Genomic DNA, 57,671 nt, shown 5'->3' on the forward strand with positions numbered 1-57,671 from the left:
CACTTTCGCTGCGCTGGTTCCAGGCCTTCGTCGACAACGGCGCGTGGCTGCGCGCCTTGCAGGTGAGCGCCTGGCTGCTGCTGGTGGTAACGCCGCTGACCACCATTCTCGGCACCACCGCCGCTTATGCGCTGGCGCGGCTGGATTTTCGCGGGCGCGAGCTGGTGCAGGCCTTCGTGCTGTCGCCGCTGATTATCCCGCAAGTGGTGCTGGGCATCGCGCTGCTGTACGTGCTGACCGCCGCCGGCCTGGCCGGCTCGATGCTGGGGCTGGCCATCGGCCACACGCTGGTGGCGCTGCCCTATGCGGTGCGCACCGTCTCGGTCAGCCTGGCCAGCATGGATCGCCGGCTGGAATCGGCCTCGATGAACCTGGGCGCCACCCCGGCCTACACCTTCCGCCACGTGACCTTGCCGCTGATCCGCCCGGGTATCGTGGCCGGCGCGGTGTTCGCGGCCGTGACCTCGTTCGGCGAGGTGTCGGTCAGCCTGTTCCTGACCGCGCCCGGCACGGTGACCATGCCGGTGCGCATCTTCACTTACATCGACCAGACCTTCGACCCGGTGGTCAACGCCGTCTCGGCGGTGTTCATCGTGCTGGCGGTGGCTGCGCTGGTGCTGATCGAACGCACCATCGGCCTGACCAAGGCGATGTAATTTCCCCGTCCGCTTCCCGTCGCGCGGGAAGCGGCGTCTGTTGCGTCTGCGTTTGGCCTCATGCTTGTCAAGAAGGTCATATTCCCGTCACACGAATTAAATATGATCGCCGATTGATCAAAATTTCATTCGCGGGATAGCATGGTGGACGGCCAATTCAGCCTTACCCCGGCGATGGGGAACAAACTGTTTCAACCGACGGCGGGGGCGCTGGCGGTGACGGTACCGGTGGTGTCGTTCGACGAGAACAACGCCAAGGTATTGGAGGTGTTCGGCCAGCACAAGGAGCTGGTGAGCCTGCCGGTGGTGGAGGGGGATCGCCCGATCGGGCTGATCAGCCGGCATATCTTCATGTCGCAAATGTCCAAGCCCTATCACCGCGAACTCTATGAGCGCAAGAGCTGCATCGCCTTCATGGACAAGGATCCGCTGATCGTCGAAGGCGACACCTCGGTCGAGACCGTGGGTGCGCTGGCGGTCGCCTCGGGCGACAAGACGCTGGCCGACGGTTTCCTGATCGTCGAGCAGGGTCGCCTGCTGGGCCTGGGGTCCGGTCTGGAGCTCATGCGCGAGCTGGTCGCCCTGCAGGTGGAAAAGAACCGCCAGGTGATGCAGAGCATCGACTACGCCAGCGTGATCCAGCGCGCCATGCTGAGCACCTCGCGCTCGGCCATGTCGCAGGCGCTGGACGACGCCTGCCTGATCTGGGAGCCGCGCGACGTGGTCGGCGGCGACTTCTACCATTTTGAACATCACGCCGACGGCTGGTTCGCCGCCGTCGCCGACTGCACCGGCCACGGTGTGCCGGGCGCCTTCCTGACCCTGATCGCATCCTCTTCGCTCAAGCAGGCGCTGGAGCTGCACGGTCCGCGCGATCCGGCGCAGGTGATGAACGAGGTCAACCGCAGCATGAAGCGCGTGCTGGGCCAGCATGCCAGCTCCGAAAAGCAATCCGAATCCGACGACGGCATGGACGCCTGTTTCTTCTGGTTCGACACCGGCAGCCGCCAACTGACCTGCGCCAACGCCAAGATGTCGCTGTTCGTGCTGGCCGCCGACGGCGAGGAAGTGCAGACCATTGACGGCAAGCGCACCGGCCTGGGCTATGTCGACACGCCCGACGACATGCGCTGGGAAAACCGCAGCGTGCAGGTCGGTCTTGACGCCATCGTGTTCGTCTCCACCGACGGCATCATCGACCAGATCGGCGGCGCCAAGAACATCGCCTTCGGCAAGCAGCGCCTGCGCCGCGCGCTGCAGGAACATCGCCACCTGCCGATGGCCGAGCTGGGCCGTCAGGTCATGGCCGGCCATCTCGACTACCAGGGGACGCAGCGTCGCCGCGACGACGTTACCTTCTTCGGCGCTCGCCTGGGCGGCGCCGCCAACCAACCTGATGAGCAACACGCATGAGCGGTATTCAGACTGAATGGGCCGAGTTCCATCGCTACGTCGAGCGGCGCGATGTGATCTTCTACTACGTCGGCTATTTTTCGCAGAGCATCATCGCGGCCATGGCCGACGCCGTCAAACTGCGCGCCGAATACGCCGGCGCGATGGGGCAGACGCGACGCAAGCTGTTTTCTTCCTTCGTCGAAATGGCGCAGAACATCGTCCACTACTCGTCCGACCTGCACGAGAAGGAAGGCCGCGCCACCGAACCTTCGATGCGCCACGGCGCGGTGTTCATCTCGCTGACCGACGGCGTTTATTACCTGCACTGCGCCAACCCGGTGGACAGCGAAATGGCCGACAAGCTGCGTCCCAAGCTGGAGCGCCTGCGCTCGCTGACCATCGACGAGATCAAGGCCGAATACAAGGAAATGCTGCGCGCCGAAACGCCGCCCGACAGCAAGGGCGCGGGCCTCGGCTTCCTGACCGTGGCGCGCGACGCCAGCGCGCCGCTGGACTTCGAATTTTCTGTGCCGGACGCGGACGGCGCCTCGACCTTCTACCTGAGGGCCACCATCTGACGAAGCCCGCCTGCCGGGCCTCTCTGCATTTTGGATATGAACCATGGACAATTTATTTATCGCCGCTAGCGCCAGCTCCCCCGAAGTCGATTTCCGCTTCGAGCAGCGCGTGCTTTCCCTGAAGGGCGAGTCGTACCCGGAGAACGCGGCCCAGTTCTGGGGCGAGATCATCGCCACGCTGCGCCGCTTCCTCGACGACGACCAGGCCGGCGCCGCCATCACCGTCAACGTGGCGCTGTCTTACTTCAACAGCTCCAGCACCAAGATGCTGTTCTCGCTGTTCGACGCCTTGAACGAGAAGGCCGAGGCCGGCACCGACGTGATCCTGAACTGGTACCACGACGAGGATGACGACACCATCTTTGAATTCGGCCAGGAGCTGCAGGAAGACTTCGCCGCGCTCAAATTCAACGACCACGCGGTACAAAGCTGATGACCGACGTCGACCTTTTCGAGGAAGAAGCGGAAGCCCTGGAGCGCGCCAAAAGCGTGCTCTCCAGCGGCACCGACGACTTCGCGCGCTATCGCGCCGCGCTGGAAGAACTGATGCAGCACTACGGCCAGCTGATGCGCCAGAGCCGTCGCTTGATTTCGCGCAGCGACCGCACCGAGCGCGAACTAAACCTGCTCAACGCCCGCCTCAAGCAGCTCAGCGACGAACTGGAATACAAGGCCAGGCACGACAACCTGACCGGCGCCCTGAACCGCGGCGCGGTCTTTGACAGCGCGCACCGCATCCTGGAGCAGTCGGCCATGTCGGTGATCGTACTGGACATTGATTTCTTCAAGCGCATCAACGACGAATTCGGCCACCCGACCGGCGATGCGGTGATCCGCGAACTGGTCAACCGCCTGCGCGTGGCGCTGGACGGCGTCGGCCTGATCGGCCGCGTGGGCGGCGAAGAGTTTTCCATCCTGCTGGCCGACATGCCGCTGGACGAGGCGGTGCTGCATGCCGAGCGCATTCGTCATGCGATCGCCGGCGAAGCCTTCCCCTGCCTGCCATCGCGCCCGGTCACCTCCAGCTTCGGCGTCTCGTGGAGCGCCGCCGGCGGCGACTTCGAAGACGCCTATGCGCGCGCCGACCAGGCGCTGTACGAAGCCAAGCGCGGCGGCCGCAATCGCGTGGAGCGCGAGTCGGCGGCGTAAATACAGCTGCGATCAAAGAGATATGGCGACGCCGGCTGCCGCGCACAGCAGCACCGCCAGCCACGCAGGACAGCGGCCCGATTGCAGCGCCGCCAGAGCTGCCAGCGCAACGGCGAAATCCACCGGTCGCAGCAGCGCCGCGGCGCCGACGGGCTGGTACAGCGCTGCAGCCAGCAGTCCGACCACCGCCGCATTCACGCCGGCCAGAGCAGTCTGCATGCGGGCGTTGGCGCGCAGCGTCGTCCAGAACGGCATGGCGCCGGCCACCAGCAGAAAGGACGGTGCGAAGATCGCCAGCAAGCACAGCATGCCGCCGCTCCAGCCGCTTGGCCCGGCCTGCATCGACGCCCCGAGGAAGGCGGCAAAGGTGAACAGCGGCCCCGGCACCGCCTGCGCCGCGCCATAGCCCGCCAGGAATACATCGTTGTCGACCAGACCGGTCGGCACTACTTCCGCCTGCAGCAGCGGCAACACTACGTGGCCACCGCCGAACACCATGGCGCCGACGCGAAAGAACGCGTCGACATCGGCCAGCGCGCGCGATGACAGCGCACTCGACAGCAGCGGCAAGGCAGCCAGCAATCCGAAGAACAGCAGCAGCCAGATGATGCCGGCCCGTTTGCCCACGGGCGCCGGCAGGGCTTCGTGAACCGCTTCATGCGGTGCGCGCAGCAACAGCAACCCGACGACGGCGGCGATGGCGATGACGGCGAGCTGGCCCAGGGCGCCCGGCAGCAGCAGCGTGGCGGCGCCTGCCAGCGCAGCGATGACGACGCGCGGCGCATCGGTACACAGCTTGCGCGACATGCCCCACACCGCCTGCGCCACGACCGCCACCGCCGCCAGTTTCAGGCCATGCAGCAAGCCCGCCGGCAATACGGCGCCATGCGCCAGGCCCAGCGCAAACAGGATCAGCGCCAGCGCCGAGGGCAGGGTGAAGCCGGCCCAGGCGGCCAGCGCACCGGCATAGCCGTGGCGCAGCAGGCCGACGGCCATGCCGACCTGGCTGCTGGCAGGTCCGGGCAGGAACTGGCACAGCGCGACCAGATCGGCGTAGCTGCGTTCGGACAGCCAGCGGCGGCGCGCGACGAATTCTTCACGGAAGTAAGCGAGATGGGCGATGGGTCCGCCGAAGCTGGTCAGGCCCAGGCGCAGGAAGACCCGGAACAGGGTCCAGGCGTTGTCGTGCTGGTGATCGTTCAATGCTGGCGGCGGCTGCATCGGCGTTTTTCCCGGTGAAGAGACCGGCCATTGTGCTACAGGATAGGGCCGCCGTCGCGCTTATTTCTGTCGGCCGCGTCGCGGCTGTTGCCCCGGCAAATTTGGCGAGGCAAACAGGCGACGGCTCAAACTCATTCCAGCGGCGCCACCGACGCGCCGCTGATGCCGTGGCGTTGCAACGCCTGGGCCACGAAGCCCGAGGCCTTTTTCTTTTCCACAAAGGCAGCCAGGAAGGCTGCGGCTTCTGCGCCGCGGCTCTTGGGCACGCCCATGGCCTGGCGGATCACCATGAAGCGCTCGTTGAGCAGGCGCATGCCGCCGGCCTGGGCGGCATCGTGTTCCAGCTGCTGCTTCACGCCGGCGGCGACTTCGGCGCCTTCCTGCAGGAAGTGCTGCACCACCGTCGGCGAGGTAGGCGAGCGCAGGATGGTGGCGTGCTTGAGCTCGCGCGTCAGGTAGAGGTCATAGGCGCTGCCCTTGCCGACCACCACGCGCTGGCCGGCGCGGTCGACCTCGTCGTTGCTCTTGAGCGGGGAATCGTTCTTCACCAGGTAGTAACCCTCGATCAGCACATAAGGCGCGGTGAAGGCGATCTGCTGGCCGCGTACCGGGTCGATGGCGAAGAAACCGAAATCAGCCTCTTCGGCGGCCACTGCCTCCACCGACTTGCCGGCGGCGTCGAACACCACCAGCTCCAGTTCCGCGCCCAGCTCGCGCGCCAGCTCGCCGGCCAGGTCGACCGAGACGCCGCAAGGGCAGCCGTCGGCATCGCGGCCGGCGAGGATGGGATTGCCCAGGTTGATGGAAGCGCGCAGCTTGCCGGTGGGCGCGAAGGCGGAACGGATGGCGAGAGTCAGGTTCATGGCGTGGCGAATCGATGGGCGCATGGCCGCTAGGGTTGCAGGATGTTCCCGATCTTGGCGATCGAGAGCAGGGTGTATTGCAGGTGTTCCTTCATGAAGGCCGAGGCCTCCTCGTTGCGCTCGCGCTCCAGCAGATCGAGGATGTGCAGGTGCTGGCGGCAGTGTTCCGGATAGCGGTCGCGCTGGCGCATCGAGCGGTAGGACAGCAGGCGACGCACGCGGTTGACGCGTTTGATGGTGTCGATGAAGAAGGCGTTGCCCGAGGCTTCGACCAGGCTTTCATGGAAGCGCACGCCGCGGTTGTGCAGCTCGTCGGCGGTGGCCGTCTCGATGCCGCCGGCCAGCAGGTGGCGCTCGGTGGCGCGGCATTGCTCCAGCACGGCGGGGTCGAGCCGGAAGCCAGGTTCCAGCAGCGCCGCCGGCTCCAGCGCCAGGCGCAGACGGTAGGACTGCAGCAGGCTGTCGGGAGTGAGCAGCATGCTGGAGAAGATCCAGCCGTAGCCCGGCTTGCGCTCGGCCCAGCCCTCCTTGGCGATGCGGCTCAGCACGCTGTTGAGCTGGGAGGCGGTCAGGCCATAGCGGTTCTTGATCAGTTGCTCGGAAAACTCCTGCGGCAGATCGCCCTTGAGCAGGTCGTCGGCGATGCGGAAGTAGACCGTGGTGATGACGTCGGTCTCTTCCAGGCCGAGCGCCTGCACGATGTCGGCGATATGCTCGTCGAAGCCTTCGCCGACGAAGTAGCCCTTGTTGCGTTCGCGCGTGAGCAGGCCCTTTTCATGCAGCATGGCCAGCGCGGTGTTGATCGGCTGGCGCGACACGCGCAGCCGGTCGGCTAACATCTGCGCGGGCAGGTGCGTGCCGGTGTCCCAGGACTGGCTCTTGACCAGTTCCACTATCTGTTTGGAGATGGATGATTCCGCGCTCATTGTCGTCATGGTTCGCAGGCCCGGCCGGGCCTTCTCCATCTATTATGACCGACGCTGTGCCTCGATCGTATTTCCCAGGATGAAGGGAATCACCCCGCCCCGGCGCAGCAGCTCCACTTCCAGTTGGGTTTCCACCGCTGCGCGCGCGGCGATGGTCTCTACGCGGCCGTCCTTGCGCAGCAGCCGCACCGGCACCTCGCAGCGCGGCTGCAGCGCGGCGGCGTCGGCCGCGATCTCGATGCGGTCGCCCGGCGCGATAGCCAGTTCGGCCGGCGCCATGCCCGCCGGCAGGCGCAACGGCAGGATGCCCATGCCGATCAGGTTGGAGCGGTGAATGCGTTCGAAGCTCATCGCCAGCACCGCGCGGATGCCGAGCAGGCGCTGGCCCTTGGCGGCCCAGTCGCGCGACGAGCCGGTGCCGTAGCGTTCGCCGGCCAGCAGTACCGCCGATTCGCCGGCGTCGCGGTAGCGCGCCGCCACTTCATGGATGGGTGCGATCTCGCCGCTGGGCACGTGCAGCGTATGTCCCGGCGGCGCGGCCGGGGCCAGCAGGTTGCGCAGCGTCTTGTTGTAGAAGGCGGCGCGCATCATGACTTCCCAGTTGCCGCGACGCGAGGCGAACACGTTCAGGTCGTCGCGGTCGTCGCCGCGCGCCACCAGGAAGTCGGCGATGAAGCTGTTCTTCGGGATGGCGCTGGCCGGCGAGATGTGGTCGGTGGTGATGTCGTCGCCCAGCACCAGCAGCGGATAGGCGGTGAAGCTGCCCAACAGGCTGCCTTCTGACAGCGACGCGAACGGCGGGCGGCGCAGCGCGGTGGAGTCGGGCGACCAGGGAAAGAGCGGCGTCTGCGGCACCTGCAGCGCATGCCACATCGGATTTTGCGACGCGACGGCGAAGGCTTCCGGGAAGTCGGCCGGGCGCACGCCCGCGGCGACCGCGGCGGCGATCTCATCGTGCGTGGGCCACAGATCCTTGAGCCATACCTCGCGACCGTCGGCGGTGCTCTGCAGCGGTTGCGTGGCGAGGTCGATCTCGGCGTCGCCTGCCAGCGCACAGGCCACCACCAGCGGCGGCGACATCAAAAAGCCCAGGTCCAGGTCGGGATGCACGCGTCCCGGGAAGTTGCGGTTGCCCGACAACGCCGCCACCGGATAAATCTCGCCCCGGGCCAGCGCCTGCTGGATCGGCTCGCTCAATGGGCCGGAGTTGCCGATGCAGGTGGTGCAGCCGTAGCCGACGATGTCGAAGCCCACAGCCGACAAGTCATCGGTCAGCCCGGCGCGTTCCAGGTAGCTGGCGGCGGCCGGCGAACCGGGGCCGAGCGAGGTCTTCACCCAGTGCGGCACGCGCAGGCCGAACGCGCGCGCCTTGCGCGCCACCAGTCCGGCCGCGGCCAGCAGGGCCGGATCCGATGTATTGGTGCAGCTGGTGATGGCGGCGATGGCGTAGGGGTGGCGCGGCAGTGCGCCGCCGCGCTGCGGTGCGAATCCGAGCGCGCTCACCGTCGACGCCAGTTGCGCGTACGACAGCAGATCCTGCGGCCGGCGCGGACCGGCCACATGCATCTCGATGGCGTCGAGGTCGACCTCGATGGTGCGCGTGTAGCGCGGCGTCGCTGTCGGGTCGAACCACAAGGTATTGCGCTTGGCGTACGCCTCGGCCAGGCCGAGCAGGGTCTCGGGGCGATGGGTGGTGCGCAGGTAGTCGATGGTGTGGGCGTCAATCGGGAAGTAGCCCGAGCTGGCGCCGTATTCGGGCGCCATGTTGGCCACCACCGCGCGTTGGCCGGCGCTCAGCGCGGCCACGCCGGGGCCGAAGAATTCCACGAACTCGCCCGACACGCCGATCGCGCGCAGGCGCTGGGTGACGGTCAGCGCGAGGTCGGTGGCCAGCACGCCGGCGCGCAGCTTGCCGCTCAGGCGCACGCCGATGACATCGGGAATGCGCATCATGGTGGGCATGCCGAACATCACGGTCTGCGCCTCCAGGCCGCCCACGCCCCAACCCAGCACGCCGATGCCGTTGATCATCGGCGTGTGGCTGTCGGTGCCCAGCAGGGTGTCGGGCACGATCCATGTGCGGCCGTCGCGCTCTTCCCGGGTAACCACGGTGGCCAGCTGCTCCAGGTTGATGGTGTGCATGATGCCGGTGCCGGGCGGGTGGATGCGCACGCCCTTCATCACCTTCGAGGCCCAGCGCATGAAGCTGTAGCGCTCGCCGTTGCGCCTGATTTCCAGCTTCAGGTTCTTCTCCAGCGCATCCTTCTGCGCGAAAAATTCCACCGCCAGCGAATGATCGACCGACACGTCCACCGGCAAGCCCGGGTTCAACACGGTCGGATCCCAACCGGCCTCGGCCAGCGCGTCGCGCATGGCGGCGATGTCGACCAAGGCGGGCGTGCTGGTGGTGTCGTGCATCAGCACGCGGCCGGGCTGGAAAGCGATCTCGGCCTCGCTGCTGCCGCGTTCCAGCCAGGCGAACACGGCGGCGACAGCCGCCTCGCGCTCGGCGCCGACGCCGTTGCGGACGATGTTTTCCAGCAGGATGCGCAGCACCACCGGCAGCGCGGCGAGGCGTTCTCCGAACAGGACGGGCAGGTCGACCACTTGGTAAGACGCGCCGGCATGGTCAAGAAGGCCTGGCGTGAATGGCGAGGAATTTTGCATAAATTCATTGTTGCATATATTTGCGAAAAAATGCAATATAAAGAAAAGAACAATCACCCACCCACAGGAGACTGCGAGATGAATCGAGACAAAGAACCGGCGAAAACCGGCCTGGAGCCTGCCTTGCAGGCTGCCGGCAACGGTCGTCGCCGGCTGCTTCAGGCCGCTGCTGCGGCCGGCGGACTGGCCACGCTGGGGCTGGCCGGCTGTGCCGCCGGCACAACACAACAAGCCACCAACCCGGGCGCGAACCAGGCTGCGTCGCCCGCCATGTCAGGAACCACGAGAGGGAAGACCATGTTTGCTTATGTCGGCTGCCGCACCACGCGGGAGCGCAATGCGCGCGGAGACGGAATCAGCGTGTTCAGGGTGGATGCCGCCAGCGGCGACCTGACGCTGGTGCAGCTGGTGAAGGACCTGATCAATCCGTCCTTCCTGGCGTTGAGTCGCGACGGCCAGTATCTCTACACGGTGCATGGCGATATCTCCGACATCAGCGCCTTCAAGGTCGACCGCGCCAGCGGCAAGCTGAGCTTCATCAACCGTCGCAGCACCCACGGCAAGAACCCGGTGCACCTGGCGATCGATCCCAGCGGCAAGTACATGGTGGTGAGCAACCACCTGGGTTCCAGCCTGGCGGTGCTGCCCATCGGCGCCGACGGATCGCTGCAGGAGATGACGCAGCTGGTGACGCTGGAAGGGCCGATCGGTCCGCATCGCGTCGAGCAGAAATTGTCCAAGCCGCACTTCAATCCGTTCGACCCCAGCGGCAAGTTCGTGATCGTGCCGGACAAGGGCCTGGACCGCACCTTCTCCTTCCGCTTCGCCGACGGCAAGCTGACGCCGGCCGCGCAGCCCTTCATGGTCGCGCGTGAAACCTCCGGCCCGCGCCACATCGCCTTCCACCCGCGCTTGCCGATGGCCTACGTGGTCAACGAACTGGATTCGACCGTGACCAGCTACGCGTACTCGGCCGCCGACGGCAGCCTGGCGCCGCGCCAGATCCTGTCGACCCTGCCCGAGACCTTCACCGGCAACAGCCGCGCCTCGGAGATCGAGATCGACAAGAGCGGTCGATTCCTGTTCGCCTCCAACCGCGGCTACGACAGCATCGCCGGCTTCATCATCGACCAGCAAAGCGGCTTGTTGCGCGCCGGCGCGGTGACGCAGACGGCGGGCAAGACGCCGCGCTTCTTCACCATCACGCCGGACAACCGTTTCCTGTACGCGTTGAACGAGGACAGCGATTCCATCGTCGCCTTCACGCTCGACCAGGATAGCGGAGCGCTCGCGCCGACCGGTTTTTCGGTCGCCTCCGGCAGCCCGGTCTGCATGATTTTTTCCTGACCCGGCCACCCCATTCAACTTTCCTTTGAGGATGCCGGCGGCCAACCGCCGGCAGCAGTCGCATGCAAACATGTCAAGAGATCAATGAAGGCGCGCTGGTGCGCAAGATCACCTGGAAGATCATTCCCTTCGTCTTCATCCTGTACATCATTTCCTACCTGGACCGCGCCAACATCGGCTACGCGGCGCTGCAGATGAACAAGGAGCTGGCCTTGTCGGCGGAAGCGTTCGGCTTCATCTCGGGGATCTTCTTCATCGGCTACTTCCTGTTCGAGGTGCCGAGCAACGTGATGTTGAACAAGTTCGGCGCGCGCCGCTGGATTGCCCGCATCCTGCTCACCTGGGGCGTGGTGTCGGTGGCCTGCGGCTTCGTGCAGAGCGCCAACCAGCTTTACGTGCTGCGCTTCCTGCTGGGTGTGTCGGAGGCCGGCTTCTTCCCCGGCATCATCGTCTACCTGACTTACTGGTTCCGCCAGAAGGAGCTGGCGACCACGGTAGCGCTGTTTACGGCCGCCATCCCGGTGTCGTACATCATCGGCGCGCCGCTCTCCACCTGGATCATGGACAACGTGCACTGGGCCGGCTGGAGCGGCTGGCGCTGGATGCTGGTGCTGGAAGGCGTCCCGGCCATCATCGGCGGCCTGTTCTGCTACTTCTACCTGATCGACCGGCCGCAGGACGCCAAATGGCTGAACAACGAGGAAAAGGCCTGGATCGCCGCCGAGCTGGAGAACGACCGCAAGGCCAAGCCCGAGGCGCAGCACCTGAGCACGCTGAAGACCATGTCCAACCCGCGCGTGCTGTACCTGTCGTTCATCTATTTCGTCTACCAGTGCGGCAGCCTCGGCGTGGGCTACTGGATGCCGCAGATCATCAAGGGCTTCGCGTCCTCGCTGACGCATACCCAGATCGGCCTGGTGGCGATGCTGCCTTACCTGTTCGCCACCATCGTCATGGTCTTCTGGTCGCGCAGCTCCGATCGGCGCGGCGAACGCCGCCTGCATTCGGCGCTGCCGCTGCTGGTGGCCGCATTGGCGATGGGGACGATTCCCTTCGCTTCCGGGCCGTATCTGGCCACGCTCATGATCAGCCTGTCGCTGGCCGGCCTGTACGCCTTCAAGTCGCCGTTCTGGGCCTTGCCGACATTGTTCCTTTCGCGTGAAACGGCGGCGGTGTCGATTGCGGTCATCAATTCGCTGGGCAACCTGGGCGGCTTCGTCGGCCCTTCGCTGATCGGCTACGTCAAGGGCAGCGGCGGCGGCGCCACCACCGGCCTGCTGTTCTTGGCGGCGCTGCTGGTGCTCTCGTTCCTGATGACCGTGTTCATCCGGGTCCGCGAAAACACCGCTGCCGCGCAGTCCTCGGTCAAGGCCGCCGGCAGCCGCTGAGCGCGCCGGCGACCGGGGCCGCGCCGGTCTGCCTGAGAGCATGCCGGCCGGGCGGCCGGCGACGTCGCGGCGAGGTGGGCGACGGCGGTGCAAAAAATGGCTTCGATGAGGCCATTTTTTATTTCCGGCCTCATCGCGCATGCGCCGCTGCGGCCGCTTTGCGCTTGCGTCTTCATCCCTTCCCGGTCGGCCTGACGGCGGTATTCGCGCCGCGCCGCACCATCGGCGGCCACAAAAAATTTGATCCCCGGGGCTTTTTTTTCTAAATTTCCGGTGCTATCCTGATTTTCGCGCAAACGTTTGCGCAAGCATAACGGCGGGCAACTTCGTTGATCCGCCGACAACATCCATCACGGAGACGCACATGAACAAAATGTCCCGCCGCCATTTCGCGGCTGCCGCGCTTGCCTGCGCAATCCTTCCCGGCGCCGCGATGGCGCAGTCCACTGCCAAGCCCAAGGTCGCCCTGGTCATGAAGTCGCTGGCCAACGAGTTTTTCCTGAACATGGAAAACGGCGCCCGAGAACACCAGAAGGCGCACGCCGGCCAATATGACCTGATCGCCAACGGCATCAAGGACGAGCAGGACACCGCCAACCAGATCAAGATCGTCGAGCAGATGATCGTCTCCAAGGTCAGCGCGCTGGTGATCGCGCCGGCTGACTCCAAGGCCCTGGTGCCGGTGGTCAAGAAGGCGATCGACGCCGGCATCATCGTGGTCAACATCGACAACAAGCTCGACGACGCGGCTCTGAAAGAGAAGGGCATCAGCGTGCCCTTCGTCGGCCCGGACAATCGCAAGGGCGCCAAGCTGGCCGGCGATTACCTCGGCAAGCAGTTGAAGCAGGGCGACAAGGTCGCCATCATCGAAGGCGTCTCCACCACCGTGAACGCGCAGCAGCGCACGCTGGGCTTCCAGGATGCGATGAAGGAAGTCGGCGCCAACGTGGTGACCGTGCAGTCGGGCCAATGGGAAATCGACCAGGGCAACAAGGTCGCCGCTTCGATCCTGAACGCGCATCCTGACATCAAGGCCATCCTGGCCGGCAACGACAACATGGCGCTGGGCGCGGTGGCCGCGATCCGCGCCGCCGGCAAGAACGGCAAGGTGCTGCTGGTGGGCTACGACAACATCACCGCCATCAAGCCGATGCTCAAAGACGGCCGCGTGCTGGCCACCGTCGACCAGTATGCCTCGCAGCAGGCCGTCAACGGCATCGAGACCGCCCTGAAGGCGGTGGCCGAGAAGAAGCCGCAGAGCAGCCTGGGCGGCATCGTCGAGACCAAGGTTTCGCTGATCACCAAGTAACACATTCCAAGCAAGGCGGGCCCGCGCTGCCGATGGCGACGCGGGCCATGCCGGATACTTCGGACACTCATCATTGGCGTGGCCGCCCTCGTGCAGCCCGCTCATGCAGCCCGCTTCATGATCGCCAACGTCACGCAGTCCATTCCATGCAGCCGACCGATTCCAATTCCATTTCCGATGCCGACCGCGCGCCATTGCTGACGCTGTCGGGCATCGGCAAGACCTATGCCGCGCCGGTGCTTGAAGGCGTCAATCTTGCATTGCGCCCGGGCCAGGTGCTGGCGCTGACCGGCGAGAACGGCGCGGGCAAGAGCACCTTGTCCAAGATCGTCTGCGGCCTGGTCGACCCCAGTACGGGCAGCATGCAGCTGGACGGCCAGCCGTATGCGCCGGCCTCGCGCACCGCCGCCGAGGCGCTGGGCATCCGCATGGTGATGCAGGAGCTGAACCTGATCCCCACGCTCTCGATTGCCGAAAACCTGTTCCTGGAAAAATTGCCGCGCCGCTTCGGCTGGATCGACCGCAAGCAGTTGGCCGCCGACGCGCGCCGCCAGATGGAGGTGGTCGGGCTGGGCGAGCTGGACCCGTGGACGCCGGTGGGCGAACTCGGCCTGGGCCATCAGCAGATGGTGGAAATCGCGCGCAACCTGATCGGCAGCTGCCGTTGCCTGATTCTGGACGAGCCGACCGCGATGCTGACCAGCCGCGAGGTCGAGCTGCTGTTTGCCCGTATCGAGCGCCTGCGCGCCGAGGGCGTGGCCATCATCTATATCTCGCATCGCCTGGAAGAATTGAAGCGCATCGCCGACCGCATCGTGGTGCTGCGTGACGGCAAGCTGGTGTGCGACGACGATATCAAGCGCTACTCGACCGAACAGCTGGTGCAGCTGATGGCGGGCGAACTGACCAAGGTCGACCTCGACCCAAGTCACCGCAAGATCGGCGCGCCCATCCTGCGCGTGCGCGGGCTGGGCCGCGGCGAGGTGGTGCAGCCGGCCAGCTTTGCGCTGCACGCCGGCGAGGTGCTGGGCATCGCCGGCCTGATCGGCGCCGGCCGCACCGAGCTGCTGCGCCTGATCTTCGGCGCCGACCATGCCGACAGCGGCGAAGTCTTCATCGGCGACAGCACCCAGCCGGCCCGCATCCGCAGCCCGAAGGACGCCGTGCGCGCCGGTATCGCCATGGTTACCGAAGACCGCAAGGGCCAGGGTTTGTTGTTGCCGCAGGCCATCAGCGTGAATACTTCGCTGGCCGACCTTGGCCGCGTAAGCCGCGCCGGCGTGCTGGATCACGCCGCCGAAGCGGACGTGGCGCGCGACTACGTGAACAAGCTGCGCATCCGCTGCGGCAGCGCAGCCCAGGCGGCCGGAGAGCTCTCCGGCGGCAACCAGCAAAAGGTGGTGATCGCGCGCTGGCTGTACCGCGACTGTCCGGTGATGCTGTTCGACGAACCCACGCGCGGCATCGACATCGGCGCCAAGTCCGACATCTATCGTCTGTTCGCCGAACTGGCCGGGCAGGGCAAGGGCCTGCTGGTGGTCTCCAGCGATCTGCGCGAGCTGATGCAGATCTGCGACCGCATCGCCGTGATGAGCGCCGGGCGCATCGCCGACACCTTCTCGCGCGAGGACTGGTCGCAGGAGCGCATCCTCGCCGCCGCCTTCAGCGGCTACGTCGGCCGCCAGGAGGCCGCGCATGCGGCGCAGGCGGCGGGCAATACAGCATAAGACAGTACAAGAAAATCCAACGGAATCGAACCCATGATGACTTCCTCCAACAACCGGCAGGCGGCCTGGCTGGCCGGCGCCAAGAACTACCTGGGCCTGGTCGCGGCGCTTTTGGCGATGTGCGTGATGTTCGCCTTCCTCTCGGAGAACTTCCTTAGCGCGGCGACCTTCATCACGCTCTCCAACGACATTCCGCCGCTGGTGGTGATGTCGGTGGGCATGACCTTCATCCTGATCATCGGCGGCATCGACCTCTCGGTCGGCTCGGTGATGGCGCTGGCGGCATCAATGCTGTCCATGGCCATGGTGCGCTGGGGCTGGCCGCTGTATGCCGCCGCGCCCTTGGGAGTGGTGGTGGCCGCGGCCTGCGGCACGTTGACCGGGCTGGTCTCGGTGCACTGGCGCATCCCGTCCTTCATCGTCTCGCTGGGCGTGTTGGAGATCGCGCGGGGCCTGGCTTACCAGGTCACCAACTCGCGCACCGAGTACATCGGCAGCGCCGTCGACGTGGTCAGCTCGCCCATCCTCTTGGGCATGTCGCCGGCCTTCCTGGCGGCCATCGCCATCGTGCTGGCGGCGCACTTGGTGCTCACGCGCACGGTGCTGGGACGCTACTGGATCGGCATCGGCACCAATGAAGAAGCGGTGCGCTTGTCGGGCGTGAACCCCAATCCGAGCAAGGTGCTGGCGTTTGCGCTGATGGGCGCGTTTGCGGGCATTGCCGCGCTGTTCCAGGTCTCGCGGCTGGAAGCGGCCGACCCCAACGGCGGCGTCGGCATGGAGCTGCAGGTGATCGCGGCGGTGGTGATCGGCGGCACCAGCCTGATGGGCGGGCGCGGCTCCATCATCAGCACCTTCATTGGCGTGCTGATCATTTCGGTGCTGGAGGCGGGCCTGGCGCAGGTGGGCGTGTCCGAACCGATGAAGCGTATCATCACGGGCGCGGTCATCGTCGTGGCCGTGATCCTGGATACCTACCGCCGGCGCGGCCAACGCCACGCGCGCTGAGCGCGTCGACTGCGCCGCCCACTCTCACCGAACCGATATGTCAACCATCAAGGACGTCGCCCGACTGGCCGGAGTGTCGTACACCACGGTCTCCCACGTACTGAACCAGACGCGCCCGGTCAGCGCCGACGCGCGCGAGCGCGTGCTGCGCGCGGTCGACGAGCTGGCCTACGTGCCCAGCGCGCTGGCGCGGTCGCTCAGGAGCAAGGTGACCGGCAGTATCGGACTGATCATTCCCAATAACACCAACCCGTATTTCTCGGAGCTGGCGCGCGGCATCGAGGATTACTGCTACGAGGCCGGCTACAGCGTCATCCTGTGCAACTCCGACGACGACCCGGACAAGCAGCGCGACTACCTGCAGGTGCTGCAGACCAAGCGCTGCGACGGCCTGATCATCGCCACGCTGACCCAGACCGACCTGAAGCCCATGAGCCGGCTGGACATTCCCACCGTGCTGCTGGACCGCGCGCCCAAGGAGCTCGACACTGACCTGGTCAGCACCGACAACGTGCTGGGCGGCCAGCTGGCGGCGCGCCACCTGCTGGACATGCAGCGTCGCCGCGTGGCCTGCATCGCCGGCCCGGCCGGGCTGGCGCTGTCCGACGAGCGCGTGCAGGGCTTGCGCGGCAGCCTGCAGGAGGGCGGCCGGCAGCTAGACGAGGCCGACCTGCTGCACGCCGACTTCAGCAGCACCGGCGGCTACCACGCCGCGATGCAGTTGCTGCGCCGGACAGGCAAGGAGCAGCGCCCCGATGCCATCTTCTGCTGCAACGACATGATGGCCATCGGCGTGCTGCGCGCAGCCGGCGAGCTGCAGATCGAGGTGCCGGGCGCCTTGTCGGTGGTCGGCTTCGACGATATCGAGCTGGCCCAGTTCGTCCATCCGCCGTTGACCACGGTGGCGCAGAACACGCGCCGCCTGGGCAACCTGACCGCGCAGTTCCTGCTCGAGCGCATCGCCGATCCCTCGCTGCCGGCACGGCGCGAGACGGTGACGCCGCAATTGCAACTCCGGGGCTCGACCGCCCCTTTGAAGAAACAAGGCACAACATGATCGTCATCATCGGCAGCATCAACATGGACCTGGTGTTGCGCGTGCCGCGCATGCCCCTGCCGGGCGAGACCCTGGCCGGCGAGAAATTCATGACCATCCCCGGCGGCAAGGGCGCCAACCAGGCGGTTGCCTGCGCGCGTCTGTCCGCGCCCGGCACGCCCGTGGCCATGGTGGCCTGCGTGGGCGGCGACGCCTTCGGCCGCCAGATGCGCGCCTCCATCGTCGCCAGCGGCATCGATGATTCCTTCATCGACAGCATCGACGGCGAGGCCACCGGCATCGCCTCCATCATGGTCGACCAGCAGGCGCAGAACAGCATCGTGATCGCCGCCGGCGCCAACGGCCGGCTCGACATCGAGCACATCGAGCGCGCCCGTTCGCTGATCGCCTCGGCCTCCATCGTGCTGCTGCAGCTGGAGGTGCCGATCCCGACCGTGCTGCACGCGGTGGACGTGGCGCACGGCATGGGTAAGACGGTGGTGTTGAATCCCGCGCCGGCGCAGCCGCTGCCCAAGGAGCTGCTGCAAAAGATCGACTACCTGATCCTCAATGAAATCGAGGCTGCCATGCTGGCCGAGGAAGCCTCGGAAGACATACCGCTGCTGGCGCGCAAGCTGCATGCACTGGGCGCGCGCAATGTGGTGGTGACGCTGGGCGAGAAGGGCGTGTATGGCTCGTTCGAGAAGGCCGGCCAGCGCCATCAGGACGCCAAGAAGGTCAAGGCGCTCGACACCACCGCCGCCGGCGACACCTTTATCGGAGGCTTCCTGGCCGCGCTGGTGCAAGGCCGCGACGAGTTCGACGCGATCGCCTACGGCCAGGCCGCCGCCGCGCTGAGCGTGACGCGCGCCGGCGCCCAGACCTCGATCCCGACCCGCGACGAAGTCGCGCCCTGAACCCACGGAAGGATCCCGCATGAAAAAGACGCCCCTGCTCAACGCCGCCATCTCGCAAGTCATCGCCTCCATGGGCCACGGCGACACCATCGTGATCGGCGACGCCGGCTTGCCGGCGCCGCCCGGCGTGCCGGTGATCGACCTGGCCGTGACGCGCGGCCTGCCCGATTTCATGAGCGTGCTGAAGGCGGTGCTGACCGAGCTGGAGGTGGAGTACCACGTGGTGGCCGCCGAGCTGGTCGGTCGTAGCTCGGGCCTGGCCGGGCAGATCGAGTCGCTCGGCCTGCCGGCCCGGCAACTGCTGCCGCATGAAGAGTTCAAGCAGCGCACGCGCAATGCGCGCGCCTTCATCCGTACCGGCGAATGCTCGCCCTACGCCAACATCATCCTGGCCTCGGGCGTGGTGTTTTGATGGTCGCAGGCTAGCCCTGAGCGTTCTCAGCAAACGTGAAAATGGCCCCATCGGGGCCATTTTTCTTTTCCATAACCTGCGCCTACGGCAACTTGACACGCGGCGCGCCGCATACCCGCCGTATCACCTCGCGCAGCCAGCGATGCACCGGATCCTGTTCCAGCCTTGGATGCCACATCTGCGAGATGGTGATGGGATCGGTCTTCACCGGCAGGTCGAAGGCGAAGGTAGCGGCGCTGCGCGCGCTTTTCTGCCGTTCCGGCGGAACGTCCAGGAACGACGCCGGTACCAGCGCCACCAGATCGGAGGCGCGCGCCACTGCCAACGCCGTCGGGAAACTGGGCACCAGCGCCGCCACCGTACGTTCCAGCCCGGCCTGGGCCAGCGCCTGGTCGACCGGGCCATGGCTCTCGCCGTGGCGCGACACCACGACGTGGCCGTAGGCCAGGTAATGCGCCACGGTGATCTTGCGCAGTCGCGCCAGCGGATGATCCTTGCGCACCACGGCGACGAAGCGGTCACGGTACAGCGCCTGGATGCGTACTTCCGGCCCCATGTCGCCGACCACGCCGATCTCCAGGTCGGCCATGCCTTCGCGCAGGTAGCGCGGCGACTTCTCCACCTTGGGCGCAAACGATAGCCGCAGCAACGGCGCCTCGGCGTGCACCGCACCGATCAGGCGCGCGCCGAAGGCCTCCACAAAACCGTCATTGGCGCGGATCGTGAAGGTGCGTCGCAGCGCCGACAGATCGGGCTCGGGCGCGGCCGGCCGCAGCAGCGAGCGCGCCTCGTGCACCGCATTGCGTGCGCGCTCGCGCAGGCCTTCTGCGCAGGGCGTCAACACCATGCGCCGGCCGGCGCGCACCAGCAGAGGGTCGCCGGTTTCTTCCCGCAGGCGGGCCAGGGTGCGGCTCATGGCGGAGGCCGACAGCCGCAGGCGACGCGCGGCCCTGGCCACGCTTTCCTCGGTCAGCAGGGCGTCCAGCGCGATGAGCAGGTTGAGATCAGGATCGGACATACGGGCATCCTAGCATGGCAGATGTGGCGTTTCATGCAGGTATTAGTTGCAAATGCTGCGTCTTCCGCCATGCATCACCAACCGATATAGTGTATCCATCGCAAAACCGAGAGGATCGGACCAGCATGGAATTGTTTTCAGACCAGCCCGGCGACGAGGGCTTGCCGGGCGCCGAGCGGCGCCTGGCGATGATCGCCGTGATGACCACCACGACGATGGCCGTGTTCGACGGCACCATCGTCAACGTCGCCCTGCCGCAGATCACGCGCGCGCTGAACACCTCGGTCGCCGCCACGATCTGGGTCTCCAACGGCTATCTGCTGGCGACCGCGATGACGCTGGCGACCTTCGCGGCGCTGTCCAGCCGCACCGGCTTTCGCAACCTGTTCAGCGCCGGGCTGGCCGTGTTTACCGCTGCTTCTCTGGGCTGCGCGCTATCGCAATCGATCGAGATGCTGATCTTCATGCGGGTGTTGCAGGGCTTTGGCGGCGCCGCCATGCTGAGCATTGCGCCGGCGATCCACCGCACCGTATTTCCCAGCCGGTTGCTGGGGCGCATTCTCGGCCTGAACGCCGTGCTGGTCGCCACCAGTACGGCCGTCGGTCCGGCCCTGGGCGGCACCTTGCTGGCCACGCTGAGCTGGCAGTGGCTGTTCGCCATCAACGTGCCGCTGGGCCTGGTGGCGATGTATCTCTCGCTGCGTGCGATTCCCGGCAAGCGCGTGCCGACGCGTGAGCCCTTCGACATCGCCGGCGCCTTGCTCTCGGCCGTCGCCATGGGGGCCATGATCATGGCGGCCGATGCCTGCGCGCAGATCGCGCATCACGGGCAAGCCGGCGCGGCGCTGCTGACGGCGGGCGCCTATGCGTTGGTGGCGGTGATCAGCGGCGTCGCCTTCGTCAAGGTGCAACGCCGCGCCAGCGCGCCCTTGCTGCCGCTGGACATCTTCGCCTCGGCGCGCTTCTCGCTGGCCGCGTTGACCTCGCTGGCCTCCTTCGTCGGGCAGGGGATCGCCTTCGTCGCCTTGCCGTTCCTGTTCCAGAACGCTTATGGCTACACCGCCTTCGAGTCGGCGCTACTGTTTACGCCATGGCCGATCGGCATCGTGCTGGTGGCGCCGCACGCCGGTCGCCTGGCCGACCGCCATTCGGCCGCGTTGTTGTCCACCGTCGGCCTGGCCGTTTTCACGCTCGGCCTGGTCCTGCTGGCGCTGCTGCCCGACCAGGCGCAGGCCTGGGACATCGGCTGGCGCGCGCTGGTATGCGGCATGGGTTTCGGTTTCTTCCAAAGTCCCAATAACCGAGAGATGCTCTCCAACGTCGCCCGCGAACGTAGCGGCAACGCCTCTGGCGTGCTGGCCATCATGCGCACCTTCGGCCAGTGCCTGGGCGCGGCCCTGCTGGGAATGGTGTTGTCGGTCTATGCCGCCGCGGCAATGGCGCACGGCGACCTGCACATGAGCCCGGCGGAAGATGCCATGGCCATACGCGTAGCCTTGTGGGTCGCAGTGGGCGCGACGGCGGTGGCGACGTTGGTCAGTTTCAGTCGGATGCGGAGGGTGGGGGCGGTTGGGGTTTGAGTTCGGAGCATCAAGATACGTGCAAACGAAAATGGCCCCGTCAGGGGCCGTTTTCTTGATGCTGGAAGGAGTCTCCCGGGATTGCGCCTGCAGGCGCAAACCGCTCGCCGGGCGCGGCGCATGTGTTGCGAAATCTCCGGCTCGCTGCGCATCCGTTTCACGGCCGCAGGATCGATTTCCGGAGGCGACACCTACAAAAGCAAATGGCCCCGTGAGGGGCCATTTGCTTTTGTATGGTGGAGGCGGCGGGAATCGAACCCGCGTCCGCAAGCACTCTACAGACAGTTCTACATACTTAGTGCTGTCATTTGATTTAACCCGGCCGACGCGGACGCACACGCTGCGGAAAGGCTAGTCACCTTAGATTTAACCCCGGTCCAAGTGACCCGTTCCGAGGCGATTCTCTGTAAATGACTCCACCGCTGTTGCCAGCCCACCCCAGAGACGAGATGGTGTGGAGCTAACCGCGATTAAGCGGCCAGTGCGTACGAGTTATCGTTAGCAGTTATTTAAGTTCTGACTGTATTTACGAGGTGATCAGTCCTCGGTATGCCCTGTTCTGCTTTGCAACCCACGTCGAAACCAAGTCGCCCCCGCAGAGGGTGAATTATAACCTACTGTATGGGCGACCATGGCTTTATCAAGTCCGGCCGGCCATTTCCTTGGCCGGAGTGGCGTCCGGCCGTCATCGCGCTCACTGGATGTTCAGGTCCACCCGGGCGGTGGGCTCCTTGTCGGGGATGCCGTCACCGCTGAGCTTGGGGGCGATCAGGAAGATGCGCTCGGCCGGGATCACGCTCTGCTCCTGCAGATAGTTGCGGACCTGGTCGGCGCGCGCCTGGGCCAGCTTGCGCAGGTCGTCTTCGCTGACCTTGGTGTTGCCGGTGATTAGCTTTTGCATCTCTTCCGGCGGCAGCGACTTGGCGAAACCGATAGCGTTGCGCGGCTTGTCGAACTTGGCGTCCTTGTAGACGCGCTCCAGGTACTTGGCGCGGTCGGCGTCGCTCAGCTTGATCGGGCCGGAGGGCTGGCCTTCTTTTTCGATCAGGTCGCGGCGCTTCATGGCGCGCATCTGGCGGTTCAGTGCTTCCTGGCGCAGGCCTTCGTCGTCGACCTTGGGATCAACCCGGCCGGTAATGTCGAGCTTGATCCCGGGGCGTTCGTTGAGCACGTAGCCCAGCGCGTCCAGCTTCTTGCGCACCTCCGGCGTGATCTCGGAAGAGCCTGGTTCGAAGGCAATGTAGCGCAGTTCGCCGATGTTCTCCGAACTGTTGAACATCGAGCCGATCAGCGCGAACGGCGAGGTGACGGCCTTGACGATCAGGTTCACGAACACGCGCACGATGATGCCGCCGACCGAGAATTCCGGATCCGACAGCGAGCCCGAAATCGGCAGGTTGAGGTTGATGTTGCCGTTGCGGTCCTTCAGCAACGACACCGCCAGCATCACCGGCAGCTTGGTGGCGTCGGGGCTGTCGACGCGCTCGCCGAAGGTCAGCTGCTCGATGCGCACATCATTTTGCGCCACCAGCTTGTCGTTCTCGATCTTGTACTGCACGTCCATGGACAGCTTGCCCTTGGTGATCGGGTAGCCGGCGTACTTGGCCGAGTAGGGCGTCAGGCGCGGCAGCTGCACGCCGTTGGCGCTGGCCTTGATGTCGAGGAACATTGGCTTGAACAGCGGATTGAGCGAGCCTGAGATCTGCAGCGGGGCGTCGTTGTCGATCTTGCCGCTGATGTTGACCGGCGCCGGTTGCGGCTTCTCGGAGGAGATCTCGCCGATGGTGCCGGCCAGGCCGGTCATGTTGGCGGTGTAGTTGGGTTTGACGAAATTGTCGGTGTAGTTGATGTTGCCCTCAGCCAGCACCACCTGGCCGACGCGGATGACGGGCGCGTTCGGATCGGCCGCCGGCGCGGTCACCGGTGCGGCCGAGGTGGTGGTCTTGCGGCTGGTGGCGGAGGGCTTGCCGTCCTTGTCGGTCTTCTTGCTGTCGTCGGTGATCGAGCCTTGCGACTGGGCGTCGGAGACTAGGATGTCCTGCAGGTTCAGACGGCCCTGCTCGGACAGGATGGCGCGGGCGTAGAAGCTGTTGAGTGCGATCTTGTCCAGCGACACCTGCGCGCGCTCGCCGATCTTCGCTTGGATTCCGGAGAGATCCAGCGCGCGCCAGCGCAGGAAGTCGGTCGAGGTGACCTTGTCCTGCATGCGCAGGTTGTTGACCGCGGCGCTGCCGCTGTAGCTGAGCGCGAACTTCTGCTGGTTCAGCGGCGGCGTCACGGCCAGCTTGCCCTTGGCGCTGAGCAGGCCGCTGGAGAGCGTGACGTTGAGCACGTTGGCGAAGTAGCCCTGGAACGGCGCCACCGGTAACGCCCGGGCGTCCAGCTCCAGATCCACGCTCTTGAACTGCGGCGCGCTCTGGCCCTTGATGTCGAGCTTGCCGCTCTTGTCGAACTGGGCCTGCAGGCTCAGTCTGGTGGTCTGATCCAGCTTGCTGGAAATATTTTGCACCTGCAGGTTGATGCCGCGGATCTGCAGCTTGGATTTGGCCACGCCTGCGTCTTCGAAGTTGATGCCGCTGTCGGTCAGGCTGAAAGTGTTCAGTTTGGCGACCCATTGCGCGGCGGGCGCGCCTTTGGCTGAAGTCCGTTCGGCCGGCGCCGGGGGGCGCCCGGCAGCGGCTGCATCGGTGGCAGGCGCATCGGTTTGCAGTTTTTGTACGCTGAAGCTGCCGTCACTGTCACGGCGGATGTCGCCACTCAGACCGTTGATGCGGATGGCGTCGGCCTGCGCCTGGCGCGCGGCCAGGTCCAGCGTCGCCTTTTGCAGGGCGATCGACTTCACGCTGATGGCGCTGGCGGACTTGGCCTTGGGCGTCAGCTTGAGCGTGGCCAGCTCCAGGCCGGCGTCGTCCAGTTTCAGCTGGCCGTCCTGGAAGTGAATCTGCGCGGCGCCGGAGAGCTTGCCCGCGACGTTGGCGGCCAGCGCGCGGTTGAGGTAGTTCTGGTAGCTGGCGATGTCGACGCCTTCCAGCGTGGCGCGGCCGTTGAGCTGCGCTTTCATGGGGGCCAGTTCGCCGTCGAAGGCCAGCTTGCCGTGGCCGTTTTCCAGCATCGAGATCTTCAGTGCGGCGGGCTTGGCGTCGGCGGCGGTGGAAAGCTGCGCGGCGTCGACGCTGAACTGGGTCAGCTGCACGTTCTGCGCGGGCGCGGCGTTGGCCTCGTCGCGCCAGTTGATTTCGCCGTCGCGCACGCTCAGTTGTTGCACCAGGATCGCGGCGGCCTTCTTTTCTTCGGCGGTGGGAGCAGGCGCGGCAGGGGCAGGTGCGGGCGCAGCAGGCTTGCCGGCCTTGGCGGCGGGTTTGCCGCCGGCCAGTGCGCGCACCCAGTTGATCTCGCCGCGTGCGTTCATGGCGGCCCAGACTTGCGGCGCGGTGAGGCTGACTTGCTGGATCTCGCCGCCGGCGTCGAGCACGTCGAACTGCTTGAGCGTGGCCGATAGCTGCTTGGCTTTGAACAGCTGGCCCTGGTTCTTGTCCTGTACCGCGACGTCATCGAGCACGACGTCGCCGGCGAGCGCCACGCGCGGCTTGTCGTCGGTGCGCACGAAACTCAGATCCAGCTTGGTGGAGAGTTTGGCGCTTTGCAGCACGACCGGCAGTTCGGCCGGCACGAAGGGCAGGTAGCTGACGACGTCGAGCTTGTCGATGTCGATGGCGAAGGCCGACTCCAGCGTGTTGGCGAACGGCTTGCTGCGGCCCTTGAGCAGGAAGGGCGTGCCATTGATGTTGGCCGACAGCTGCGGCTGCACGAAGCTGTCGACGCTGCCGGGAAGATTGGAGATGAACGGCAGGCCGATCTGCAATGCGGCGACGTCGATGTTCTTGCCGGTGACTTTGTCCTCGAAGCGGATCTTGCCGTCCAGCAGCTGCACGTTGGCCAGCGAGAATTGCGACTTGGCGTCGCTCTTGGGCATGGCGTTGATGCGGTCGAGAATGTCGGAGAAGTTGTAGTGACCGATGCCGTCGGCGTCCAGGCGCACGACGTGGAGGTCGGGCGCGGTCAGCTTGATTTCATCAAGCACCGGGGTCAGGCGGAAGATCGAGAAGGACGATGCGTTGACCAGCAATGACTTGGCGGCGAAGAAGGGCGTTGTGCCGTCCGGCTCATACAGCGTGACGTCAGAGACGGTCAGCGCCAGCCGGAACGGATTGAAGCGTACTTCGCCGATATCGAGCTTGCGGCCGATTTGCGCCTGCGTTTGCTCGATCGCGGTCTTCTTGACGAGGGAGGGCAGGGCCAGCCAGCTGACGGCGGCCAGCACCAGCAGGATGCCGACGATCCAGGCCAGCCACTTGAGTGGCCGGCGCAGGCGCGCCCGGTCGAAGTTCTTGATGGTCGCTGCGATGCCCGGATTGGCCATGGCCCTTGTTCCTTGTCGATGCCGCGGTGGGCCGCCGCGTCGGGAAAGGCAGGCGGCGCCGTTGCGTATTTTGATTGTGATCTTGTCGGAGCCGTCGGGACGCGTAGCGCGCTCGTATCGCATGAATTCGCATGAACGCACATGACTCGAGTCGAATCGCGCGCATCCCGATGTCCGCTGCCGCGTGCGCCGGCTCCCGTGCGTTATTTTAATGCGCCGGGGGAAAACTGGGCGAGCTCATGCGCCGGCTCCGTGCGCGTGCGCACGGACTGGCATTCAGAGGCGAAAAGGCGGGGGAAGTTTCAGCGCCGCATCCGATGACGCAGCGCGTTGTGGCAGCAGCGTCAGGGCAGCAGTTGCAGCAGCTGCATGGGATCGTGGGCCAGGGCGTCGGCTTCCCAAGTGGTCGGCGCGCTGTGGCCGCAATATCCCCAGGCGGCGGCGACGGTGGGCATGTCGGCGGCGCGGCCGGCTTGGATGTCGCGCAGGTCGTCACCCACGTACCAGCAGTCCGCGGGCGCGATGCCCAGCCGCCTGGCGGCTTCCAGCAGCGGCGCCGGGTGCGGCTTGGGATGCGGCGTGGTGTCGCCGGAGACGATGCAGGCGGCATGACCCAGGCCGATCTGCGGCGCCAGCTTGTCGGTAAAGCGCGAAGCCTTGTTGGTGACGATGCCCCAGGCGATGCCGCGCGCCTCCAGCTGGGCCAGCAACTCCGGCACGCTATCGAACAGCCGGCTGTGGGCGGTCATGTTGGCTTCGTAGCGGTCGAGGAAGCGCACCTTGAGCGCTTCGTAGCGTTCGTCGCCGGGATGGATGTCCAGCGCCGCGCCGATCAGGCCGCGCGCGCCGGCCGATGCCACCGGGCGCAGGATGTCATAGGGGGCTGGCGCCAGGCCGCCTTGTTCGCGCAGGAAGTTGGCGGCAGCGGCCAGGTCGGGAGCGGTGTCGGCGAGGGTGCCGTCGAGGTCGAACAGGATCGCGCGCGGTGGGCGTAGGGACATGGCGGTGGCGGAGTGATTGAGAGGGCGCCGCGGCTGCAATGCCGCGGCGGGACTGCGATGCGTCTAAGCAAGCCGCGCTCAGGCGGGCTTGGTACAGGCGACCAGGTAGTTGACGTCGGTATCCTGGTTCAGCGAATAGATCTTGGTGAGCGGGTTGTAGCTCATGCCTTTGAATGCGTCGATCTCCAGGTCGGCTTCGCGCGTGTAGTGCGCCAGTTCGGCCGGGGTGATGAACTTGGCGTAATCGTGCGTGCCCTTGGGCAGCATGCGCAGGATGTACTCGGCGCCGACGATGGCCATCAGGTAGGACTTGGCGTTGCGGTTGAGCGTGGAGAAGAACACCTTGCCGCCGGGCTTGGCCAGCGCGGCCGCAGCGCGCACGATGGACGCCGGGTCCGGCACGTGTTCCAGCATTTCCATGCAGGTCACCACGTCGTACTGGCCGGGCTCGCGCGCTGCCAGGTCTTCCGCGGCGATCTTCTCGTAGCGCACCTGCACGCCGGATTCCATGCTGTGCAGGTCGGCCACTTTCAGCGCCTTGTCGGAGAGGTCGATGCCGCTGACGTTGGCGCCCTTGGCGGCCATCGATTCAGCCAGGATGCCGCCGCCGCAGCCGATGTCGACGACTTTCTTGCCGGCCAGCGGGGCGCGGGCATTGATCCACTCCAGGCGCAGCGGGTTGATTTCGTGCAGGGGGCGGAACTCCGAGCTGGGGTCCCACCAGCGGTGGGCCAGTTCACTGAATTTCTGGATCTCTTGAGGATCGGCGTTGGTAGCATTCATAGACTGAATGATAGCCGAAAGAGGCGCGGGCGTCGGAGCCCGGAAAGCGGGACAAATCAAATTGCCATAAAAAAACCCCGCCGAAGCGGGGTTCATTGAGCCTTGTAGCTAGCGTCAATCGATTACTTGCGGGTGCCCACAACTTCGATTTCCACGCGGCGGTTCTTGGCGCGGCCAGCTGCAGTCTTGTTGTCTGCGACCGGTTGCGACTTGCCCTTGCCTTCGGTGTAGACGCGGTTGGCTTCAACGCCCTTCGACACCAGGTATGCCTTCACGGCTTCAGCGCGGCGAACCGACAGCTTTTGGTTGTAAGCAACCGAACCCACCGAGTCAGTGTGGCCGACGGCGATGATGACTTCCAGGTTGATCGACTTCAGGTTACCAACCAGCTCGTCCAGCTTGGACTTGCCTGCCGGCTTCAGAACAGCCTTGTCGAAATCGAAGAACGCGTCAGCAGCGTAGGTGACTTTTTCCGAGGTCGGAGCGGCCGGAGCGGCAGCAGCCGGAGCAGGAGCAGGAGCAGCAGCAACTGCCGGAGCGGGCGGCTCTTCGCACGGACCGTTCACGTAGGCGGTTTGCCAGCACAGACCGTAACCGCTGCGGGTCACGACGTCACGGCCATCTTGCAGGTACAGGCTGCCCGGACGGACTTTGATGTCCTTGGTTTCCTGAGCGGTGGCAGACAGAGCGATGGCTGCGGACGCAGCAGCGAAGACGAGTTTTGCTAATTTGTTCATGTTTCTCCTCTCGGGTGAGATATCCGCAGATAAACTGCGCTACAAGATTACGACATCAAAAAATGAATAATATCATGTGTTCAGGTCGTCACAGGCCCTTGTTCCGAGGGGTCCTGCGATGAACTTAGTCGCCATTCTGCCACATGGATTGTCCTTCAGCGATGCTTGCTAATTGGTCCAGACAACGTTTTTGGGACTGTGTTGTTTCCGCGCAACGTGATTTTTTTGGCCCGATTTTGTTCCTCCTGAGCTTCAAAAAGCCCGTTTTTCGCAAGAATATCCTTATTTTTCATGCAGTTCGCTTATTTGTATTGGCGCGCGGCATTGCACTTTATCGGCGGCAATCGATGCGAGCGAATCCTCAGGTATGCCCCGATGGCCGGCCTGGCGGAAAGTGGTTCTAAAAAATGAAGCGCGGCTTTTATTTCCGGCGGTGATGTGGCGGCGGAGAAAATGTCTGGTCGGCAAGCTTGCCGTTTCCCTTTCCAGGTTGCCCGGCGGCGAGCCGGCCCGCTTCTAATATATATAGGCATTGCTTCGCCCGGCGCGCCCGGGCATCCCGCGGCCGCGCTTTCCTGCCGGCATGGCGGGGCGGGCGGGGCTGCAACCGGGCGTTTGGGCCTCCCGGCATGCTAGAATGCACTGTTCAGATCACGTCTTAGGGCCACGCCCGCTCGGTGTGATTTTTCGACCGAGAAACATCTTTCGACTCTCCAATGGATCAATTCGCTAAAGAAACCATCCCCATTTCCCTCGAAGAAGAGATGCGCAAGAGTTACCTCGATTACGCCATGAGCGTGATCGTGGGGCGGGCACTGCCAGATGTCCGCGACGGCCTGAAGCCTGTGCATCGTCGCGTGCTGTACGCGATGCATGAAATGAACAACGTCTGGAATCGTCCGTTCGTCAAATGCGCCCGCGTGGTCGGCGAAGTCATGGGTAAGTACCACCCGCACGGCGACGCCTCCATCTACGACACCCTGGTGCGCATGGCGCAGGACTTTTCGCTGCGCTACACGCTGGTGGACGGTCAGGGCAACTTCGGCTCCATCGACGGTGACGGCGCCGCGGCGATGCGTTACACCGAGTGCCGCCTGGACAAGATTTCCAACGATCTGCTGGCCGATATCGAGAAGGAAACCGTCGATTTCGTGCCCAACTACGACGGCAAGGAAAAGGAACCGTCGGTCCTGCCGACCCGTATCCCCAACCTGCTGGTCAACGGCTCCTCCGGCATTGCCGTGGGTATGGCCACCAATATTCCGCCGCACAACATCACCGAAGTCGTCAATGGCGCGCTGCACCTGCTGTCCAACGAGCATTGCACCATCGATGAGCTGATCGAGCTGATCCCGGCGCCGGACTTCCCGACCGGCGGCATCATCTACGGCGTCTCCGGCGTGCGCGACGGTTATCGCACCGGCCGCGGCCGTGTGGTCATGCGCGCCAAGACGCACTTCGAGGAATACGGCCGCGAAGGCCGCATCGCCATCATCGTCGACGAGCTGCCCTACCAGGTCAACAAGAAGGCGCTGCTGGAACGCATCGCCGAGCTGGTGCGCGAAAAGAAGCTGGAAGGCATCTCCGACCTGCGCGACGAGTCCGATAAGTCGGGCATGCGCGTGGTCATCGAACTCAAGCGCGGCGAAGTGCCCGAAGTGGTGCTCAACAACCTGTACAAGCAGACCCAACTGCAAGACACTTTCGGCATGAACATGGTGGCGCTGGTCGACGGCCAGCCGCGCCTGCTGAACCTGAAGCAGCTGCTGGAATGCTTCCTGTCGCACCGCCGCGAAGTGGTCACCCGCCGTACCGTGTTCGAACTGCGCAAGGCGCGCGAACGCGGCCACGTGCTGGAAGGCCTGGCTGTTGCGCTGGCCAATATCGATGACTTCATCGCCATCATCCGCGCCGCGCCGACCCCGCCGATCGCCAAGACCGAGCTGATGGCGCGCGCCTGGGACTCCTCCACGGTGCGCGAGATGCTGGTGCGCGCGGGCGAGGCCAACGAAGGCGGCATCGCGGCCTTCCGTCCGGAAAGCCTGCCGGTGCATTACGGCATCCAGTCTGACGGCCTGTACAAGCTGTCCGATGACCAGGCCCAGGAAATCCTGCAGATGCGTCTGCAGCGCCTGACCGGCCTGGAGCAGGACAAGATCGTCAACGAGTACAAGGAAGTCATGGCGCAGATCGCCGACCTGCTGGACATCCTGTCCAAGCCGGCGCGCGTGACCGCCATCATCACCGACGAACTCAACGCCGCCAAGAACGACTACGGCATCGGCGCCAAGGACGAGCGTCGCTCGACCATCGAGCTGAACGCCACCGATCTGGGCACCGAAGACCTGATCACGCCGCAAGACCTGGTCGTGACCTTGTCGCACACCGGTTACATGAAGTCGCAGCCGGTGTCCGAATACCGCGCGCAAAAGCGCGGCGGCCGCGGCAAGCAGGCCACGGCGACCAAGGACGACGACTGGATCGACCAGCTGTTCATCGCCAATACGCACGACTACATCCTGTGCTTCTCCAACCGCGGCCGCCTGTACTGGCTGAAGGTGTGGGAAGTGCCGCAGGGTTCGCGCAATTCGCGCGGCAAGCCGATCGTCAACATGTTCCCGCTGCAGGACGGCGAGAAGATCACGGTGATCCTGCCGCTGTCGGGCGCCAACCGCACCTTCCCGGAAGATCGCTATGTGTTCATGGCGACCAGCCTGGGCACCGTCAAGAAGACTCCGCTGTCGGACTTCTCCAACCCGCGCAAGGCCGGCATCATCGCGGTCGACCTCGATGAGGGCGACTTCCTGATCGGCGCCGCGCTGACCGACGGCGCGCATGACGTGATGCTGTTCTCCGACTCCGGCAAGGCCGTGCGCTTCGACGAGAACGACGTGCGTCCGATGGGCCGTACCGCGCGCGGCGTGCGCGGCATGAATCTGGAAGAGACGCAACAGGTCATCGCCCTGCTGGTGGCCGAGAACGAGCAGCAGTCGGTGCTGACTGCGACCGAGAACGGCTTCGGCAAGCGTACTCCGATCACCGAGTACACCCGCCACGGCCGCGGCACCAAGGGCATGATCGCGATCCAGACCAGCGAGCGCAACGGCAAGGTGGTTGCCGCGACCCTGGTCGAGCCGACCGATGAAATCATGCTGATCACCACCGGCGGCGTGCTGATCCGCACCCGCGTGTCGGAGATCCGCGAGATGGGCCGCGCGACCCAGGGCGTGACCCTGATCGCAGTGGAAGACGGCACCAAGCTGTCGGGCCTGCAGCGCGTGGTGGAATCGGATGTCGAGGAAGTCGTGGACGCCGAAGGCGCCGAGGCAGGAGAGGGTGGTGCAGCCGCAAACGGCGACGCCCCTGCAGCCGACGAGTAACACGCTAGAAACACAAGGCGGCTCGCACAGGTGGGCCGCCTTTTTTGATTGTGACGGCAACTATGGTTTACAACTTTTCCGCAGGACCGGCGGTATTGCCCCGGGAAGTGCTGCAGCAGGCAGCCGACGAGATGCTGGACTGGCATGGCAGCGGCATGTCCGTGATGGAGATGAGCCACCGCGGCAAGGAATACATGTCCATCATCGAGGCGGCGCTGCGCGACGTGCGCGAGCTGTTCGCGATTCCCTCGAACTACAAGGTGCTGTTCCTGCAGGGCGGCGCCATCGCCGAGAACGCCATCATCCCGATGAACCTGGCGGCGCTGCGTTCGCCCGCCGGCAAGCGCGAGCCGGGCGTGGCTGACTACGTCAACACCGGATCCTGGTCGACCAAGTCGATCAAGGAAGCCGGCCGTTATTGCACTGTCAACGTCGCCGCCTCGTCGGCCGAGCAAAAATTCTCCAGCATCCCGGCGCGCGCCGACTGGAAGCTGTCCAAGGATGCGGCCTACGTCCACATCTGCAGCAACGAGACCATCGACGGCGTCGAGTACCAATACACCCCGGACGTGGTGGCTGACACCAACGGCGCGCCGCTGGTGGCCGACATGTCCTCGCACATCCTCTCGCGCGAGGTCGACGTCTCCAGGTACGGCGTGATCTACGGCGGCGCCCAGAAGAACATCGGCCCGGCCGGCGTGACCATCGTCATCGTGCGCGAAGACCTGCTGGGCCACGCGCTGCCGTTCTGTCCTTCGGCCTTCGACTGGAAGATCGTGGCCGACAACGACTCCATGTACAACACGCCGCCGACTTACTCGATCTATATCGCCGGCCTGGTATTCCAGTGGTTGAAGCGCCAGGGCGGCGTGGCGGCGATGGAGAAGCGCAACATCGCCAAGGCCGATCTGCTTTACGGCTACCTGGACAGCACCGAGTTTTACAGCAACCGTATCGCCAGGGATTGCCGTTCCCGCATGAACGTGCCGTTCTTCCTGCGCGACGAGTCGCTCAACGACACATTCCTCGCCGGCGCCAAAGAGCGCGGGCTGCTGCAGCTGAAAGGCCACAAGTCGGTCGGCGGCATGCGCGCATCGATCTACAACGCGATGCCGATCGAGGGCGTACAAGCCCTGGTCGATTACCTCAAAGAATTCGAAAAGCAGCACGGCTGACGCCGGCGGCAGGCGTCCCGGCGACGCCCGCCAGACCGGTGCTTGCATCGCAGCCCCGCCGCGCGGGGTAAGGCGCTGCGCCGTGCATGCGACAGACCAAGACGCCATCGCGCCGCGCGATCCGGAGCAGGGACCGGCTGCGGCGAACTGAACATGAAAGAACAAGATGAGTGACGACAAGTTGCTGCCGCTGCGACAGAAGATCGATGCCATCGATACGCAGATCCTCGACCTGCTGAACCAGCGCGCCCGCATCGCGCAGGAAGTGGGCCACGTCAAAGCCGAGACCAACGCGCCGGTGTTTCGCCCCGAGCGCGAGGCGCAGGTGCTGCGCAAGGCGGCCGAGCGCAATCCGGGGCCGCTCCTGGGGGCCGATATCCAGACCATTTTCCGCGAAGTGATGTCGGCCTGCCGCGCGCTGGAAAAGCGCGTGGTGGTGGCTTACCTCGGCCCTGAAGGCACCTTCAGCGAGCAGGCGGTGTATCAGCAGTTCGGCCATGCCATCGAGGGCTTGCCCTGCGTGTCCATTGATGAAGTGTTCCGCGATGCCGAAGCCGGTACGGCCGACTTCGGCGTGGTGCCCATCGAGAACTCCTCGGAAGGCGTGATCAACCGCACGCTGGACCTGCTGCTGCAGACCACGCTGACCATCAGCGGCGAAGTCGCCATTCCCGTGCACCACAGCCTGATGACCCGTGGCGGCAGCATGGACGGCATCGCCCGCATCTGCGCCCATTCGCAGGCGCTGGCGCAATGCAATGCCTGGCTGAACCAGAACTATCCCGGCATCGAGCGACAGGCCGTGGCCTCCAACGCCGAAGCCGCGCGCATGGCGAGCGAAGATGCCTCGGTGGCGGCGATCGCCGGCGAGATCGCCGGGCAGAAATACAACCTGCAGACCGTCAACGCCCACATCCAGGACGATCCGCACAACCGCACCCGCTTCGCCGTGATTGGTCGTCTGCGCACCGCGCCCTCGGGCCGCGACCAGACGTCCATCGTGCTGTCCGTGCCCAACAAGGCCGGTGCGGTGTACAGCCTCCTGGCGCCGCTGGCCAAACATGGCGTGTCGATGACGCGCTTCGAGTCGCGTCCGGCGCGCATGGGCGCGTGGGAGTATTACTTCTACGTCGACCTCGAAGGTCACGAACAGGACGAGAAGGTCGCGCAGGCGCTGGCCGAGCTCAAGCAGAACGCCGCCTTCTTCAAGCTGCTGGGTTCGTATCCGCTGGGCCTGTAAGCGCCGACCAGCCATTGCCGATCGTCATCCATTTCAGGAAAGACCAAGATGTCCAAACAACTCGCCCCAGACTATGTCCGCGCCATCGCTCCCTACCAGGCCGGCAAGCCGATCTCGGAAGTGGCGCGCGAATTCGGCCTGGACGAGGCCGGCATCGTCAAGCTGGCCTCCAACGAAAACCCGCTGGGCATGCCCGAATCGGCCAAACTGGCGATGCAACAGGCAGTGGCCGAACTGGGTCGCTACCCGGACGCCAACGGCTTCGCACTGAAGGCAGCCATCAGCGCCAAGTACGATGTGCCGCAGAGCTGGATCACGCTGGGCAACGGCAGTAACGACATCCTCGAGATCGCCGCGCACGCCTTCGTGCAGCCGGGGCAATCGGTGGTGTACGCGCAATACGGCTTCCTGGTGTACGCACTGGCCACGCAGGCCGTCGGCGCGCGCGCCATCGAGGTGCCGGCCAAGGACTTCGGCCACGACCTGCAGGCCATGGCCGCAGCCATCACCGCCGACACGCGCCTCGTGTATCTGGCCAACCCCAACAACCCGACCGGCACGTTCGTGACTGCCGCCGAGCTGGAGGCCTTCCTGAAGGCCGTGCCGGCGGACGTGGTGGTGGTGCTGGACGAGGCCTACAACGAATATCTCGCAGCCGAGCATCAGTACGAATCGACCGCATGGGTGCGCCAGTATCCCAACCTGGTGGTATCGCGCACCATGTCCAAGGCCTACGGCCTGGCCGGCTTGCGCGTGGGCTTCGCCATCGCGCAGCCGGAAGTGACCGACCTGATGAACCGTATCCGCCAGCCGTTCAACGTCAACTCGCTGGCCCAGGCTGCCGCCGTCGCTGCGCTCAACGACAAGGCCTTCCTGCACAAGAGCGCCGAGATCAACAGTGCCGGCTATCGCCAGCTGACTGCAGCCTTTGATGAGTTGAAGCTGAACTATGTGCCGTCCTTCGGCAACTTCGTGCTGGTCAAGGTCGGCGAGGATGACGGCGCCGGCGCGCGCGTGAACCTGGCGCTGTTGAAGCAAGGCATCATCGTGCGTCCGGTCGCCAACTATGGCCTGCCGCAATGGCTGCGCATTTCCATCGGTCTGCCGGAAGAAAACGCCGCCTTCCTCGCCGCCCTGAAAACCGTTCTAGCCTGAGTTTGCCGTGTTCAAGAAAGTTGTCATTGTCGGCGTCGGCCTGATCGGCGGTTCCTTCGCGCTGGCCTTGCGCCAGGCGGGACGGGCCGTGCGGATCGTCGGCGTCGGCCGTTCCGCCGAAAGCCTGGCGCGCGCGCGCGAGCTGGGCATCATCGATGAGATCGTCACCGATGCGGCGCAAGCCGTCGACGGCGCCGACCTGATCATGCTGGCCACGCCGGTGGCGCAGACCGAAAGCATTTTGGCGGCCATCGCGCCGCACCTGGCGCCGGGCGCCATCGTCACCGACGCCGGCAGCACCAAGAGCGACGTGGTCGCCGCCGCGCGCAGCGCGCTGGGCGGCAAGATTGCGCAGTTCGTGCCGGGCCATCCGATTGCCGGGCGCGAGAAGCATGGCCCCGAGGCCGCGCTGGCCGACCTGTACGTGGGCAAGAAAGTGGTGATCACGGCCTTGCCCGAGAATGACGTCGCCGACGTCGAGCGCGTGGCCGCTGCCTGGCAGGCTTGCGGCGCGATCATCCATCGGTTGTCGCCGCAGGAGCACGACGCCGTGTTCGCCTCGGTCAGCCACCTGCCGCACGTGCTGGCTTTCGCGCTGGTCGACGACATCGCCGGCAAGCCGCATGCAGCCACGCTGTTTCAGTACGCCGCCAGCGGCTTTCGGGATTTCACGCGCATTGCCGGTTCCTCGCCGGAAATGTGGCGCGACATCACGCTGGCCAACCGCGATGCGCTGTTGACTGAAGTCGACGCCTATTTGGCGCAGCTGACGTCGATGCGCAAGATGATCGCCGACAGCGACGGCGCGGCCCTGGAAAAGATTTACGCCAGCGCCCAGCATGCGCGGCTGCAGTGGGCCGCTGCGATCGAGGCGGCCGAACGCAAGCCGTCCTGATGCGCCGGCGTCTACAATGATTTATCGACCGGGCGCGGCGGCAAGCGCTGCGCCCCACACCAACCTTCATTCCGGACCACGATGAAACAGCCTTCCTACCCCCGCCATATCGACCTGGAGCCGGTGCCCCACGTGCAAGGCACGGTCAAGCTGCCGGGCTCGAAAAGCATCTCCAACCGCATCCTGCTGCTGGCCGCGCTGTCCGGCGGCACCACCCGCATCTTCGACCTGCTGGCCTCCGACGACACGCTGGTCATGCTGATGGCGTTGCAGACCCTGGGTGTGAAGTGGGAGCAGATCGAGGGCACGCAGGATTACATCGTGCACGGCGTCAACGGCGTGCTGCCGGTGCACCAGGCCGACTTGTTCATGGGCAACGCCGGCACCGCGATCCGTCCGCTGACCGCCGCGCTGGCGGTGCTGGGCGGCGACTACACGCTGCACGGCGTGCCGCGTATGCATGAGCGCCCCATCGGCGACCTGGTCGATGCCCTCAATGCGGTGGGCATGCGCATCGACTACACCGGCAATCCCGGCTATCCGCCGCTGCACATCCGCCGCGGACAACTGAACTCGAACCGCATGAAGGTGCGCGGCAACGTGTCCAGCCAGTTTCTGACCGCGCTCCTGATGGTTGCGCCGCTGATGGCCCGCGAAGAGCCGATGCAGATCGAGGTGGTCGGCGAGCTCATTTCCAAGCCCTACATCGAGATCACGCTGAACCTGATGCGCCGCTTCGGCGTCGAGGTCGAGCGCGACGGCTGGCAGCAGTTCACCATCCGTCCGGGCCAGCATTACCGCAGCCCCGGCACGATCCACGTCGAAGGAGACGCCTCCTCGGCGTCCTACTTCCTGGCTGCGGGCGCTATTGCCGGCGGCCCGATCCGCGTCGAAGGTGTCGGCCGCGACAGCATTCAGGGCGACGTGCGCTTCGTCGAAGCGCTGGAGCAGATGGGCGCCACCATCACCATGGGCGAGAACTGGATCGAGGCTTCTTCCAACGGCCCGCTGAAGGCCATCGATACCGACTTCAATCACATTCCCGACGCCGCCATGACCATCGCCGTGGCCGCGCTGTACGCCGACGGCACCAGCACGCTGCGCAACATCGCCAGCTGGCGCGTCAAGGAAACCGACCGCCTGGCCGCCATGGCGACCGAGCTGCGCAAACTGGGCGCCGAAGTGGAAGAGGGCGAGGATTATCTGAAGGTGACGCCGCCGGCCGAGATCGGCGCGGCCGCCATCGATACTTATGATGACCACCGCATGGCGATGTGTTTCTCGCTGGCATCGCTGGACGGCGCCTTGCGCCGCGGCAACCGCATCCGCATCAATGATCCCAAGTGCGTGGCCAAGACCTTCCCGGACTACTTCGCGGTCTTCAAAAAGATTGCCGAGCAAACGCTGATCTGATACACCCTGTTCAACAGGATTCATCGCGTAAATTATTTTCTCGGACAGTGCTTGCATGGAAAAATCAAAGATCCCGGTCATCGCCATCGATGGCCCAACCGCATCGGGCAAGGGCACGGTAGCGCAGAAGGTGGCCCAGCAGCTGGGCTTTCATTACCTCGATTCGGGCGCGCTGTACCGCCTGACTGCGCTGTCGGTGCTGCGCCGGGGCGTGGCGCTGGATGACGAGCACGCGCTGGCCAAGTCGGCCGAGCACCTGCATTGTCATTTCGACGGCGCCCACATCTTCCTCGCCAACGAGGACGTAACCCAGGCCATCCGTGCCGAAGAGGTCGGCAACACGGCGTCGAAGATTGCTGCTTTGATAACAGTGCGCCAGGCTCTGTACGGCCTGCAACTGGGGTTTCGCAAGCCGCCCGGCCTGGTGGCCGACGGCCGCGACATGGGCACGGTGATCTTCCCCCATGCGCGCCTGAAGGTGTTTTTGACCGCGAGTGTGGAAGCGCGCGCCACAAGACGCTATAAGCAATTGATTGACAAGGGTTTTTCTGCTAATATCGCAGACCTTTCCCGGGATTTGAAGGAACGCGATGAACGCGACATGAGTCGCTCGTCGGCGCCGTTGAAGCCCGCGGAGGGCGCATATCACCTGGATACTTCCGACATGACCGCTGACGAGGCGGTGCAGCAGGTGCTCAGTTGGTACGCTGCCCTTGGCCATTGATCTGCTTGATTTCAGGCGTCTTTGGCCCCATAAAGGGCAGGAAAGACAGTTGTAAGTTGTACCCGTAGTGCCGTTGGTGCCCGGCAGATGCAAAGTCTGACGGGTGTTGATAAACCTAACCCGATATTCCATGCCGTCGGCGCAACTCGTATGCGAAGGCGGCAGTGCAAGTCAGGACGATTGCATCGAACGGATACCGGCCAATCTATTATTTTCATTTATGTCTACCACTACCGTTATCGCTGCAGGTGTTGATACCTCCGGCGAATTTGCTGCTCTGTTTGAAGAATCGCTGTCGCGTCAGGACATGCGTTCGGGTGAAGTCATTTCGGCAGAAGTCGTCCGTCTGGATCACAACTTCGTGATCGTGAACGCCGGCCTGAAGTCCGAAGCTTTCATCCCTGTTGAAGAATTCAAGAACGATAACGGCGAAGTCGAAGTCAACGTCGGCGACTTCATCTCCGTTGCGATCGAATCGCTGGAAAACGGCTTCGGCGACACCATCCTGTCGCGCGACAAGGCCAAGCGTCTGGCATCGTGGCTCTCGCTGGAAAAGGCGATGGAGTCCGGCGAGATCGTGACCGGTACCGTCAACGGCAAGGTCAAGGGCGGCCTGACCGTTCTGACCAACGGCATCCGTGCCTTCCTGCCGGGTTCGCTGGTCGACACCCGTCCGGTCAAGGACACCACCCCGTTCGAAGGCAAGACCCTGGAATTCAAGGTCATCAAGCTGGACCGCAAGCGCAACAACGTGGTGCTGTCGCGCCGCGCCGTGATCGAAGCCTCGATGGGCGAAGAGCGCGCAAAGCTGATGGAAACCCTGAAGGAAGGCACCGTCGTCACCGGTATCGTCAAGAACATCACCGACTACGGTGCGTTCGTGGATCTGGGCGGCATCGACGGCCTGCTGCACATCACCGACCTGGCATGGCGTCGCGTGCGTCACCCGTCGGAAGTTCTGTCGGTTGGCCAAGAGATCACCGCCAAGGTCCTCAAGTACGATCAAGAGAAGAACCGCGTTTCGCTGGGCGTCAAGCAACTGGGCGACGATCCGTGGACCGGTCTGTCGCGTCGTTACCCGCAAGGCACCCGCCTGTTCGGCAAGGTCACCAACCTGACCGACTACGGTGCGTTCGTTGAAGTCGAACAAGGCATCGAAGGCCTGGTTCACGTCTCCGAAATGGACTGGACCAACAAGAACGTGGCCCCGAACAAGGTTGTCCAGCTGGGCGACGAAGTCGAAGTCATGGTTCTGGAAATCGACGAAGAGCGTCGTCGTATCTCCCTGGGCATGAAGCAGTGCAAGCCGAACCCGTGGGACGACTTCGCCATGAGCCACAAGAAGGGCGACAAGGTCAAGGGTTCGATCAAGTCGATCACCGACTTCGGCGTGTTCATCGGCCTGACCGGCAACATCGACGGTCTGGTGCACCTGTCCGACCTGTCCTGGACCGAAGCCGGCGAAGAAGCCGTGCGCAAGTTCAAGAAGGGCGACGAGCTGGAAGCCGTGGTTCTGGCAATCGACGTCGAGCGCGAGCGCGTTTCCCTGGGCGTGAAGCAACTGGAAGGCGACCCGTTCAACAACTTCGCAGCTCTGAACGACAAGGGCGCCATCGTGACCGGTACCGTCAAGTCGGTGGAGCCGAAGGGCGCCGTGATCGCGCTGACCGAAGAAGTCGAAGGCTACCTGCGTGCATCCGAAATCTCCCGCGACCGCGTGGAAGATGCCGGTACCCACCTGAAGGTTGGCGATTCCGTCGAAGCCCTGGTCATCAACATCGACCGCAAGGCTCGCAGCATCCAGCTGTCGATCAAGGCTAAGGACAACGCCGAGACTCAGGAAGCCATGCAGAAGATGTCGGCTGACTCCAACGCTGCTTCGGGCACCACCAGCCTGGGCGCGCTGCTGAAGGCCAAGCTCGACAACAAGAACTGATCTTCGGTCCACGATGACAAAGTCGGAGCTGATTGCCCGCTTGGCTGAGCGTTATCCGCAGCTGGTCGCTAAAGATGCGGATTACGCGGTCAAAACCATCCTCGATGCCATGGTCGACGCACTTGCGACCGGCCAGCGTATCGAGATCCGTGGTTTTGGCAGCTTTGCGCTGAATCGTCGTCCGCCGCGCATCGGCCGTAATCCCAAGTCCGGCGACAAGGTGATGGTGCCCGAGAAACGGGTGCCTCACTTCAAGCCGGGCAAGGAATTGCGCGAGCGGGTGGACGCCATGGTGGGGCAACCCATCAGGGAAGACTGAGGCAATCGGCGAAAGCCGCGCATCTTGAAGGGCGGACATGCTTATGCATGTCCGCCCTTTGTCTTTTGTTGCCCACAGCGGGGCGGTGGCAAGGATGAGTTTGGCGGGCAGCGTGGCGGGTTGGCATAAGATATAGCCAAGCAAACAAGATGAGGATTCGCCGCCATGAGATCCCTTTTCCAGTCCTGCTTACAATCCTGCGTCCTGTTCGGCCGTCGCGGTTTGCTTCCGCTTCTGCGCAATGGTCTGCTTGGCATCGCATGCGCCATGGCAACGCCGGCATTTGCGCAGGCTCCCGCCAAAGTGATCCTGATCGGCTTTGCCGGCCCGCTCAGCGAGGAGCCGGCGCAGAGCGCGCGGGATGCCGCGCTCATGGCCATCCAGGAAATCAACGCCCGATCTCCGCAGGTAGCCGGTGAGAAGGTGCAATTCAAGCTGCTCGACCAGAACGACAAGGCAGATGCCAACATCGCCGCGCTGACGGCGCGCTATTTCGTCTCTTCCAAGGTGGTAGGGGTGATCGGTCACTGGAACAGCGCCACCAGCATCGCCGCCGCCAGGATCTACAGCGATGCCGGCATCGTCCAGATCAGCCCGTCGGCGACAGCCAGCCAATACACGCAGCTGGGATTGTCGACGGCATTTCGCATGGTTGGCCACGATGGCAACCGTTCCAGCTACATCGGCCGCTATGCGGTGAACGTGCTGCGTGCCCAGCGCATTCTGGTGATCGATGACGCCACCAGCTACGGCGCCGGCATGGCGGACCAGTTCACCACTTACGTCCGTACCAATTCCGGCCTTCAGGTGTCGCGCGGCTCGATCAGCAGCAAGACGTCCAATTTTGTCCCGGTGCTGGATCTGGTGCGCAAGACGCACCCGGATCTGATTTTCCATGCCGGTCGCCTGTTTGCGGACGGACTGACTCACGGCGAGGGCTTCGTCGGCGGCTTGGCGCGGCTGGGCTATCCGGGCAAGCTGATCCTGGGCGAGGCCACCATCGATCCGCACAGCATGCGCGCGGCTGAAGCCGCCGGCATCGACGTGTACGCCGTCTCGCCCGGCACGCCGCTGGAAAAGCTGCCCGGCTATAAGGTCTTCCAGAAGAATTTCAGCAAGGACTCCACCGCCCGCATCACGCCCTACACGCCGGCTGCCTATGACGCCGTGTACGTACTGGTGGATGCCTTGCAGCGCGCGGGGTCCCGGGACGCGCAGGCGGTGCAGGCGGCGCTGCGCAAGGGCCGTTACAACGGGGTGACCGGAACCATTGCCTTCGACGGCAAGGGCGACCTGGTGGATCCCCGCTATACGATCTACAAGATCCGGCAGGGGGCCTGGGTGCCGCTGGAAGTGACGAACAGCAAATAATGCTGGATCGGCCGGTTGCGAGCCGTCGGCGTGTCCGGCTTGCTGCCGGGGCCCGGCCGCACCGGCGAAGGCGTGCGGGGCGCCGCCGCCTGCGGGATGATGCCTGCGCAACAGGCGCCGCCGAGCCATGTCCAGGGCGCCGGCGGGCTGTAAATTCCCCGCAGCAGGCCCGGCGGCGCGCTTGAACGGGGTTTTTTTCACGTACAATTCCACACTTTCGCTTTTGCCGTTCCGGTTGGGTTCCTGCCGGCTGATAACTACACGAAAGGATTACGCCATGAAGATAATCTCGAGACTGATCGCGGCCGTCCTGTTCGTCCTGTTCTTTTTCTTCGCGCTGCGCAATACCCAGGAAGTGACCATGCATCTCTTCCTCGGCTATGAACGCACCGATCCGCTGGTGCTGGTGCTGCTGGCCTTCTTCGCCGTCGGCGCCGTGCTGGGCGTGCTGGCCATGACCCCGATCATGTTCCGCCACCGCCGCGAGGCTGCGCGCTACAAGAAGGCGCTGGCGCAGATCCAGAAGCAGCAGGACGAGGTCGCCCAGGCCCAGGCACAGCCGCCGCAGCCCGACAGCGTGATCACGGCGCAGCATATCCTCTGATTTTCCCGACTTGTTTATGGAATTTGAATTCTGGTGGTTGCTCGGCATCCCGGTCTTTTTCGGACTGGGATGGATTGCCGCGCGGGTTGATATCAACCAGTTGTTGTCCGAGTCGCGCACCTTGCCGCGCGGCTATTTCAAGGGATTGAATTTCCTGCTCAATGAGCAGCCCGACAAGGCCATCGACGCCTTCATCGAGATCGTCAAACTCGATCCCGAAACGGTGGATCTGCATTTCGCGCTGGGCAACCTGTTCCGCCGCCGCGGCGAGACCGAGCGTGCCATTCGCGTGCACCAGAACCTGCTCGCGCGTCCGGACCTGCCCGCCGAGCACCACGGCCACGCGCTCTACGAACTGGGACAGGACTACCTCAAGGCCGGCCTGCTGGACCGCGCCGAGGAAAGCTTCAACAAGCTGATCGATACCCAGTACAGCGCCCAGGCCGGTCGCGCCTTGCTGGAAATCTACCAGCGCGAGAAGGAGTGGGCGCGCGCCATTTCCGCCGCCGAGATCCTGCAGGCCACCGGCGCCGGCGGTCGCCAGCGCGAGATCGCCCAGTTCTATTGCGAACTGGCCGCCGACGAGCTGGTGCGCACCAACATCGACGCCGCCATCGAGCTGCTGGACAAGGCCCTGGCCGCGGACCGCAAGAGCGTGCGCGCCACCATGCTGATGGGCGACGCGCAGCGCGCCCGCGGCGACATTGAAGGCGCGCTGGAAACCTGGCGCCGGGTCGAGCACCAGAGCGTGCCGCACACCGCGCTGGTGGCGCAACGCCTGATGGACGGCTACCTCGCCGTCGGCCGCACGCAAGAGGGCATCAACCTGCTGCGCGCCTATTTGGCCGAGGCGCCGTCGATCGACCTGCTGGAAGTCGCCTTCAAGGCCGTGCTGGACGCCAATGGCGTGGATGCGGCCAACAGCCTGGTCAGCGATGAACTGCGCCGCACGCCCACCTTGCTGGGCCTGGACAAATTCCTCGAGGCGCGCATGCTGACCGCGCCGCAGAACGTGCAGCCGGAGCTCGCGGTGGTCAAGACGCTGGTGCACGGTTACACCCAGAAACTGGCGCGCTACCAATGCAGCCACTGCGGCTTCAAGGCGCGCCAGTTCTACTGGCAGTGCCCCGGCTGCAGCCACTGGGAAACCTACCCGCCGCGCCGCACCGAAGAACTGAATGTCATGAATTGAGGCCACGGGCCTCACTAAGAAAGAACTGGATCCACCATGAAAATCACCATTATCGGCACCGGCTATGTTGGCCTCGTGACCGGCGCTTGCCTGGCCGAGCTGGGCAACGACGTGTTCTGCCTGGACGTCGACCAAAGCAAGGTCGACATCCTCAACAATGGCGGCATACCGATCCATGAACCCGGGCTGGAAGACGTCGTTGCGCGCAATCGCGCCGCCGGCCGCCTGCAGTTTTCCACCGACGTGGCCGCCAGCGTGGCGCATGGCGACATCCAGTTCATCGCAGTGGGCACCCCGCCCGACGAGGACGGCTCGGCCGACCTGCAATATGTGCTGGCCGCGGCGCGGAGCATCGGTCGTCACATGAACGGCTTCAAGGTGGTGGTGGACAAGTCCACCGTGCCGGTCGGCACCGCCGACAAGGTCAAGGCGGCGATCGCCGACGAGCTCGCCAAGCGCGGCCAGGCCGCCGATTTTTCGGTGGTCTCCAACCCCGAGTTCCTGAAGGAAGGCGCCGCGGTGGAAGACTTCATGCGTCCCGACCGCATCGTCATCGGCCACGACCAGAGCCCGCAAGGCCTGCGTGCGCAAACGCTGATGAAGAAGCTCTACGCCCCGTTCAACCGCAACCACGAGCGCACCTACTGGATGGATGTGCGCTCGGCCGAGTTCACCAAGTACGCCGCCAACGCCATGCTGGCCACGCGTATTTCGTTCATGAACGAACTGGCCAATCTGGCCGACAAGGTCGGCGCCGACATCGAGGCGGTGCGCCATGGCATCGGCTCCGATCCGCGCATCGGCCACAGCTTCCTGTACGCCGGCTGCGGCTACGGCGGTTCCTGCTTCCCCAAGGACGTGCAGGCGCTGGAGCGCACCGCGCGCGACTACGGCCAGGAACTGCTGATCCTGCAATCGGTGGAAAAGGTCAACAACCTGCAAAAGCACGTGCTGGGCAAGAAGGTGGTCACCCGCTTCGGCGAGAACCTGGCCGGCAAGCACTTCGCTATCTGGGGCCTGGCCTTCAAGCCCAATACCGATGACATGCGCGAAGCATCGTCGCGCGTGCTGGTGGGCGAGCTGGTGCGTCGCGGCGCGACCGTGGCGGTCTACGATCCGGTCGCGATGAAGGAAGCCGCACGCGTGATCAAGCTGGACTTCGCCGATGAGCCAACCCTGCTGGAGCGCGTGCGCTTCGCCGAGAGCCCGCTCGACGCGCTGCAGGACGCCGACGCGCTGGCCATCGTGACCGAGTGGAAGGCCTTCCGCAGCCCCGACTTCGAGCGCGTGAAGGCGATGCTGAAGAACCCGGTGATCTTCGATGGCCGCAACCTGTTCGAGCCGCAAGTGATGGCTGACAGCGGCATCGAGTACTACGGCATCGGCCGTTCGCTGGTCGCCAACGCCTGACCGACAAGAGGACCCGCATGGATATCGCCGCAGCCTGGGATTCCGCCCGCATCCTGATCGTGGGCGACGTGATGCTGGACCGTTACTGGTTCGGCGAGGTCAACCGCATTTCTCCCGAAGCGCCGGTGCCGGTGGTGCGCGTGGAGCGCCGGGAAGAGCGCCTGGGCGGCGCCGCCAACGTCGCGCGCAATACCGCCAGCCTGGGCGCCAGCACGGCGCTGTTGGGCGTGACCGGCGACGACGAGCCGGCCAGCGTGATGGAAAGCATGCTGGGCGAGATGGGCATCGCCAGCCACCTCAACCGCGATGCCAGCATCGCGACCATCGTCAAGCTGCGCGTGATCGGGCGCCAGCAGCAGCTGGTGCGCATCGACTTCGAGGAGTCGCCCACCGATGACGTGCTGCGCGACAAGCTGACCCAGTTCAACTCGCTGGTGGCCAACTACGATGTGATCGTGTTTTCCGATTACGCCAAGGGTAGCCTGGTGAACGTGGCCGAGATGATCGCCGTCGCGCGCAAGCTCGGCAAACGCATCCTGGTCGACCCCAAGGGCGACGACTTCAGCCGCTATGCGGGCGCGTCCGTGCTCACGCCCAACAAGTCCGAGATGGTGCGTATCGTCGGTCAGTGGAAGGGCGAGGACGACCTCACGGCGCGTGCCCAGAACCTGCGTCAGCAACTCAACCTGGAAGCGCTGCTGCTGACCCGTTCCGAAGAAGGCATGAGCCTGTACCGCGAGGGCGACGTACAGCATTTCCCGACCATGGCGCGCGAAGTGTTCGACGTCTCCGGCGCCGGCGACACCGTCATCGCCACCTTGGCGGTGATGCTGGGTGCGGGCGCGCCGCTGGTGGATGCGGTCACCATGGCCAACCGCGCCGGCGGCATCGTGGTCGGCAAGCTGGGTACGGCGACCGTCACGCGTGAGGAGTTGCTGGAGGGCTGAGCCCATTCCGGGCGCGTTTCTAGTTGAATTTCTGTCAACAATCCTTCCGGGGCGTCGTTGAGCAAAGGCAGTGGCATCTTCCGATGCACTGCCTTTTTGTTTTTCGACCCCTACTGAAAGGATTCAACATGCTGAAGAAATTCCTGATGTTCATCGGATTCATCCTGGCAACCGGCCTGGCCTTCGCCCAGGTCGACGTCAACAAGGCCGACCAGGCGGCACTGGATGGCGTGCGCGGCATCGGCCCGGCGATGTCCAAGCGCATCCTCGACGAGCGCCAGAAGGGCGGCAGCTTCAAGGACTGGGACGACCTGCAGAACCGCGTGAAGGGCGTCAAGGACAAGAGCGCCGCGAAGCTGTCGGCCAATGGCCTGACCGTCAACGGCCAATCCAAACCGGGCGTTGCGCAGGCGGGCAAGCCGGCCAAGGGCGGCAAGGCCGCGAGCGCGGAAAAAGGCGAGAAGGCGGAGGTCGCTGCCCAGCCCGTGGCCCAGGCCGGCAAGTCCGACATGCTCAAGAAATAATCTACTGGCAGACGATGGCAGTCCGGTTGTTCCGGATTGCCATTTTTTTTGCGCGTCGATCGGCCGCGAAGAGGCAACGCGGCAGTGTGTGGAATGCTGACACTTCGGCAACTAAAGGCTTGTTTCTCGAAAAATTTGAGGTTAAAGTTGGTCAAGCCATAGACCGGCGGCTGCCTCTGATTGCGCCATGTCTGCCAAGCGCCTGATGCATCCGCACCCGTCATCAAGGGGGATGCGCGGGAGTCGGCGCCGACGAAGGCCTTGCTCGGCGCGAGGCGGCGGGATAAAAAAGGGGCATACCGGACTGCGGTCAGGCAAGCGTATTTCTCGTCAAACCATTGCAGATGAACATGAAAATCGCCGAGCTCCCAGCCAATGAAGATGCCCGCATCGAAGCCCTGCATTCGCTGCATATCCTGGACACGCCTCCGGAAGAACGCTTCGACCGCCTGACGCGGCTGGCGCGCCGCCTGTTCGATGTGCCCATTGCGGTGGTGACGCTGATCGACGTCAATCGCCAGTGGTTCAAGTCCTGCGTCGGCCTGGGCGATGCCACCGAAACCACGCGCGAGGTCTCCTTCTGCTCGCATGCCATCCTCAAGGACGACATCACCGTAGTCAACGACGCCACCAAGGATGATCGCTTCTCGGGTAACCCCCAAGTCACCGGCGAGCCCTACATTCGCTTTTATGCCGGCTGCCCGATTCGAAGCGAGAGCGGCTACAACCTCGGCACCCTGTGCCTGGTGGACATGAAGGTGCGCGACTTCGACGCTGATGACCGTGCCCTGCTGCGCGACCTGGCCGCCATGGTCGAGCAGGAGCTCACCGCAGTGCGGCTGGCCACCATCGACGACCTGACCAAGCTGTCCAATCGCCGCGGCTTCGAAGCGCTGGCCCAGCATGCGCTGGGGCTGTGCAAGCGCGTCTCGCGCCCGGCCTGCATGCTGTATTTCGACCTCGACAAGTTCAAACAGATCAACGACCGCTTCGGCCACGCCGAAGGCGATACCGCGCTGGTCAATTTCGCTTCGCTGCTGGCCGGCAACTTCCGTGAGTCCGACGTCATCGGTCGCCTGGGCGGCGACGAGTTCGCGGTGTTCCTGACCAATACCGCGATGGCCGAGGCCGAACCCGTGCTCAAGCATTTCGAGCGCGCCGTGCACCAGTTCAACCAGCACGCGCTGCGGGAATACGACCTGCAGTACAGCGTCGGCGTGGTCGAGTTCGACCCGGCGGTGCACCAGTCCGTGGAGGACATGATGCAAAACGCCGATGCGCTGATGTACGGCCAGAAGAGCCAGCGTCGCGCCGGCTGATCCTTTCCTCAGCCTGACCGCATTTGCCCGTCGCGCGCCATGCGCGGCGCGGTCGGCGCGTCGGCATACGCCAAAGGCGATGACGGCGGCGAAATAGCTTAAAATGCCCCCCTGAGCCAAAAAGCCGACCGCAGCCATCGCCCATGTCCTATCAAGTTCTCGCCCGTAAATATCGTCCCCGCAGCTTCGACACCCTGGTCGGCCAGGAACACGTCGTACGCGCGCTGACGCATGCGCTGGAACAGCAGCGGCTGCACCATGCTTACCTGTTCACCGGCACCCGCGGCGTGGGCAAGACCACGCTCTCGCGCATCTTGGCCAAATCGCTCAACTGCGTCGGCCCGGATGGCAACGGCGGCATCACCGCCGCGCCTTGCGGCGTGTGCGAAGCCTGCGTGGCGATCGATGCAGGGCGCTTCGTCGACTACATCGAGATGGACGCGGCCTCCAACCGCGGCGTGGATGAAATGGCGCAGCTGCTGGAGCAGGCGGTCTACGCGCCATCCAACGCCCGCTTCAAGGTCTACATGATCGACGAAGTGCACATGCTGACCAATCACGCCTTCAACGCCATGCTGAAGACGCTGGAAGAGCCGCCCGAGCACATCAAGTTCATCCTGGCCACCACCGATCCGCAAAAGATTCCCGTGACCGTGCTGTCGCGCTGTCTGCAGTTCAACCTGAAGCAGATGCCGCCGGGCCACATCATCGGCCATCTCGACAACATCCTGAACCAGGAACACATCGAGTTCGACCCGCAGGCCTTGCGCCTGCTGGCCCAGGGCGCCTCCGGCTCGATGCGCGACGCGCTGTCGCTGACCGACCAGGCCATCGCCTACGCCGCCGGCAAGGTATCGCTAGAAGCGGTGCAGGGCATGCTGGGCGCGCTCGACCAGTCCTACCTGATCCGCATCCTGGACGCGCTGGCCGCGCAGGACGGCGCATCGCTGTTGGGCGTGGCCGACGACATGGCCACCCGCAGCCTGTCTTACAACGCGGCGCTGCAGGACCTGGGCACCTTGCTGCACCAGATCGCACTGGCGCAAAGCGTGCCGGCCGCGCTGGCCGACGACCTGCCCAATCGCGAAGACGTGATTCGCCTGGCCTCGCAGTTCAGCCCGGAGCATGTGCAACTGTTCTACCAGATCGCCGTGCACGGCCGAAACGAACTCGGCCTGGCCCCTGACGAATACGCCGGTTTTTCGATGACGCTGCTGCGCATGCTGGCTTTCCGTCCGGTCAGCGCCAGCGCCGCGACGCCGGTGCCCGCCGCCGGCGGCGCATCGGTCCCGCGTCCCGCGGCGCCGCGCCAGGCAGCGCCGCTGATGGCGCCGCAGGCGGCGGTGGCCAGCGCGCCGGTCAGCCGTCCTGCGCCGCAAGCGCAGCCTGCGGCTGCCGCTCCTGCTCCTGTCGCTGCTCCGGCGCCGGTAACATCGGCGCCCGCAGCGCCGGCGGCGGCATTGAGCCCGGCCGCCTCGGCGCGCGAGGCCGCCATGATGGCCGTGCGCGCATCGCTCAAGGGCGGCAAGGCGCCCGCTGCGCGTCCGGCGCCGGCCGCGGCTGCACCAGCGCCGGCACCGGCTGAAACGCCCGCTTTTGCACCAGCGCCGATGGCCGCGCCCGAGCCCGCCGTGCCGATGGCCTCCGCCGTGCCGGACATGCCCGAACCGCCACCGTTCGATTCCATCCCGCCGTGGGAAGAAGATTCGATGCCGGCCGGTTTCGACGCTCAAAAAAAAACTGAATCGTTCATTCCCCCCGGCCCCGACCTGGAGTCCGTCGCCGTAGCGGCGCAGGCTGCGCCGCGCGTATCGGCGCCGCAGCGTCCGCCCGCCACGCCCGCGCAGAAGCAGGAAACCGCGCGCATTGCCGCCGAAATGGGTTGGGACGGCCATTGGCCGACGCTGGCCGCCAGCCTGTCGCTGCGCGGCGTGGCGCACCAGATGGCCTTCCAGAGCGAGCTGGTGCGCTGCGAGGCGCTGGCAGGCGGCAACGTCTGCTTCCACTTGCGCATCCCGTTCGAAACCCTGCGTTCTTCAGGCAGCATTGAGAAGCTCATTGCCGCCCTGTCCGAGCGTTTCAGCCGGGAAGTGCGCGTGGAAACCGAGATCGGCGCCGTCGCCGACACCGCTAACGCGGTGGCTGAGGCCGATCGCGCCGACCGCCAGCGCAAGGCCGAACACAAGATGCAGAACGATCCCTTCGTGTTGTCGATGATGCGTGAATTCAACGCCACCATCGTGCCCGGATCGATCCACCCGCTGTGAGGCGCAGGCGGCCCCGCCGTTTTGCCGGGCGCTGCGCCAAACAAGATAAAATTCGATGAATTGAAACAAGGAGCAATACCATGATGAAAGGTCAACTCGCAGGCCTGATGAAGCAAGCCCAGGCAATGCAGGACAACATGAAGAAGGCGCAGGAGCAACTGGCGCTGATCGAGGTCGAAGGCCAGTCCGGCGCCGGCCTGGTGAAGGTCGTGATGACCTGCAAGAATGACGTCAAGCGCGTCTCGATCGACCCGTCGCTGCTGGCTGACGACAAGGATATGCTGGAAGACCTGGTCGCCGCCGCCTTCAACGACGCCGTGCGCAAGGCCGAAGCCACCTCGCAGGAAAAGATGTCGGGCGTCACCGCCGGCATGCCGATGCCCCCGGGCTTCAAGATGCCGTTCTGATTGCCGATATCGCAGATATCAAGGCAGGGCCGGCAAGCGGTCGCAGGTGGCAGGGCAGGGTCGTGATGAGATCCTGCCGCCTCGGGTGAAGGCCCGGGGCGGAGTTGGTGCGGTATGCAAGTCCGATGGAGTGCAGTATTGCTTTGTGGAGGCAACATGTTCGTCATCTCGATCACGTACACCAAGCCGGCGAGCGAAATCGATTCCTTGCTGACCGCGCACAAGAAATTCCTCAACCAGCAATATGCGGATGGCGTGTTCCTGATGTCGGGCCGCAAGGTTCCGCGCACCGGCGGCATCATCCTGGCCGACTGCAGCGACCGCGCCGAGATGGAGGCGATCGTCGAATCCGATCCCTTTTTCATCGCCGGCGTGGCCGAGTACGAGATCACCGAATTTGTCCCCTCGATGACGGCTGAAGCGCTTGAAGCCTTCCGCTATACCGTCGACCGTAATTGAACCAAGAGCCGGCTTGAAAACTCCCTCCAGCCTCACCCTGCTGACCGAATCGCTGCGCCGCCTGCCCGGCATCGGTCCCAAGACCGCGCAGCGCATGGCCTACCACCTGCTGCAGCACGACCGCGATGCCGCCGCCGACCTGAGCAAGTCGCTGGCGCGCGCGCTCGACACCATTCGCCACTGCGCGCTGTGCAACACCTTCACCGAGCAGGTCGTGTGCGAGACCTGCCAGGATGAACAGCGCGACCACACGCTGCTGTGCGTGGTGGAAAATCCGGCCGACCAGATCATGATCGAGCAGACCCTGACCTTTAAGGGTTTGTACTTCGTGCTGATGGGGCGTCTCTCGCCGCTGGACGGCATCGGCCCGCGCGACATCCATCTTGAAAAACTGATCACCCGCGCCACCGACGGCGTGGTGGCCGAGGTGGTGCTGGCCACCAATTTCACCAACGAAGGCGAAGCCACCGCCTACTACATCAGCGAGACCCTGAAGTCGCGCGGCCTCAAGGTCAGCCGGCTGGCGCGCGGCGTGCCGGTGGGCGGCGAGCTGGAATATGTGGATGCCGGCACCATCGCGCGCGCGATGCTGGACCGCCGCGCCACCTGAGAAAATCTCCCGAAGGCGAGCGATCGGCGCACATTGTGCGGTGCTTTCCTCACCTGGCAGCAGAAAATTGCGCGCTTGTCCCATTCGCCCCTAATAATTCCCTCAAATTGCGCGACATCCTGCGCGTGCTGCAATAAAATGTCGGCTTTTCACACATGCACGTACGACGTCATGCATGTGGCAGTGCAGCAGCGCTTACCGGGCGCGGCGTGCGCCGGCTGACCGCGTTACCGCGCAGGCATCCGGCAGCGGCGACAAGAATCAATAATCGGCAACAGGAGAAGCAGCGGATGTCCTTCGCAGGCGCATGAGGCGCACGCGGCATCGGCTGCACGCAATATGACGACAAGCACATCCAAGCCCGGCCCGCTGGCCGGCATCAAGGTGCTCGAACTGGGCACGCTGATCGCAGGCCCGTTCTGCTCGCGCATGCTGGCCGAGTTCGGCGCCGAGGTTATCAAGGTCGAGGCGCCCGGCAACGGCGACCCGCTGCGCCAATGGCGCGTGCTCAAGGACGGCACCTCGCTGTGGTGGTCGGTGCAGGCGCGCAACAAGAAGAGCATCACCCTTAACATGAAGGACGAACGGGCCCAGGACATCGCCAGGAAGCTGGCGCTGGAAGCCGACGTCATCATCGAGAACTACCGTCCCGGCGTGCTGGAGAAATGGAACCTCGGTTACGAAGACCTGAAGAAGCTGAACCCCGCCACCATCATGGTGCGCCTGTCGGGCTACGGTCAGACCGGCCCGCTGCGTGACCTGCCGGGATTCGGCGCCATCGGCGAATCGATGGGCGGCATCCGCTACGTGTCGGGGCATCCGGATCGTCCTCCGGTGCGCATCGGCATCTCCATCGGCGACTCCATCGCCGCGCTGCACGGCGTGATCGGCGCCATGATGGCGCTGCGCCACCGCGACGCCACCGGCGGTCGCTGGAACGGCAAGGCCGGCGCCGACTGCGTGGCAGGGCAGGGCCAGATGGTGGACGTGGCCTTGTACGAGGCCGTGTTCAACATGATGGAATCGATGGTGCCGGAGTTCGATCACGCCGGCGTCATCCGTGAACGCACCGGCGGCGCGCTGCCTGGCATCGTGCCCTCGAACACCTACACCACCGGCGACGGCAAGAACATCGTCATCGCCGGCAACGGCGACGCCATCTTCAAGCGCCTGATGGCGGCCATCGGTCGTGACGACATGGCCAATGACCCGGGCCTGGCGCGCAACGACGGGCGGGTGCCGCGCACCGAAGAGATCGATATCGCCATCCAGCAATGGTGCGACACGCAGACCATCGACGCGGCGCTGGCGACCCTGCAGGGCGCCGATGTCCCGGTGGGCAAGATCTACTCGGTCAAGGACATGATGACCGACGCGCAATTCCTGGCGCGCGGCATGTTCGAGCAGCACCAGTTCGCCGACGGCACGCCGGTCAAGCTGCCGGGCATCACGCCCAAGCTGTCCGAGACGCCCGGCCAGACCAAATGGCTGGGGCCGGAGCTGGGCGCCCACAGCGATGAAATCCTGCAGACGCTGGGGTATGATGAAGCCCAAATAAAACGGCTGCGCGACGAAGGCGTCGTCTGACAAGGTAACCTGAATACAGGTGCAACACAGGGAGGAGCCGACGAGGGTCGTGGTCTTCCCTGCGCCTGATGAAGCCGCAAGATGCAACACCCATCCACGATACCCGGAGGAGACACAATGAAATTCAGCTGGAAGCAGTTGGCAATCGCCGGAGGCCTGTTCCTGGCCGGCTACTTTTCGTTCAACGGCAGCGCAGGCGCGCAAGCGCTGGAAAAGCCCAAGGTCTCGATCGCCGTGGGCGGCAAGAACCTGTTCTACTACCTGCCCCTGACCATCGCCGAGCAGCTCGGCTACTTCAAGGATGAGGGCCTGCAGGTCGAGATCTCCGACTTCGCCGGCGGCGCCAAGGCTCTGCAGGCCATGGTGGGCGGCAGCGCCGACGTGGTGTCGGGCGCCTATGAGCACACCATCCTGATGCAGGTGAAGAACCAGGCCATCACCGCCTTCGTGCTGCAAGGCCGCGCGCCGCAGATCGTGCTGGCGGCCAACAACAAGACCATGCCCAACTTCAAGGGCATCGCCGACCTCAAGGGCAAGAAGATCGGCGTCACCGCGCCGGGTTCGTCGACCAGCATCATGGCCAGCTACGTGCTGGCCAAGGCCGGCCTGAAGCCGACCGACGTTTCCTTCATCGGCGTGGGCGCCGCCGCCGGCGCGATCTCGGCAATCCGTTCCGGCCAGATCGACGCCATCGCCAACCTCGACCCGGTGATCTCCATGCTGGAACAGCACAACGAGATCAAGACCATCGCCGACACCCGCACCCTGAAGGACACCAACGACGTCTTCGGCGGCCCGATGCCGGCAGCGACGTTGTACGCACCGGCGGCCTTCATCCAGAAGTATCCGAACACTACCCAGGCGCTGACCAACGCCATGGTGCGCGCGCTGAAGTGGATTCAGAAGGCCGGCCCCGGCGACATCATCAAGGCCGTGCCGGAAAGCTACCTGCTGGGCGACCGTTCGCTCTACATCGACGCCTTCATGAAGGTGCGCCAGGCGATGTCGCCGGACGGCTACTTCCCGCCGGGCGGCCCGGACACCGCGCTGCGCACGCTCAAGGCCTTCGACGCCTCGGTGGCCGACAAGCAGGTGGATCTGTCCAAGACCTTCACCAACTCGTTCGCGCAGAAGGCCAACGCCAAGTACAAGTAAGGCAGGCGAGGGCAGCCGGATTCCCATCCGACGCGAACCAGACACAAATGCCCGGCAACGGGCATTTGTGCATCTGACGCGGCAACAAGCCCTCCCGGTCATTCATGCATGACCTGCAGCATCGGCAATATCAGCAGCACCCCAGGCAAGCCGGAACCACCACGCAACAACAACCGGGCGCAGCGCCGGCCCAGACAGTCATGACTCCAGCACTCCATTTCGACGACATCACCTGCACCTTCGTATCGAAGGATGACCGATCGCAGCGCTACACCGCGGTCGCCAACACCACCCTGGCGATCGCGCCCGGCGAATTCGTTTCCGTGGTCGGTCCGACCGGCTGCGGCAAGTCCACGCTATTGAACGTCGGCGCCGGCCTGCTGCACCCGTCCTCGGGCAGCGTCAAGGTGTTCGGCGAACCGCTGACCGGCATCAACAAGCGCGCCGGCTACATGTTCCAGGCCGAAGCGTTGATGCCCTGGCGCAGCGCGCTGCAAAACGTGATCGCCGGCCTGCAATACCGCGGCCACAGCGAGAAGGAGGCCGAGCAGCTGGGCGAGCAATGGCTGGCGCGCGTGGGCCTGCAAGGCTTCGGCGACCGCTATCCGCACCAGCTCTCGGGCGGCATGCGCAAGCGCGTGGCGCTGGCGCAGACCTTGATCCTCGACCCCGACATCATCCTGATGGACGAGCCCTTCTCCGCGCTCGACATCCAGACCCGCCAGCTGATGGAAAACGAAGTGCTGGACCTGTGGAACGCCAAGAAGAAAGCCGTGCTCTTCATCACCCACGACCTGGACGAGGCCATCGCCATGTCGGACCGCGTGATCGTGCTGGCCGCCGGTCCCGGCACCCATCCCATCGGTGAATTCAAGATCGACCTGCCGCGCCCGCGCGACGTGGCCGAGATCCGCATGCATCCGCGTTTCGTGGAACTGCACCAGCAGATCTGGGACGTCCTGCGCGATGAAGTGCTCAAGGGCTATCAACAACAGAAGCGCGCAGCGTAATCAGAGGCGAGAGTCAGCAACATGTGGAAATTACTGAAACCCAATCACAAGAACATCCGATTCTGGCAACTGCTGGTGCTGGTGGTGGTGCTGGCCGTGTGGCACATCGCCACGCGCAACCCGCAGACCGCCTTCTTCTTCGGCGAGCCGATCAAGGTCGCGCAACGCATCTGGGAGTGGTTTACCGTCGGCAGCGGTTCGCTCGAAGTCGGCTTCGGCGACACCACCTTCTTCACGCTCAGCTTCCCGGCAGAGATCTATTCGCACCTGCTGGTCACCCTGACCGAAACCGTGCTGGCCTTCCTCATCGGCACCGTCTCGGGCCTGGGCGTCGGTCTGTGGCTGGCGCTGTCGCCGACGGCGTCCGCCATCCTCGATCCCTACGTGAAGGCGGCCAATTCCATGCCGCGCGTGATCCTGGCGCCGATCTTCGCCATGTGGTTCGGCCTGGGCATCTGGTCCAAGGTCGCACTGGCAGTCACCTTGGTGTTCTTCATCGTGTTCTTCAACGTCTACCAGGGCGTCAAGGAAGTCAGCCCGGTGGTGCTGGCCAATGCCCGCATGCTGGGCGCCAACGCGCGTCAGCTGCTGCGCACGGTCTACCTGCCGTCAGCCACCTCGTGGGTGTTCTCCAGCCTGCACACCTCGATCGGCCTGGCCTTCGTCGGCGCCGTGGTGGGTGAGTACCTGGGCTCGGCGCGCGGCGTCGGCTACCTGATCCTGCAGGCCGAAGGCACGTTCGACATCAACACAGTCTTCGCCGGCATCGTCGTGTTGACGGTGTTCGCGCTGGTGCTGGACCTGGCCGTGGCAGTGATCGAGAAGCGCCTGATGAAGTGGCAGCCCAAGAGCGGCGAGACCGAGAAGCTCTGAGCGCATGGCGCAAGCTGAGGGATGTTAAAAAAAGAGGCGGACATTTGTCCGCCTCTTTTCATTTGCGCCGCATGGATGCACTGCCGTGCAGCTTTTCAAATTTGTGCCTTCCTGCATGATCGTTACGACATTCGGATAACGCCATGCTCGGAACGGCGGTTGCGAACCGTGGCTCAACGGATCCCTCTTGGGTTTCAAACTTTTGATGGAAGAGTTGCCATTCATCAAAAGTTGCTCTTGGGCCTTATCGGGAATCAGGCAAGTCATCAATCACGCACTTTTTATTCATTAAGAAGGGAAAAGAGGGGGCCATGCATGAGCTTTCTCTGTGTTCTTGGGAAGAACGTGCAGGGGATGCGACTATGTTCCACGGCATGAGAATGAATGCGCCGGTAGAGGCACCCGTACGCCATTTTTGGATGGCGAAATATTTCTGTTGCTGATTTGATATTTCATTATTTTTAATGTTTTTCCTGAATGAACCCGTGGACATGCCCGGTTAAAATACTTGTCACATCAGGCTATAAGATGTCCGTGTCGCAAGATCGTCGGCCACAACCGCGTCGCGCCGCACAAGGACTGCCATCACACGATCAGGTTGCCGGCCGGGACGAGCCGGCAATGACCGGGGGAAGCGCGCAATGGCGCAGCAAGACGATTTAACCGAATACTCTTCAGAAGCCACCTATAAGTTGCTGGTGCAGGGCGTCACCGACTACGCGATCTATCTGCTGCGTCCCGATGGCGTGGTGGCCAACTGGAACGCCGGCGCCCAACGCTTCAAGGGCTATGCCGCCGATGACATCATCGGCCGCCACTTTTCCACCTTCTATGCCGCCGCCGAGCGCGACGCCGGCCTGCCGCAGCGCGGGCTGGAAACCGCGCTGCGCGAGGGCCGCTTTGAAGGCGAGGGCTGGCGCATCCGCAAGGACGGCTCGCGCTTCTGGGCGCACGTGGTGATCGATCCCATCTACCGCGACAACGGCGAGCTGCTGGGCTACGCCAAGATCACCCGCGACTGTACCGAGCAGATGAACATGAAGGAGGCGCTGCGCGACACCGAGAACCGCTTCCGCCTGCTGGTGGAGGGCATCACCGACTACGCCATCTACATGCTCAATCCCGACGGCACCGTGGCCAACTGGAACGCCGGCGCCCAGCGCGCCAAGGGCTATCTCGACAGTGAGGTGGTGGGGCGCCATTTCTCGCTCTTCTATGGCGAGGACGACAAGGCCGCCGGCCTGCCCGCCAAGAACCTCGCCATTGCGCTCAACGAAGGCAAGTTCGAGGACGAAGGCTGGCGTTTCCGCAAGGACGGCTCGCGCTTCTGGGCGCACGTGGTGATCGACCCCATCTATCGCGACAATGGCGAGCTGCTGGGCTTCGCCAAGATCACCCGCGACCGCACCGAACAGCTGGAAAGCCGCGAGAAGATCATCTACCTCGCCCGCCACGACGCCATGACCGGCCTGCCCAACCGCCTGCAGTTCCTGGAGCGGCTGGACGAAGCCATGGCCACGCTGCGCCCGGGCGAGCAGGAGCTCGCCGTCATCAGCATCGA

The 57,671-nt window shown here is 64.6% G+C and carries 49 protein-coding genes and 1 other RNA gene (2 of these 50 only partly in view); 39 read left to right on the forward strand and 11 right to left on the reverse strand.

The genetic code is table 11. From position 1 onward, the window contains the following. The 5 genes from J8I26_RS05425 to J8I26_RS05445 all read left to right on the forward strand — a co-directional run. On the forward strand, positions 1 to 656 hold the 3' portion of the coding sequence (locus J8I26_RS05425; RefSeq protein ID WP_209604926.1) for an ABC transporter permease. 160 nt of this gene lie to the left of the window's left edge; 656 of the gene's 816 nt are visible here — the last part of the coding sequence; the start codon falls outside the window, past its left edge; its stop codon occupies positions 654 to 656. A 144-nt stretch (positions 657 to 800) separates the two neighbouring features. Next, the gene (locus J8I26_RS05430; protein WP_348635292.1) at positions 801 to 2,069 is read left to right on the forward strand and encodes a SpoIIE family protein phosphatase; all 1,269 of its coding nucleotides are present in this window, start codon (positions 801 to 803) and stop codon (positions 2,067 to 2,069) included. Further along, entirely contained in the window at positions 2,066 to 2,629 is a 564-nt protein-coding gene (locus tag J8I26_RS05435) for a SiaB family protein kinase (RefSeq protein WP_209604930.1), read from the forward strand. Before J8I26_RS05430 ends, J8I26_RS05435 begins: the two co-directional genes overlap by 4 nt. Before the next feature lie 43 nt (positions 2,630 to 2,672). Next, positions 2,673 to 3,062 (forward strand): DUF1987 domain-containing protein, encoded by a 390-nt coding sequence (locus J8I26_RS05440; RefSeq protein WP_209604932.1) that lies wholly within the window; start codon positions 2,673 to 2,675, stop codon positions 3,060 to 3,062. Continuing rightward, positions 3,062 to 3,778, forward strand: coding sequence for a GGDEF domain-containing protein (locus J8I26_RS05445; protein ID WP_209604934.1), 717 nt, complete (start codon positions 3,062 to 3,064; stop codon positions 3,776 to 3,778). The genes J8I26_RS05440 and J8I26_RS05445 overlap by 1 nt, the downstream gene beginning before the upstream one ends. A 12-nt stretch (positions 3,779 to 3,790) precedes the next feature. On the opposite strand, the gene chrA is transcribed toward J8I26_RS05445, so the two are convergent. From chrA to acnA, 4 genes are all read right to left on the reverse strand, one after another. After that, positions 3,791 to 4,981, reverse strand: a complete 1,191-nt coding sequence (chrA, locus tag J8I26_RS05450) for a chromate efflux transporter (RefSeq protein WP_209605788.1) — start codon at positions 4,979 to 4,981, stop codon at positions 3,791 to 3,793. Positions 4,982 to 5,130: 149 nt separating this feature from the next. Further along, positions 5,131 to 5,862 (reverse strand): ABC transporter substrate-binding protein, encoded by a 732-nt coding sequence (locus J8I26_RS05455; RefSeq protein ID WP_209604935.1) that lies wholly within the window; start codon positions 5,860 to 5,862, stop codon positions 5,131 to 5,133. Between the two features lie 29 nt (positions 5,863 to 5,891). Next, positions 5,892 to 6,797, reverse strand: coding sequence for a GntR family transcriptional regulator (locus J8I26_RS05460; RefSeq protein ID WP_209604938.1), 906 nt, complete (start codon positions 6,795 to 6,797; stop codon positions 5,892 to 5,894). Between the two features lie 33 nt (positions 6,798 to 6,830). Then, positions 6,831 to 9,455, reverse strand: a complete 2,625-nt coding sequence (gene acnA, locus J8I26_RS05465) for an aconitate hydratase AcnA (RefSeq protein WP_209604940.1) — start codon at positions 9,453 to 9,455, stop codon at positions 6,831 to 6,833. A 78-nt stretch (positions 9,456 to 9,533) separates the two neighbouring features. Between acnA and J8I26_RS05470 the strand changes: the two genes are divergently transcribed. The 8 genes from J8I26_RS05470 to rbsD all read left to right on the forward strand — a co-directional run bounded on the left by J8I26_RS05470 (position 9,534) and on the right by rbsD (position 18,599). Then, positions 9,534 to 10,802: a lactonase family protein gene (locus tag J8I26_RS05470; protein ID WP_209604942.1), complete on the forward strand. Its 1,269-nt coding sequence runs from the start codon at positions 9,534 to 9,536 to the stop codon at positions 10,800 to 10,802. Between the two features lie 62 nt (positions 10,803 to 10,864). Next, positions 10,865 to 12,190, forward strand: a complete 1,326-nt coding sequence (locus J8I26_RS05475; protein WP_209604943.1) for an MFS transporter — start codon at positions 10,865 to 10,867, stop codon at positions 12,188 to 12,190. Positions 12,191 to 12,554: 364 nt separating this feature from the next. Continuing rightward, complete coding sequence (locus J8I26_RS05480; protein ID WP_209604945.1) at positions 12,555 to 13,499, forward strand: sugar ABC transporter substrate-binding protein; 945 nt, start codon at positions 12,555 to 12,557, stop codon at positions 13,497 to 13,499. Between the two features lie 146 nt (positions 13,500 to 13,645). Further along, positions 13,646 to 15,226, forward strand: coding sequence for a sugar ABC transporter ATP-binding protein (locus J8I26_RS05485; RefSeq protein ID WP_209604947.1), 1,581 nt, complete (start codon positions 13,646 to 13,648; stop codon positions 15,224 to 15,226). 33 nt (positions 15,227 to 15,259) lie between these two features. Further along, a complete protein-coding gene (locus J8I26_RS05490) occupies positions 15,260 to 16,234 on the forward strand; it encodes an ABC transporter permease (protein WP_209604949.1) in 975 nt (324 codons plus the stop codon). A gap of 37 nt (positions 16,235 to 16,271) precedes the next feature. Continuing rightward, entirely contained in the window at positions 16,272 to 17,291 is a 1,020-nt protein-coding gene (locus J8I26_RS05495; RefSeq protein ID WP_209604951.1) for a LacI family DNA-binding transcriptional regulator, read from the forward strand. After that, entirely contained in the window at positions 17,288 to 18,187 is a 900-nt protein-coding gene (gene rbsK, locus J8I26_RS05500; RefSeq protein WP_209604953.1) for a ribokinase, read from the forward strand. Before J8I26_RS05495 ends, rbsK begins: the two co-directional genes overlap by 4 nt. Positions 18,188 to 18,206: 19 nt before the next feature. Next, on the forward strand, positions 18,207 to 18,599 hold the full coding sequence (rbsD, locus tag J8I26_RS05505) for a D-ribose pyranase (RefSeq protein ID WP_209604955.1): 393 nt from the start codon (positions 18,207 to 18,209) through the stop codon (positions 18,597 to 18,599). An 82-nt stretch (positions 18,600 to 18,681) separates the two neighbouring features. Here rbsD and J8I26_RS05510 read toward each other — a convergent pair whose 3' ends face one another. Next, the gene (locus tag J8I26_RS05510; protein ID WP_209604957.1) at positions 18,682 to 19,617 is read right to left on the reverse strand and encodes a LysR family transcriptional regulator; all 936 of its coding nucleotides are present in this window, start codon (positions 19,615 to 19,617) and stop codon (positions 18,682 to 18,684) included. Between the two features lie 125 nt (positions 19,618 to 19,742). On the opposite strand from J8I26_RS05510, the gene J8I26_RS05515 reads away from it, so the two are divergent. Next, positions 19,743 to 21,197, forward strand: a complete 1,455-nt coding sequence (locus J8I26_RS05515) for a DHA2 family efflux MFS transporter permease subunit (RefSeq protein WP_209604959.1) — start codon at positions 19,743 to 19,745, stop codon at positions 21,195 to 21,197. A gap of 234 nt (positions 21,198 to 21,431) precedes the next feature. Here the strand turns inward: J8I26_RS05515 and ssrA are convergent. From ssrA to J8I26_RS05545, 6 genes are all read right to left on the reverse strand, one after another. After that, positions 21,432 to 21,792, reverse strand: a transfer-messenger RNA (tmRNA) gene (gene ssrA, locus J8I26_RS05520). 99 nt (positions 21,793 to 21,891) lie between these two features. Next, the gene (locus J8I26_RS05525) at positions 21,892 to 25,617 is read right to left on the reverse strand and encodes a DUF748 domain-containing protein (RefSeq protein ID WP_209604961.1); all 3,726 of its coding nucleotides are present in this window, start codon (positions 25,615 to 25,617) and stop codon (positions 21,892 to 21,894) included. Between the two features lie 344 nt (positions 25,618 to 25,961). After that, complete coding sequence (locus J8I26_RS05530) at positions 25,962 to 26,618, reverse strand: HAD-IA family hydrolase (RefSeq protein ID WP_209604963.1); 657 nt, start codon at positions 26,616 to 26,618, stop codon at positions 25,962 to 25,964. Positions 26,619 to 26,696: 78 nt separating this feature from the next. Continuing rightward, a complete protein-coding gene (gene ubiG, locus J8I26_RS05535; RefSeq protein ID WP_209604964.1) occupies positions 26,697 to 27,401 on the reverse strand; it encodes a bifunctional 2-polyprenyl-6-hydroxyphenol methylase/3-demethylubiquinol 3-O-methyltransferase UbiG in 705 nt (234 codons plus the stop codon). 122 nt (positions 27,402 to 27,523) lie between these two features. After that, the gene (gene ompA, locus J8I26_RS05540; RefSeq protein ID WP_209604966.1) at positions 27,524 to 28,138 is read right to left on the reverse strand and encodes an outer membrane protein OmpA; all 615 of its coding nucleotides are present in this window, start codon (positions 28,136 to 28,138) and stop codon (positions 27,524 to 27,526) included. Positions 28,139 to 28,293: 155 nt separating this feature from the next. Beyond that, positions 28,294 to 28,431 carry a hypothetical protein gene (locus J8I26_RS05545; protein ID WP_209604967.1) on the reverse strand — a complete coding sequence of 46 codons (138 nt, stop codon included), beginning with the start codon at positions 28,429 to 28,431 and terminating at the stop codon, positions 28,294 to 28,296. A gap of 423 nt (positions 28,432 to 28,854) precedes the next feature. On the opposite strand from J8I26_RS05545, the gene gyrA reads away from it, so the two are divergent. The 25 genes from gyrA to J8I26_RS05670 all read left to right on the forward strand — a co-directional run. Further along, positions 28,855 to 31,518 (forward strand): DNA gyrase subunit A, encoded by a 2,664-nt coding sequence (gene gyrA / locus J8I26_RS05550; protein ID WP_209604969.1) that lies wholly within the window; start codon positions 28,855 to 28,857, stop codon positions 31,516 to 31,518. Between the two features lie 62 nt (positions 31,519 to 31,580). Beyond that, the gene (gene serC, locus J8I26_RS05555; RefSeq protein ID WP_209604971.1) at positions 31,581 to 32,693 is read left to right on the forward strand and encodes a 3-phosphoserine/phosphohydroxythreonine transaminase; all 1,113 of its coding nucleotides are present in this window, start codon (positions 31,581 to 31,583) and stop codon (positions 32,691 to 32,693) included. A gap of 166 nt (positions 32,694 to 32,859) precedes the next feature. Then, on the forward strand, positions 32,860 to 33,933 hold the full coding sequence (gene pheA, locus J8I26_RS05560; RefSeq protein WP_209604973.1) for a prephenate dehydratase: 1,074 nt from the start codon (positions 32,860 to 32,862) through the stop codon (positions 33,931 to 33,933). Positions 33,934 to 33,981: 48 nt separating this feature from the next. Beyond that, positions 33,982 to 35,088 (forward strand): histidinol-phosphate transaminase, encoded by a 1,107-nt coding sequence (gene hisC, locus J8I26_RS05565; RefSeq protein ID WP_209604975.1) that lies wholly within the window; start codon positions 33,982 to 33,984, stop codon positions 35,086 to 35,088. Between the two features lie 7 nt (positions 35,089 to 35,095). Continuing rightward, the gene (locus J8I26_RS05570) at positions 35,096 to 35,983 is read left to right on the forward strand and encodes a prephenate dehydrogenase/arogenate dehydrogenase family protein (RefSeq protein WP_209604977.1); all 888 of its coding nucleotides are present in this window, start codon (positions 35,096 to 35,098) and stop codon (positions 35,981 to 35,983) included. 81 nt (positions 35,984 to 36,064) lie between these two features. Next, positions 36,065 to 37,396, forward strand: coding sequence for a 3-phosphoshikimate 1-carboxyvinyltransferase (gene aroA / locus J8I26_RS05575; protein WP_209604979.1), 1,332 nt, complete (start codon positions 36,065 to 36,067; stop codon positions 37,394 to 37,396). 55 nt (positions 37,397 to 37,451) lie between these two features. After that, positions 37,452 to 38,120, forward strand: coding sequence for a (d)CMP kinase (cmk, locus tag J8I26_RS05580; protein WP_209604981.1), 669 nt, complete (start codon positions 37,452 to 37,454; stop codon positions 38,118 to 38,120). 307 nt (positions 38,121 to 38,427) lie between these two features. After that, the gene (gene rpsA, locus J8I26_RS05585) at positions 38,428 to 40,056 is read left to right on the forward strand and encodes a 30S ribosomal protein S1 (protein ID WP_245200185.1); all 1,629 of its coding nucleotides are present in this window, start codon (positions 38,428 to 38,430) and stop codon (positions 40,054 to 40,056) included. Between the two features lie 13 nt (positions 40,057 to 40,069). Beyond that, positions 40,070 to 40,375, forward strand: coding sequence for an integration host factor subunit beta (locus tag J8I26_RS05590; RefSeq protein ID WP_006462119.1), 306 nt, complete (start codon positions 40,070 to 40,072; stop codon positions 40,373 to 40,375). A gap of 267 nt (positions 40,376 to 40,642) precedes the next feature. Continuing rightward, positions 40,643 to 41,746 (forward strand): branched-chain amino acid ABC transporter substrate-binding protein, encoded by a 1,104-nt coding sequence (locus J8I26_RS05595; protein WP_209604985.1) that lies wholly within the window; start codon positions 40,643 to 40,645, stop codon positions 41,744 to 41,746. A gap of 277 nt (positions 41,747 to 42,023) precedes the next feature. After that, complete coding sequence (locus J8I26_RS05600) at positions 42,024 to 42,350, forward strand: LapA family protein (protein ID WP_209604987.1); 327 nt, start codon at positions 42,024 to 42,026, stop codon at positions 42,348 to 42,350. 16 nt (positions 42,351 to 42,366) lie between these two features. Next, positions 42,367 to 43,542, forward strand: coding sequence for a lipopolysaccharide assembly protein LapB (lapB, locus tag J8I26_RS05605; protein WP_209604988.1), 1,176 nt, complete (start codon positions 42,367 to 42,369; stop codon positions 43,540 to 43,542). Between the two features lie 36 nt (positions 43,543 to 43,578). Then, positions 43,579 to 44,952, forward strand: a complete 1,374-nt coding sequence (locus J8I26_RS05610; RefSeq protein ID WP_209604995.1) for a UDP-glucose/GDP-mannose dehydrogenase family protein — start codon at positions 43,579 to 43,581, stop codon at positions 44,950 to 44,952. Positions 44,953 to 44,969: 17 nt separating this feature from the next. Then, positions 44,970 to 45,899, forward strand: a complete 930-nt coding sequence (gene rfaE1 / locus J8I26_RS05615; protein WP_209604999.1) for a D-glycero-beta-D-manno-heptose-7-phosphate kinase — start codon at positions 44,970 to 44,972, stop codon at positions 45,897 to 45,899. A gap of 128 nt (positions 45,900 to 46,027) precedes the next feature. Next, positions 46,028 to 46,423 (forward strand): helix-hairpin-helix domain-containing protein, encoded by a 396-nt coding sequence (locus tag J8I26_RS05620; RefSeq protein WP_209605001.1) that lies wholly within the window; start codon positions 46,028 to 46,030, stop codon positions 46,421 to 46,423. 350 nt (positions 46,424 to 46,773) lie between these two features. Then, positions 46,774 to 47,742 (forward strand): sensor domain-containing diguanylate cyclase, encoded by a 969-nt coding sequence (locus tag J8I26_RS05625; RefSeq protein ID WP_209605789.1) that lies wholly within the window; start codon positions 46,774 to 46,776, stop codon positions 47,740 to 47,742. Positions 47,743 to 47,885: 143 nt separating this feature from the next. Further along, on the forward strand, positions 47,886 to 50,009 hold the full coding sequence (locus J8I26_RS05630) for a DNA polymerase III subunit gamma/tau (protein WP_209605003.1): 2,124 nt from the start codon (positions 47,886 to 47,888) through the stop codon (positions 50,007 to 50,009). 80 nt (positions 50,010 to 50,089) lie between these two features. Further along, positions 50,090 to 50,416 (forward strand): YbaB/EbfC family nucleoid-associated protein, encoded by a 327-nt coding sequence (locus J8I26_RS05635; RefSeq protein WP_209605005.1) that lies wholly within the window; start codon positions 50,090 to 50,092, stop codon positions 50,414 to 50,416. Positions 50,417 to 50,572: 156 nt separating this feature from the next. Continuing rightward, positions 50,573 to 50,875, forward strand: a complete 303-nt coding sequence (locus tag J8I26_RS05640) for a YciI family protein (RefSeq protein ID WP_209605007.1) — start codon at positions 50,573 to 50,575, stop codon at positions 50,873 to 50,875. A gap of 13 nt (positions 50,876 to 50,888) precedes the next feature. Further along, complete coding sequence (gene recR / locus J8I26_RS05645) at positions 50,889 to 51,485, forward strand: recombination mediator RecR (RefSeq protein ID WP_209605009.1); 597 nt, start codon at positions 50,889 to 50,891, stop codon at positions 51,483 to 51,485. A 339-nt stretch (positions 51,486 to 51,824) separates the two neighbouring features. After that, on the forward strand, positions 51,825 to 53,072 hold the full coding sequence (locus J8I26_RS05650; RefSeq protein WP_209605011.1) for a CaiB/BaiF CoA-transferase family protein: 1,248 nt from the start codon (positions 51,825 to 51,827) through the stop codon (positions 53,070 to 53,072). A 117-nt stretch (positions 53,073 to 53,189) separates the two neighbouring features. Further along, positions 53,190 to 54,227, forward strand: coding sequence for an ABC transporter substrate-binding protein (locus tag J8I26_RS05655; protein WP_209605013.1), 1,038 nt, complete (start codon positions 53,190 to 53,192; stop codon positions 54,225 to 54,227). 200 nt (positions 54,228 to 54,427) lie between these two features. Continuing rightward, positions 54,428 to 55,237 carry an ABC transporter ATP-binding protein gene (locus tag J8I26_RS05660; RefSeq protein ID WP_209605015.1) on the forward strand — a complete coding sequence of 270 codons (810 nt, stop codon included), beginning with the start codon at positions 54,428 to 54,430 and terminating at the stop codon, positions 55,235 to 55,237. A gap of 21 nt (positions 55,238 to 55,258) precedes the next feature. Next, the gene (locus tag J8I26_RS05665) at positions 55,259 to 56,110 is read left to right on the forward strand and encodes an ABC transporter permease (protein ID WP_209605016.1); all 852 of its coding nucleotides are present in this window, start codon (positions 55,259 to 55,261) and stop codon (positions 56,108 to 56,110) included. Between the two features lie 641 nt (positions 56,111 to 56,751). Continuing rightward, positions 56,752 to 57,671, forward strand: the start of a protein-coding gene (locus J8I26_RS05670; RefSeq protein WP_209605018.1) for an EAL domain-containing protein. Its footprint extends 1,177 nt past the window's final position; 920 of the gene's 2,097 nt are visible here — the first part of the coding sequence; it begins with the start codon at positions 56,752 to 56,754; its stop codon lies beyond the right edge, outside the window.

Source organism: Herbaspirillum sp. LeCh32-8 (genome assembly GCF_017814915.1).
Taxonomy (GTDB): Bacteria; Pseudomonadota; Gammaproteobacteria; order Burkholderiales; family Burkholderiaceae_D; genus Herbaspirillum.

Excerpts from the sequence above, each read along its gene's own strand:
- J8I26_RS05640 (WP_209605007.1), top strand. The coding sequence starts at position 50,573 with ATGTTCGTCATCTCGATCACGTACACCAAGCCGGCGAGCGAAATCGAT.
- acnA (WP_209604940.1), bottom strand. The coding sequence starts at position 9,455 with ATGCAAAATTCCTCGCCATTCACGCCAGGCCTTCTTGACCATGCCGGC.
- J8I26_RS05440 (WP_209604932.1), top strand. The coding sequence starts at position 2,673 with ATGGACAATTTATTTATCGCCGCTAGCGCCAGCTCCCCCGAAGTCGAT.
- rbsK (WP_209604953.1), top strand. The coding sequence starts at position 17,288 with ATGATCGTCATCATCGGCAGCATCAACATGGACCTGGTGTTGCGCGTG.
- J8I26_RS05495 (WP_209604951.1), top strand. The coding sequence starts at position 16,272 with ATGTCAACCATCAAGGACGTCGCCCGACTGGCCGGAGTGTCGTACACC.
- J8I26_RS05595 (WP_209604985.1), top strand. The coding sequence starts at position 40,643 with ATGGCAACGCCGGCATTTGCGCAGGCTCCCGCCAAAGTGATCCTGATC.
- J8I26_RS05460 (WP_209604938.1), bottom strand. The coding sequence starts at position 6,797 with ATGACGACAATGAGCGCGGAATCATCCATCTCCAAACAGATAGTGGAA.
- J8I26_RS05620 (WP_209605001.1), top strand. The coding sequence starts at position 46,028 with ATGCTGAAGAAATTCCTGATGTTCATCGGATTCATCCTGGCAACCGGC.
- J8I26_RS05525 (WP_209604961.1), bottom strand. The coding sequence starts at position 25,617 with ATGGCCAATCCGGGCATCGCAGCGACCATCAAGAACTTCGACCGGGCG.
- J8I26_RS05530 (WP_209604963.1), bottom strand. The coding sequence starts at position 26,618 with ATGTCCCTACGCCCACCGCGCGCGATCCTGTTCGACCTCGACGGCACC.
- J8I26_RS05610 (WP_209604995.1), top strand. The coding sequence starts at position 43,579 with ATGAAAATCACCATTATCGGCACCGGCTATGTTGGCCTCGTGACCGGC.
- J8I26_RS05490 (WP_209604949.1), top strand. The coding sequence starts at position 15,260 with ATGATGACTTCCTCCAACAACCGGCAGGCGGCCTGGCTGGCCGGCGCC.
- J8I26_RS05485 (WP_209604947.1), top strand. The coding sequence starts at position 13,646 with ATGCAGCCGACCGATTCCAATTCCATTTCCGATGCCGACCGCGCGCCA.
- J8I26_RS05650 (WP_209605011.1), top strand. The coding sequence starts at position 51,825 with ATGACGACAAGCACATCCAAGCCCGGCCCGCTGGCCGGCATCAAGGTG.
- J8I26_RS05510 (WP_209604957.1), bottom strand. The coding sequence starts at position 19,617 with ATGTCCGATCCTGATCTCAACCTGCTCATCGCGCTGGACGCCCTGCTG.
- J8I26_RS05480 (WP_209604945.1), top strand. The coding sequence starts at position 12,555 with ATGAACAAAATGTCCCGCCGCCATTTCGCGGCTGCCGCGCTTGCCTGC.
- rpsA (WP_245200185.1), top strand. The coding sequence starts at position 38,428 with ATGCGTTCGGGTGAAGTCATTTCGGCAGAAGTCGTCCGTCTGGATCAC.
- J8I26_RS05590 (WP_006462119.1), top strand. The coding sequence starts at position 40,070 with ATGACAAAGTCGGAGCTGATTGCCCGCTTGGCTGAGCGTTATCCGCAG.
- J8I26_RS05475 (WP_209604943.1), top strand. The coding sequence starts at position 10,865 with ATGCAAACATGTCAAGAGATCAATGAAGGCGCGCTGGTGCGCAAGATC.
- J8I26_RS05635 (WP_209605005.1), top strand. The coding sequence starts at position 50,090 with ATGATGAAAGGTCAACTCGCAGGCCTGATGAAGCAAGCCCAGGCAATG.
- J8I26_RS05470 (WP_209604942.1), top strand. The coding sequence starts at position 9,534 with ATGAATCGAGACAAAGAACCGGCGAAAACCGGCCTGGAGCCTGCCTTG.
- aroA (WP_209604979.1), top strand. The coding sequence starts at position 36,065 with ATGAAACAGCCTTCCTACCCCCGCCATATCGACCTGGAGCCGGTGCCC.
- J8I26_RS05600 (WP_209604987.1), top strand. The coding sequence starts at position 42,024 with ATGAAGATAATCTCGAGACTGATCGCGGCCGTCCTGTTCGTCCTGTTC.
- J8I26_RS05630 (WP_209605003.1), top strand. The coding sequence starts at position 47,886 with ATGTCCTATCAAGTTCTCGCCCGTAAATATCGTCCCCGCAGCTTCGAC.
- rbsD (WP_209604955.1), top strand. The coding sequence starts at position 18,207 with ATGAAAAAGACGCCCCTGCTCAACGCCGCCATCTCGCAAGTCATCGCC.
- J8I26_RS05665 (WP_209605016.1), top strand. The coding sequence starts at position 55,259 with ATGTGGAAATTACTGAAACCCAATCACAAGAACATCCGATTCTGGCAA.
- J8I26_RS05435 (WP_209604930.1), top strand. The coding sequence starts at position 2,066 with ATGAGCGGTATTCAGACTGAATGGGCCGAGTTCCATCGCTACGTCGAG.
- ubiG (WP_209604964.1), bottom strand. The coding sequence starts at position 27,401 with ATGAATGCTACCAACGCCGATCCTCAAGAGATCCAGAAATTCAGTGAA.
- gyrA (WP_209604969.1), top strand. The coding sequence starts at position 28,855 with ATGGATCAATTCGCTAAAGAAACCATCCCCATTTCCCTCGAAGAAGAG.
- hisC (WP_209604975.1), top strand. The coding sequence starts at position 33,982 with ATGTCCAAACAACTCGCCCCAGACTATGTCCGCGCCATCGCTCCCTAC.
- J8I26_RS05445 (WP_209604934.1), top strand. The coding sequence starts at position 3,062 with ATGACCGACGTCGACCTTTTCGAGGAAGAAGCGGAAGCCCTGGAGCGC.
- J8I26_RS05515 (WP_209604959.1), top strand. The coding sequence starts at position 19,743 with ATGGAATTGTTTTCAGACCAGCCCGGCGACGAGGGCTTGCCGGGCGCC.
- J8I26_RS05545 (WP_209604967.1), bottom strand. The coding sequence starts at position 28,431 with ATGAAAAATAAGGATATTCTTGCGAAAAACGGGCTTTTTGAAGCTCAG.
- serC (WP_209604971.1), top strand. The coding sequence starts at position 31,581 with ATGGTTTACAACTTTTCCGCAGGACCGGCGGTATTGCCCCGGGAAGTG.
- J8I26_RS05655 (WP_209605013.1), top strand. The coding sequence starts at position 53,190 with ATGAAATTCAGCTGGAAGCAGTTGGCAATCGCCGGAGGCCTGTTCCTG.
- J8I26_RS05455 (WP_209604935.1), bottom strand. The coding sequence starts at position 5,862 with ATGAACCTGACTCTCGCCATCCGTTCCGCCTTCGCGCCCACCGGCAAG.
- J8I26_RS05660 (WP_209605015.1), top strand. The coding sequence starts at position 54,428 with ATGACTCCAGCACTCCATTTCGACGACATCACCTGCACCTTCGTATCG.
- rfaE1 (WP_209604999.1), top strand. The coding sequence starts at position 44,970 with ATGGATATCGCCGCAGCCTGGGATTCCGCCCGCATCCTGATCGTGGGC.
- lapB (WP_209604988.1), top strand. The coding sequence starts at position 42,367 with ATGGAATTTGAATTCTGGTGGTTGCTCGGCATCCCGGTCTTTTTCGGA.
- J8I26_RS05625 (WP_209605789.1), top strand. The coding sequence starts at position 46,774 with ATGAAAATCGCCGAGCTCCCAGCCAATGAAGATGCCCGCATCGAAGCC.
- pheA (WP_209604973.1), top strand. The coding sequence starts at position 32,860 with ATGAGTGACGACAAGTTGCTGCCGCTGCGACAGAAGATCGATGCCATC.
- cmk (WP_209604981.1), top strand. The coding sequence starts at position 37,452 with ATGGAAAAATCAAAGATCCCGGTCATCGCCATCGATGGCCCAACCGCA.
- ompA (WP_209604966.1), bottom strand. The coding sequence starts at position 28,138 with ATGAACAAATTAGCAAAACTCGTCTTCGCTGCTGCGTCCGCAGCCATC.